Source organism: Rhodosalinus halophilus (assembly GCF_003298775.1).
Classification (GTDB): domain Bacteria; phylum Pseudomonadota; class Alphaproteobacteria; order Rhodobacterales; family Rhodobacteraceae; genus Rhodosalinus; species Rhodosalinus halophilus.
This window is the reverse complement of record NZ_QNTQ01000011.1, coordinates 1-55333: the sequence shown is the minus strand read 5'-3', so window position 1 is coordinate 55333 and position 55333 is coordinate 1. Positions and strand designations below refer to the sequence as shown.

The 55333-nt window shown below is 71.0% G+C and carries 53 protein-coding genes (1 of these 53 cut by a window edge); 23 read left to right on the top strand and 30 right to left on the bottom strand.

The features are described from left to right. The 3 genes in view from DRV85_RS12585 to DRV85_RS12575 are tightly spaced (at most 27 nt apart) and all read right to left on the bottom strand, a layout consistent with a single transcriptional unit that may run on beyond the window. On the bottom strand, window positions 1-2156 hold the 5' portion of the coding sequence (locus tag DRV85_RS12585) for a hydantoinase/oxoprolinase family protein (protein WP_113289828.1). The gene continues 37 nt to the left of window position 1, outside the view; 2156 of the gene's 2193 nt are visible here — the first part of the coding sequence; the start codon lies at window positions 2154-2156; its stop codon lies beyond the left edge, outside the window. Between the two features lie 27 nt (window positions 2157-2183). Continuing rightward, window positions 2184-2864 (bottom strand): hypothetical protein, encoded by a 681-nt coding sequence (locus DRV85_RS12580; RefSeq protein ID WP_113289827.1) that lies wholly within the window; start codon window positions 2862-2864, stop codon window positions 2184-2186. A gap of 7 nt (window positions 2865-2871) precedes the next feature. Further along, window positions 2872-4092 (bottom strand): CaiB/BaiF CoA transferase family protein, encoded by a 1221-nt coding sequence (locus DRV85_RS12575; RefSeq protein ID WP_113289826.1) that lies wholly within the window; start codon window positions 4090-4092, stop codon window positions 2872-2874. Between the two features lie 123 nt (window positions 4093-4215). Between DRV85_RS12575 and DRV85_RS12570 the strand changes: the two genes are divergently transcribed. Both DRV85_RS12570 and DRV85_RS12565 read left to right on the top strand, forming a co-directional pair. Then, the gene (locus tag DRV85_RS12570; RefSeq protein WP_113289825.1) at window positions 4216-5127 is read left to right on the top strand and encodes a hydroxymethylglutaryl-CoA lyase; all 912 of its coding nucleotides are present in this window, start codon (window positions 4216-4218) and stop codon (window positions 5125-5127) included. Beyond that, a complete protein-coding gene (locus DRV85_RS12565; RefSeq protein ID WP_113289824.1) occupies window positions 5127-5810 on the top strand; it encodes a GntR family transcriptional regulator in 684 nt (227 codons plus the stop codon). Before DRV85_RS12570 ends, DRV85_RS12565 begins: the two co-directional genes overlap by 1 nt. A gap of 31 nt (window positions 5811-5841) precedes the next feature. Here DRV85_RS12565 and DRV85_RS12560 read toward each other — a convergent pair whose 3' ends face one another. From DRV85_RS12560 to DRV85_RS12540, 5 genes are all read right to left on the bottom strand, one after another. Then, a complete protein-coding gene (locus DRV85_RS12560) occupies window positions 5842-6081 on the bottom strand; it encodes a hypothetical protein (RefSeq protein ID WP_147238843.1) in 240 nt (79 codons plus the stop codon). 240 nt (window positions 6082-6321) lie between these two features. Beyond that, entirely contained in the window at window positions 6322-7002 is a 681-nt protein-coding gene (locus DRV85_RS12555; RefSeq protein ID WP_113289822.1) for an SDR family oxidoreductase, read from the bottom strand. Between the two features lie 48 nt (window positions 7003-7050). Beyond that, the gene (locus DRV85_RS12550) at window positions 7051-8052 is read right to left on the bottom strand and encodes a YcjF family protein (RefSeq protein ID WP_113289821.1); all 1002 of its coding nucleotides are present in this window, start codon (window positions 8050-8052) and stop codon (window positions 7051-7053) included. Beyond that, a complete protein-coding gene (locus tag DRV85_RS12545) occupies window positions 8049-8519 on the bottom strand; it encodes a GNAT family N-acetyltransferase (protein ID WP_233495505.1) in 471 nt (156 codons plus the stop codon). Before DRV85_RS12545 ends, DRV85_RS12550 begins: the two co-directional genes overlap by 4 nt. Beyond that, entirely contained in the window at window positions 8516-9934 is a 1419-nt protein-coding gene (locus DRV85_RS12540; protein ID WP_113289820.1) for a YcjX family GTP-binding protein, read from the bottom strand. Before DRV85_RS12540 ends, DRV85_RS12545 begins: the two co-directional genes overlap by 4 nt. 105 nt (window positions 9935-10039) lie before the next feature. Between DRV85_RS12540 and truA the strand changes: the two genes are divergently transcribed. The 3 genes from truA (at window position 10040) to argF (ending at window position 13334) form a co-directional block, all read left to right on the top strand. Then, on the top strand, window positions 10040-10807 hold the full coding sequence (gene truA / locus DRV85_RS12535; RefSeq protein WP_113289819.1) for a tRNA pseudouridine(38-40) synthase TruA: 768 nt from the start codon (window positions 10040-10042) through the stop codon (window positions 10805-10807). Between the two features lie 321 nt (window positions 10808-11128). Further along, window positions 11129-12313: an aspartate aminotransferase family protein gene (locus DRV85_RS12530; RefSeq protein ID WP_113289818.1), complete on the top strand. Its 1185-nt coding sequence runs from the start codon at window positions 11129-11131 to the stop codon at window positions 12311-12313. Between the two features lie 94 nt (window positions 12314-12407). Next, complete coding sequence (argF, locus tag DRV85_RS12525; RefSeq protein ID WP_113289817.1) at window positions 12408-13334, top strand: ornithine carbamoyltransferase; 927 nt, start codon at window positions 12408-12410, stop codon at window positions 13332-13334. A gap of 48 nt (window positions 13335-13382) precedes the next feature. On the opposite strand, the gene DRV85_RS12520 is transcribed toward argF, so the two are convergent. Continuing rightward, complete coding sequence (locus DRV85_RS12520; RefSeq protein WP_113289816.1) at window positions 13383-13841, bottom strand: NUDIX hydrolase; 459 nt, start codon at window positions 13839-13841, stop codon at window positions 13383-13385. 155 nt (window positions 13842-13996) lie between these two features. Then, on the bottom strand, window positions 13997-16450 hold the full coding sequence (gene hrpB, locus DRV85_RS12515; RefSeq protein ID WP_113289815.1) for an ATP-dependent helicase HrpB: 2454 nt from the start codon (window positions 16448-16450) through the stop codon (window positions 13997-13999). Between the two features lie 118 nt (window positions 16451-16568). On the opposite strand from hrpB, the gene meaB reads away from it, so the two are divergent. The 4 genes from meaB (at window position 16569) to DRV85_RS12495 (ending at window position 19082) form a co-directional block, all read left to right on the top strand. Next, complete coding sequence (meaB, locus tag DRV85_RS12510; protein WP_113289814.1) at window positions 16569-17540, top strand: methylmalonyl Co-A mutase-associated GTPase MeaB; 972 nt, start codon at window positions 16569-16571, stop codon at window positions 17538-17540. A 183-nt stretch (window positions 17541-17723) separates the two neighbouring features. Beyond that, window positions 17724-18017 carry a 50S ribosomal protein L28 gene (rpmB, locus tag DRV85_RS12505; RefSeq protein WP_113289813.1) on the top strand — a complete coding sequence of 98 codons (294 nt, stop codon included), beginning with the start codon at window positions 17724-17726 and terminating at the stop codon, window positions 18015-18017. Window positions 18018-18198: 181 nt separating this feature from the next. Beyond that, window positions 18199-18546 (top strand): hypothetical protein, encoded by a 348-nt coding sequence (locus DRV85_RS12500; protein ID WP_113289812.1) that lies wholly within the window; start codon window positions 18199-18201, stop codon window positions 18544-18546. Between the two features lie 47 nt (window positions 18547-18593). Continuing rightward, on the top strand, window positions 18594-19082 hold the full coding sequence (locus DRV85_RS12495; protein ID WP_113289811.1) for a copper chaperone PCu(A)C: 489 nt from the start codon (window positions 18594-18596) through the stop codon (window positions 19080-19082). A 44-nt stretch (window positions 19083-19126) separates the two neighbouring features. Here DRV85_RS12495 and DRV85_RS12490 read toward each other — a convergent pair whose 3' ends face one another. From DRV85_RS12490 to DRV85_RS12475, 5 genes are read right to left on the bottom strand one after another with little or no spacing between them, the layout of a single operon-like run. Next, a complete protein-coding gene (locus tag DRV85_RS12490) occupies window positions 19127-20062 on the bottom strand; it encodes a DUF2927 domain-containing protein (RefSeq protein ID WP_113289810.1) in 936 nt (311 codons plus the stop codon). Window positions 20063-20070: 8 nt separating this feature from the next. Beyond that, window positions 20071-21276, bottom strand: coding sequence for a toxic anion resistance protein (locus DRV85_RS12485; protein WP_113289809.1), 1206 nt, complete (start codon window positions 21274-21276; stop codon window positions 20071-20073). Between the two features lie 11 nt (window positions 21277-21287). Next, window positions 21288-22202 carry a 5-bromo-4-chloroindolyl phosphate hydrolysis family protein gene (locus DRV85_RS12480; protein WP_113289808.1) on the bottom strand — a complete coding sequence of 305 codons (915 nt, stop codon included), beginning with the start codon at window positions 22200-22202 and terminating at the stop codon, window positions 21288-21290. Further along, window positions 22202-22411, bottom strand: a complete 210-nt coding sequence (locus DRV85_RS19395; RefSeq protein ID WP_199525923.1) for a hypothetical protein — start codon at window positions 22409-22411, stop codon at window positions 22202-22204. The genes DRV85_RS12480 and DRV85_RS19395 overlap by 1 nt, the downstream gene beginning before the upstream one ends. Window positions 22412-22464: 53 nt before the next feature. Beyond that, window positions 22465-23349: a pseudouridine synthase gene (locus tag DRV85_RS12475; RefSeq protein WP_199525921.1), complete on the bottom strand. Its 885-nt coding sequence runs from the start codon at window positions 23347-23349 to the stop codon at window positions 22465-22467. A 62-nt stretch (window positions 23350-23411) separates the two neighbouring features. On the opposite strand from DRV85_RS12475, the gene DRV85_RS12470 reads away from it, so the two are divergent. Next, entirely contained in the window at window positions 23412-23861 is a 450-nt protein-coding gene (locus tag DRV85_RS12470) for a nucleoside deaminase (protein ID WP_113289807.1), read from the top strand. Between the two features lie 49 nt (window positions 23862-23910). Here the strand turns inward: DRV85_RS12470 and DRV85_RS12465 are convergent, their stop codons facing one another. Further along, window positions 23911-24216 (bottom strand): DUF6476 family protein, encoded by a 306-nt coding sequence (locus DRV85_RS12465; protein WP_113289806.1) that lies wholly within the window; start codon window positions 24214-24216, stop codon window positions 23911-23913. Here DRV85_RS12465 and DRV85_RS12460 point away from each other — a divergent pair. The 4 genes from DRV85_RS12460 (at window position 24215) to DRV85_RS12445 (ending at window position 28045) form a co-directional block, all read left to right on the top strand. Next, the gene (locus DRV85_RS12460; RefSeq protein ID WP_113289805.1) at window positions 24215-25258 is read left to right on the top strand and encodes an RluA family pseudouridine synthase; all 1044 of its coding nucleotides are present in this window, start codon (window positions 24215-24217) and stop codon (window positions 25256-25258) included. The genes DRV85_RS12465 and DRV85_RS12460 overlap by 2 nt on opposite strands. Further along, window positions 25248-26690: a cardiolipin synthase gene (cls, locus tag DRV85_RS12455; protein ID WP_113289804.1), complete on the top strand. Its 1443-nt coding sequence runs from the start codon at window positions 25248-25250 to the stop codon at window positions 26688-26690. Before DRV85_RS12460 ends, cls begins: the two co-directional genes overlap by 11 nt. 201 nt (window positions 26691-26891) lie before the next feature. Continuing rightward, window positions 26892-27788 carry an RNA polymerase sigma factor RpoH gene (gene rpoH / locus DRV85_RS12450; protein ID WP_113289803.1) on the top strand — a complete coding sequence of 299 codons (897 nt, stop codon included), beginning with the start codon at window positions 26892-26894 and terminating at the stop codon, window positions 27786-27788. Next, window positions 27785-28045, top strand: coding sequence for a hypothetical protein (locus DRV85_RS12445; protein WP_233495504.1), 261 nt, complete (start codon window positions 27785-27787; stop codon window positions 28043-28045). Before rpoH ends, DRV85_RS12445 begins: the two co-directional genes overlap by 4 nt. Here DRV85_RS12445 and phaZ read toward each other — a convergent pair. Continuing rightward, window positions 28042-29304, bottom strand: coding sequence for a polyhydroxyalkanoate depolymerase (gene phaZ, locus DRV85_RS12440; protein WP_113289802.1), 1263 nt, complete (start codon window positions 29302-29304; stop codon window positions 28042-28044). The two genes, DRV85_RS12445 and phaZ, sit on opposite strands and share 4 nt — an antisense overlap. Before the next feature lie 133 nt (window positions 29305-29437). Here phaZ and DRV85_RS12435 point away from each other — a divergent pair, with 133 nt between their 5' ends. From DRV85_RS12435 to phaR, 3 genes are all read left to right on the top strand, one after another. Beyond that, the gene (locus tag DRV85_RS12435; RefSeq protein ID WP_113289801.1) at window positions 29438-31231 is read left to right on the top strand and encodes a PHA/PHB synthase family protein; all 1794 of its coding nucleotides are present in this window, start codon (window positions 29438-29440) and stop codon (window positions 31229-31231) included. Between the two features lie 135 nt (window positions 31232-31366). Next, a complete protein-coding gene (locus DRV85_RS12430) occupies window positions 31367-31828 on the top strand; it encodes a phasin family protein (protein WP_113289800.1) in 462 nt (153 codons plus the stop codon). Between the two features lie 128 nt (window positions 31829-31956). Beyond that, window positions 31957-32514: a polyhydroxyalkanoate synthesis repressor PhaR gene (phaR, locus tag DRV85_RS12425; RefSeq protein WP_113289799.1), complete on the top strand. Its 558-nt coding sequence runs from the start codon at window positions 31957-31959 to the stop codon at window positions 32512-32514. Window positions 32515-32517: 3 nt separating this feature from the next. Here phaR and DRV85_RS12420 read toward each other — a convergent pair whose 3' ends face one another. The 5 genes from DRV85_RS12420 to DRV85_RS12400 form a co-directional block, all read right to left on the bottom strand. Next, window positions 32518-33723, bottom strand: coding sequence for a DegT/DnrJ/EryC1/StrS family aminotransferase (locus tag DRV85_RS12420; protein WP_233495503.1), 1206 nt, complete (start codon window positions 33721-33723; stop codon window positions 32518-32520). Window positions 33724-33841: 118 nt separating this feature from the next. After that, entirely contained in the window at window positions 33842-34777 is a 936-nt protein-coding gene (locus tag DRV85_RS12415; RefSeq protein ID WP_113289797.1) for a glycosyltransferase family 2 protein, read from the bottom strand. After that, complete coding sequence (locus tag DRV85_RS12410) at window positions 34774-35574, bottom strand: hypothetical protein (RefSeq protein ID WP_113289796.1); 801 nt, start codon at window positions 35572-35574, stop codon at window positions 34774-34776. Before DRV85_RS12410 ends, DRV85_RS12415 begins: the two co-directional genes overlap by 4 nt. Window positions 35575-35886: 312 nt before the next feature. Beyond that, window positions 35887-37494 (bottom strand): peptide chain release factor 3, encoded by a 1608-nt coding sequence (locus tag DRV85_RS12405; protein WP_113289795.1) that lies wholly within the window; start codon window positions 37492-37494, stop codon window positions 35887-35889. A 98-nt stretch (window positions 37495-37592) separates the two neighbouring features. Beyond that, window positions 37593-38600: a Hint domain-containing protein gene (locus DRV85_RS12400; RefSeq protein ID WP_113289794.1), complete on the bottom strand. Its 1008-nt coding sequence runs from the start codon at window positions 38598-38600 to the stop codon at window positions 37593-37595. 150 nt (window positions 38601-38750) lie between these two features. Here DRV85_RS12400 and DRV85_RS12395 point away from each other — a divergent pair, with 150 nt between their 5' ends. The 3 genes from DRV85_RS12395 (at window position 38751) to DRV85_RS12385 (ending at window position 42051) form a co-directional block, all read left to right on the top strand. Further along, window positions 38751-39530 (top strand): SDR family oxidoreductase, encoded by a 780-nt coding sequence (locus DRV85_RS12395; protein ID WP_113289793.1) that lies wholly within the window; start codon window positions 38751-38753, stop codon window positions 39528-39530. A gap of 109 nt (window positions 39531-39639) precedes the next feature. Further along, window positions 39640-40737 carry an ABC transporter ATP-binding protein gene (locus tag DRV85_RS12390; protein ID WP_199525919.1) on the top strand — a complete coding sequence of 366 codons (1098 nt, stop codon included), beginning with the start codon at window positions 39640-39642 and terminating at the stop codon, window positions 40735-40737. Between the two features lie 117 nt (window positions 40738-40854). Further along, window positions 40855-42051: an MFS transporter gene (locus DRV85_RS12385; RefSeq protein WP_113289792.1), complete on the top strand. Its 1197-nt coding sequence runs from the start codon at window positions 40855-40857 to the stop codon at window positions 42049-42051. 42 nt (window positions 42052-42093) lie between these two features. Here the strand turns inward: DRV85_RS12385 and DRV85_RS12380 are convergent, their stop codons facing one another. From DRV85_RS12380 to DRV85_RS12360, 5 genes are all read right to left on the bottom strand, one after another. After that, complete coding sequence (locus DRV85_RS12380; protein WP_113289791.1) at window positions 42094-42984, bottom strand: fumarylacetoacetate hydrolase family protein; 891 nt, start codon at window positions 42982-42984, stop codon at window positions 42094-42096. 4 nt (window positions 42985-42988) lie between these two features. Next, complete coding sequence (locus DRV85_RS12375) at window positions 42989-43765, bottom strand: cyclase family protein (RefSeq protein WP_113289790.1); 777 nt, start codon at window positions 43763-43765, stop codon at window positions 42989-42991. A 131-nt stretch (window positions 43766-43896) separates the two neighbouring features. Next, window positions 43897-45201, bottom strand: a complete 1305-nt coding sequence (locus tag DRV85_RS12370; RefSeq protein WP_113289789.1) for a TRAP transporter large permease — start codon at window positions 45199-45201, stop codon at window positions 43897-43899. Then, window positions 45198-45719 (bottom strand): TRAP transporter small permease subunit, encoded by a 522-nt coding sequence (locus tag DRV85_RS12365; RefSeq protein WP_113289788.1) that lies wholly within the window; start codon window positions 45717-45719, stop codon window positions 45198-45200. Before DRV85_RS12365 ends, DRV85_RS12370 begins: the two co-directional genes overlap by 4 nt. Continuing rightward, window positions 45716-46774: a C4-dicarboxylate TRAP transporter substrate-binding protein gene (locus tag DRV85_RS12360; protein WP_113289787.1), complete on the bottom strand. Its 1059-nt coding sequence runs from the start codon at window positions 46772-46774 to the stop codon at window positions 45716-45718. The genes DRV85_RS12365 and DRV85_RS12360 overlap by 4 nt, the downstream gene beginning before the upstream one ends. Before the next feature lie 883 nt (window positions 46775-47657). Between DRV85_RS12360 and DRV85_RS12355 the strand changes: the two genes are divergently transcribed. Next, window positions 47658-49946, top strand: coding sequence for a caspase family protein (locus DRV85_RS12355; RefSeq protein ID WP_113289786.1), 2289 nt, complete (start codon window positions 47658-47660; stop codon window positions 49944-49946). Window positions 49947-50211: 265 nt separating this feature from the next. Here DRV85_RS12355 and DRV85_RS12350 read toward each other — a convergent pair whose 3' ends face one another. Together DRV85_RS12350 and DRV85_RS12345 are read right to left on the bottom strand one after the other, a co-directional pair. After that, window positions 50212-50706: a hypothetical protein gene (locus DRV85_RS12350; RefSeq protein WP_113289785.1), complete on the bottom strand. Its 495-nt coding sequence runs from the start codon at window positions 50704-50706 to the stop codon at window positions 50212-50214. 26 nt (window positions 50707-50732) lie between these two features. Further along, the gene (locus DRV85_RS12345; RefSeq protein ID WP_113289784.1) at window positions 50733-51827 is read right to left on the bottom strand and encodes a class I SAM-dependent methyltransferase; all 1095 of its coding nucleotides are present in this window, start codon (window positions 51825-51827) and stop codon (window positions 50733-50735) included. 194 nt (window positions 51828-52021) lie between these two features. On the opposite strand from DRV85_RS12345, the gene DRV85_RS12340 reads away from it, so the two are divergent. Continuing rightward, window positions 52022-52744 (top strand): hypothetical protein, encoded by a 723-nt coding sequence (locus DRV85_RS12340; RefSeq protein ID WP_113289783.1) that lies wholly within the window; start codon window positions 52022-52024, stop codon window positions 52742-52744. A 3-nt stretch (window positions 52745-52747) separates the two neighbouring features. Beyond that, window positions 52748-53452: a hypothetical protein gene (locus DRV85_RS12335; RefSeq protein WP_113289782.1), complete on the top strand. Its 705-nt coding sequence runs from the start codon at window positions 52748-52750 to the stop codon at window positions 53450-53452. 3 nt (window positions 53453-53455) lie between these two features. Here the strand turns inward: DRV85_RS12335 and DRV85_RS19190 are convergent, their stop codons facing one another. Next, a complete protein-coding gene (locus tag DRV85_RS19190; RefSeq protein WP_158540152.1) occupies window positions 53456-54232 on the bottom strand; it encodes a DUF4384 domain-containing protein in 777 nt (258 codons plus the stop codon). Window positions 54233-55333 lie beyond the last annotated feature (1101 nt).

The window sequence follows — 55333 nt, the reverse complement described above, 5'->3', positions numbered from 1 at the left end:
ATGTTGCCGACCTTGTCGATGACGCCGACGTGGCCGGGCAGGATCAGCGAGGTCGAATCCATCTCGGTCACGATGGCGGGGCCGGGGATGCGGTTGCCGGCCTTCAGCTTCGCGCGGTCGTAGATCTTCGTGGCGTGCCACTGGCCGCCCTCGTAGACCTTCGTCTCGTGCACCACGGCGCCCGAGGCGTCCGGCCCGGCGGTGCCGTAGTCGCGGCCGATGAAGGGCTTCTCGGCGCCCTGCACCACGGCGCGCAGGCCCACCAGCTCGTGCTCGGCGTCGAGCGCGAAGGTGAAGAGCTGTTCGTGCTCGCGATCGAAGCGGTGCTCGACGCCGGCCAGCCCCTCGCGCTGGAAGTCTTCCGGTGTGACGTCGAGGGTCAGCTTCATGCCCTGGCCGGCATAACGGATGTCGATCTGATAGATCGTCTCCTGCTCGGACCGCGTCACGCCCTCGTCCTCGAGGTCTTGCGCGGCGCGGTCGGCCAGCTCCTCCAGCATCTTGCCCACCTCGCGGTCGGAGGTGGCGGAGGTGTTCTTCACGAAGGTCTGGCTCGCCTCGTTCCTCAGCCGCGTCGTCGCGTCGCCATAGGCGCAGAGCACGCCCGGCCCGGGGGGCACGATGGCGGGCCAGGCGCCGATCAGGCGTGCCAGCGCGTTGGCATGCAGCGGCCCCGCGCCGCCGAAGCCGATCAGCGCGAAGTCGCGCGGGTCATAGCCCTGCTCGACCGAAACCAGGCGCAGCGCGCCCACCATGTTCTCGTTCACGATGGCGATGATGCCCTCGGCGGCCTCTTCCACCGTCTTGTCGAGGGCGTCGGCGACCTTCTGGACCGCTTTCGCGGCGAGGTCGCGGCTGATGTCCATGTCGCCGCCAAGCTTGGCGTCGGCGGGCAGGTAGCCCAGCACGACGTTGGCGTCCGTCACCGTGGGCTCCTCGCCGCCCTTCTTGTAGGCGGCGGGGCCCGGATCGGCGCCGGCCGACTGCGGACCCACGCGCAGCGCCTTGGTCAGTTCCGGCGTATAGGCGATCGAGCCGCCGCCCGCGCCCACCGTGCGCACGTCGATCGAGGGCGCGCGCACCGTCACGTCGCCCACCCGCGTCTCGCGACGGGTGCGCGCCTCGCCTCCCTCGATCAGCGCCACGTCGGTCGAGGTGCCGCCCATGTCGAAGGTCAGCAGGTGATCGAAGCCTGCGTTCTTGGCGATCCACTTCGCGCCCGAGACGCCGCCCGCAGGCCCGGACATCAGCAGGTTCACGGGATGGTCCATCGCCGCCTGCGCCGAGGACAGGCCCCCGTCCGAGCGCAGGATCTGCAGCATCACGTCGCCCATCTGGTCCTTCAGTTCGGTCTGAAGGTTCGAGACGTAGTTGGCGACGACGGGCCGGACGTAGGAGTTGACCACCGTCGTCTCGGTCCGCTCGTATTCATACATTTCCGGCATGGTGCCGGCAGAGGTGGAGATCGGGATGCCCGGCATGATCTGCGCGGCGATCTCCGCGATCCGGCGTTCGTGGATGTCCGAGACATAGGCGTTGAAGAGCGAGACGGTCAGCGCCTCGATGCCCGTCTCGGCGAGCTTTTCGAGATCCTTGCGCAACTTCTTCTCGTCGAGCGGCACCAGAACGTGGCCCTTGGCGTCGATGCGCTCGTCTGCCTCGATGGTGTCCTCGAGCCGCGCCAGCGGCAGCGACTTGTTCCAGATCACCCAGCCGCCAAGACCGCCGGGCACATAGCTGCGCGCGATCTGCAGCGTGTCGCGGTAGCCCTTGGTCGTCACCAGCCCCACCCGCGCGCCGGAGCCGGTGAGCACCGTGTTGGTGGCCACGGTGGTGCCGTGCATCACCTCGGCGATCTCGGACGGGCGGATGCCGGCCTCGCGGCAGATCTTCTCGATGCCGTTGAGCACGCCGATCGAGCTGTCCTTGGGCGTCGAGGGCACCTTGGCGGTGAAGATGCGGCCCTTGCCCTCGTCGAGCAGCAGCAGGTCGGTGAAGGTGCCGCCCACATCCACGCCGAGCCGCAGATCGCCCGTGCCGCGCCGGCGCGCCGCGCGTGGCGCCGGTGCCTGCGCACCTTCCACGCGGGCCAGACGCGCCTCGATCTCGGCCAGTCGCGACTCGTAGGTTCGGATGAGGTCTTCGGTCGTCGTCATGGTTGTCCTTCCCGTCCCCGTTGGTCCCTAGCCCCGGCCGCCGCGCCCGAAGACGCGGGCGATCAGCGTGGGCTCGCGCCGCGCCGCCGCGGCCTTGTCCAGTGCCTGCTCCGAGAGCGTGAAGAGCCGCTCGAGCTGTTGTGCGTGGCCCTCGATGGCGGTCTCCTTGTCGGCAGCGTCGGCCTTGAGCCGCCCGATCTCGCCCTGCATCGATTCGAGCGCGCCGGTCGCGCGCTCCAGCATCTCCAGCGAGCGGGCCGACATCTCGCCAAGCTTCGCCGCGCGCACTTCGGCCTCCTCGGCGGCCTCCAGCGCGCGGCCCGCGATGCCGGCCAGCCGGTCGCGGTCGCTCGTCGCCGCCTCCAGCGCGGCGGTCGCGCGGGAGAGCGCTGCGTCCTGCGCCTCGACCAGGGCGGCCAGCCGGTCGCGCATCGCGGCCGAGTCCTCGAGCTCGCCCGAAAGCTCCTCGATCTCGTCGAAGAGCGCCTCCATCAGATCGCCGGGCTTCGCCGGCCGGTCCGCCGCGGCGGCGGCAAGGTCGTCGGGCGCGGCGTCCAGATCGACCCGCAACCGCCCCTGGTTGTCGCGCCGCGCGGGGATCACGCCCTTGGCCGCCGCCTCGCGCAGCTTGAGCCGGCTGACGCCGAGCCGCGCCGCCGCCTCGGCCAGAGGCAGGAAGCTCGTGCGGCTGTCGGGCCCGTCCGCCATGCGCGCCTCAGATGATTCCCTGGTCGCGCCAGGCGGCGCGGGTCGCCTCGTCGATGCCGAGAATGCCGCCCAGCACCTCGTCGGTATGCTGCCCGAGCGCGGGGCCCACGTGGCGCACCGCGCCCGGCGTGTCCGAAAGCCGCGGCGCCACGTTCTGCATCTTCATAGGGCCGAAATCGGGGTGCTCGACCTCGACGATCGCCTGCCGCGCCTCGAAATGCGGATCGCGCAGCATGTCCTCGGCCTTGTAGATCAGCCCGCAGGGCACGCCGTTTTCCTCGAGAAGCTTCTCCAGCGGCTCCAGCTCCACGGTTTTCGTCCAGTCGTTGATCAGCGCGTCGAGTTCCGCCTGATGCGCGCCGCGCGCCGAATGGGTGGCATAGCGGTCGTCCTCGGCCAGCTCGGGCCGGCCCATCGCGGCGGCAAGGCGCCTGAACACCGTGTCCTGGTTCGCCGCGATCAGCAGATACTTGCCGTCCGCCGTCTCGTAGACGTTCGAGGGCGCGACGTTGGGCAGGATCGCGCCGGTGCGCTCGCGCACGTAGCCCGCAACGTCGTATTCGCTGACGAGGCTTTCCATCATCGCCAACACCGCCTCGTAGATCGCGCTGTCCACGACCTGTCCGCGGCCCGTGCGCTCGCGCGCGTGCAGCGCCATCATCGTGCCGAGGCAGGCGTAGGTCGCCGCCAGCTCGTCGCCGATCGAGATGCCCATGCGCGACGGCGGGGTCGATGGGTCGCCCACCACGTAGCGCAAGCCCCCCATCGCCTCGCCGATGGCGCCGTAGCCTGCGCGCTTGGCGTAGGGTCCGGTCTGGCCGAAGCCGGTGACGCGGACGAGGATGAGGCGCGGGTTGATCTTCGAGAGTTCCTCGTAGGAGAGGTTCCAGCGCTCCAGCGTGCCGGGGCGGAAATTCTCCAGCAGCACGTCGGACTGCGCGACGAGGTTGCGAATCACCTGCTGGCCCTCTTCGGTCCGCAGGTTGAGCGTGAGGCTCTTCTTGTTCCGCGCGACCACCGGCCACCACAGCGACTTGCCGTGCGGCTTCTCGCGGCCCCAGACGCGCATCGGATCGCCCACGCCGGGCTGCTCGCACTTGATGACCTCTGCGCCGAAATCGGCCAGCAGCTGCCCGCAGAAGGGACCGGCCAGAAGCTGGCCCATCTCGATCACGCGGATATCGGTCAGGGGCCCCTGCCGGGGCGGCGTGGCATCCGTCTCGCTCATCTTCGCTCCCTGTGCCGGGCCATGGTGCGCAATTTTCTTGCGTCTGGTGGCCCTGAGTCTCGCTCTTGTTGCCTTGGAGAATACAACGCTGTATCCAGAAGGGAAGAGGTTCGGAGAGAAAAAATGCCTGAGCTGCCAAAATCAGTTGAAATCGTCGAGGTTGCGGCGCGCGACGGTATACAAAATGAGCAGACGATCCTTTCGGTGGATACAAAGCTCGAACTGATCCGGCGCGCGATCGACGCGGGCGCCCGGCGGCTCGAGGTGACGAGCTTCGTCAATCCCCGGCGCGTGCCGCAGATGGCCGACGCCGACGACCTGGCCGCGCGCCTGCCACGAGGCGCGGCGCGCTACGTGGGTCTCGCGCTGAACGCCAGGGGTTTCGAGCGCGCGGTCGCCGCCGGGCTCGACGAGGCGAACTGCGTCGTGGTCGCCTCGGACACCTTCAACCGCCGCAACCAGGGCGTGGGCACCGAGGATACGCTCGCCACCTGGGCCGAGATCGCGCAGGCCGCGAAGGGGCGAATCGGCACCGGCCTCACGATCGGCGCCGCCTTCGGCTGCCCCTTCGAGGGCGAGGTGCCGCTCGCCCGCCTGTTGGAGGTGGTCGAGCGCGCGATGGCCCATCCACCGGACGAACTCGCGCTGGCCGACACGATCGGCGTCGCCTCGCCTGCGGACGTTCTCGAGCGTGTGGGCGCGGTGCGCCGGGCCTTCCCCGACGTTCCGATCCGCTTGCATCTGCACAACACGCGCAATACCGGGCTCGCCAACGCCTGGGCCGGGATCATGGCCGGGGCGGTCACCCTCGATTCCTCGCTGGGCGGGGTGGGCGGCTGCCCCTTCGCCCCCCGCGCCACGGGCAACATTCCGACGGAGGATCTCGTCTACATGCTGGACCGCGCGGGCATCTCCACGGGTCTCGACCTCGATGGCTGCATCGCCGCCGCCGAATGGCTCGAGGCGCAACTCGGGCACACGCTGCCCGGCATGGTGATGAAGGCCGGCGGCTTCCCCGCGCCCGAGGCCGCCTGATGGCCGAGGACGGCCGCCCCGCCAGCGCCGCCGACAGCGCCTATCTGACCCTTCGCGGCGACATCCTGTCGGGCGACCTGCCGGCCGACGAGCGGTTGACCGAGCTGGGCCTCGCCGAGCGGCTGGGCCTGTCGCGCACCCCCGTGCGCGAGGCTGTGAAGCGCCTGCTGATCGAGGGCTTTCTCACCCGCGCGCCGGGCGAGGGGCTGCGCGTGACCGCGCTGCAGGCCGACGAGGTCGAGCAGATCTTCCGCATCCGGCTGATGCTCGAGAGCTACGGCGCACGCCGCGCCGCCGAATTCGCCACCGAGGCCGAGATCGCCGAACTGTTCCGCCTGGCCGAGGAGATCAGCGCGCGGACTCCGGCCCGGTCGGACGCCGACTACGACGCGATGACGGAAGCCAACGCCGCCTTCCATCGCACGATCATGCAGGCGGCACGGTCGCCCCGGCTGGGCTCGATGCTCTCGCTCGCGGTCAACCTGGGCCTCGTTCTGCGCACCTACCGGATGTATTCGGCGCAGGACATGACCCGGCAGGCCCGCCACCACCACGACATTGCCGAGGCGATCGCCGCGCGCGATCCCGAATGGGCGGAAGCGGCGATGTCGCATCACGTTCTCGCCGCCGCGGCCATCGCGCGGGCGCGGCACGGTCAGGGCGGCAGCCGCCCGGCGGCCTGACGGCGCAGGCCCTCGGTCCTGCCGCGGGCGATCAGCGCTGGCGGGGTCGGCGCCATGTCTTCCAGCGGCGCCGGATGCGGATGGCGGCCGCCGAGACCGGTGGCCGGAGCGCCGGCAGATCGATCGCCAGAAGCAGCAGGCCCAGCGGCAGCATCCAGAGCCCCAGCACCGGCAGGAAAGACAGAACCCCGCCCGCGATCAGCGTGACCCCGGCCGGCACCCGCACGAGACGGGCTCTCGGGCTCTGCGCCGCGCGGATCACGGGCCGCATGCGCGGGGGCGCGGCGCGCGACAACGCCACGAACTGGCGCTCCAGCCGCCGGCTCTGCTTGTCCGGCGGCGTGCCTGGCCTCTGCCGCTGCGGGGCAGGGGCGGACGATGAGCGCGGGGAGGGCATGGGAAGAACGCTGTCTTTCATCGAATGCGCTTGGCGAGGGTGCAGGCGACAGAGATGTGAACGCGCGCGCCTCGGCGCAAGGCGCGCGGCTCTGCGCCAGCGCGTGGCGGCGCGTCACTCGGCATAGATCATCCGCCGCGTCATGCCGCCGTCGAGGATCAGCACCTGCCCCGTCACGAAACCCGCCCGGGCGAGATAGAGCACCGCCTCGGCCACGTCGGCGGGCCGGCCGACGCGGCCGGCGGGATGCTGTGCGTGATCCTCGCGGCTCAGGCGCTCGTCCTCCGCCGCGATCCATCCCGGCGCTATGGCGTTGACGCGCACCCTCGGCCCGAGGCTGATCGCCAGGGCGTGGGTCAGCGCGACGATGCCGCCCTTGGCGGCGGCGTAGGCCTCGGACCGGGGCTCCGACATGAAGGCGCGCGTCGAGGCCATGTTGACGATGGCGCCGCCCTCGCCAAGCAGCGGGGCCGCCGCGCGCGTCATCAGGAAGGCGCCGGTGAGGTGGCTGTCGGTGACGCGGCGCCAGTCGGCGAGCGAAAGCTCGGTGAGCGGGCCCGTGTCGGGCGCGGAAATCCCCGCGTTGTTCACCAGAAGGTGGAGCCGATCCCAGCCGAGTTCCGCGAAGGCGTCGCGCACGGAGTCCTCGTCGGCCACGTCGCAGCGGATGTGCCGGGCCGAGTCCGGCCCTTCCGCCAGATCGAAGGAGGCGACCTGCCAGCCGCTCTCGCCAAGCATGCGACAGATCGCCGTGCCGATCAGCCCGGCCCCGCCGGTGACGATGGCGCGTTTCATGCCAACTGGGTAGCGCGCGCCGGCCCGCCCGTCCAGCGCGGGGCGCCGTCAGCGGGTGGCGCTGCCGAAGAGCCCGGTGAGCGCGCGATGGACCACACCCGAGACCGACGGGCGCGCCGCGGCACGGAAGGGCAGGGGGCGGCAGACCTCCATCGCGGCGATGCCCACGCGGGCGGTCAGCGCGCCGTTCACCACGCCCTCGCCGAAGCGGCGGGAGACCCGGGACAGCAATCCGCCGCCCGCGACGGAGGAGATCAGATCATCGCCAACCGCGACCGCGCCCGTGGCCACAAGATGGGTGAAGACCGCGCGCAGCAGCCGCAGGCTGCCCAGCGTGCCGGAGCGTCCGCCGTAGATCTCGGCGATTCGCCGGATCATGCGGATGTTGGCGGCGAGCGCGCCCACGACGTCGGCCAGCGCGAGCGGCACCAGCGCGGTCACGGCGGCCACCTGCCGCGCGGCGCTCTCCACTTCGGCGCGGGCGCGGGCGTCGAGCGGCGCCAGAAGCTCACGCTCGACAAGGCCCAGAAGCGCCTCGGCGTCGAACTGCTCGGCCTTGCGCTCGGCGAGCCGGCTGCGCCCCCAGTCCGTCTCGGGCCGGCGGGCGTAAAGCGCCGTCAGGCGCTCGGTCAGCCGCCGGGCAGCCTCGAGGTCGCTGTCCGCCAGCGCCGCGTCGGCGGCCCGATGCAGCGCGTCGATCCGTGCGAGGCGCGAGAAGGCGGCCGCCTCCTTGACCGCGATCGCCGCCAGCACCGCCACGAAAGCGGCGAAAAGGGCGGTGACGCCCCAGCCCAGAAAAGGCTGACGCGCGATCAGCCCGGTGGCGAAGTCCCAGGCGGCGATCGAGATGACGGAGGCCAGAAGCGCCGCCAGAAGGCCCCAGAACCAGCGGGCCAGCCGCGAGGGCCGTGCGGCGGCCAGCGCCGCGGCCTGCTGCATGGCGCGGCCCTCCGGCGGCTCGGAGTCCGGGATCGGCGGCGCCTCGGCGGGCGAGCTGCGCGGCGTCTCCTCGTCGATCTCGATCAGTACCGGGCCGCGTCGGTCGGTCATCCTGTCGCATCCTTCTCGCGGTGCCAGTCCATGCGGACGTCCGGCAGCCCCTCGTCGTTGTCGCGCCCGTCGCCGCGATCCACTTCGCGGAAGCCCTCGCGCAGGTAGAAGCGGCGCGCCCCCGCGTTCGCCGCGAAGGTGCGCAGCGTGAGCGCGGCGCACTGCGCCTTGGCCGCCGCGAGCAGCGCGCGGCCGACGCCCCGGCCCGTGGCGCCCTCGCGGACGTAGAGCGCGTGGATGAAATGCCCCTCCCGGGCGAGAAAGCCCAGCGCGCGTCCATCCGCCTCGGCCAGCGTCACCCAGCCCTGGTCGATCATCCGCCCGCAATGCGCCACCGTCTCCGCGCCCGTCCAGAGTCGGGGCATCCAGGGCGTGCGCTGGGCGAAGCCGTGCAGGATCGCGCCGAGCGGACCCGCATCGAGCGGTTCTGCGCGGCGCAGCACGAGCGTCTGGGCTTCGGCGCTCACAGCCTGTCCCCGATCAGGAACTGTGCGGCGCGGTCGAGCCGGATATGCGGCGGCCCCTCGCCGGTGCGCAGGGTGAGCGGCGCCGGCGCGAAGCGCATCACGTCGTAGTCCGCGTCGAGCCAGCGTGCCGCGCCGCTTTCGGCCGCCGACAGCAGCTGCGCGGGATCCTCGGGCAATTCGCCCGGGTAGAAGGCCGCGCGCCGCCCGTCGAGCAGCGTGCCGCGCACCAGGTTCAGCGTGCGGCCCTGATGCTCGCGCGTCTCCTCGGTCGTCGCGCGCAGCGCGGCGAGCGCCATCGCCCGGGTCTCCGCGCCGGCATACTGCGCGCGGTCGCGCGCCTGGCGCAACAGGGCCTCCATGAAGGCGGTGAGCCGCGGGTGCTGGGTGTGATGCAGATGGTCGGCCTTGGTCGCGGCGAAGAGAATGCGCTCCACCCGCCGGCCGCGCAGAAGCTGGGAGAGAAAGCTGTTCTGTCCCGGCCGGAAGGCCGACAGGATGTCGGACATGGTGCGCGAAAGATCCGCCACCGCGGCGGGCCCGTGGTGGATCGCGCCGAGCGCGTCCACCAGCACCACCTGCCGATCGATGCGCGCGAAATGGTCGCGGAAGAAGGGGCGCACGATCCGCGTCTTGTAGGCCTCGAAGCGCCGCGCCATCTCGCGCCAGAGCCCGCGGCGCGGCGGAGCGCCTTCGCGCGGCAGCGGCGCGAAGGTCAGCGCGGGCGAGCCGGCCATCTCGCCCGGCATCAGGAAGCGCCCCGGCGAGGTGTCCGAGAGCCCCGCCTTGCGCATCGCGCCAAGCGCATCGGTGTAGGCCCGCGCCAGCGCCTGCGCCTCCGGCTCCGTCCAGTCGGCCTTGTCCCGCGCGGCGCGGGCGGCCTCCAGATAGGCCGCCGCCTCGGGCTCCGGCCGGCCCTCGAGCCGCATCAGCATCCCCTCGGACCAGGTGGCGTAGTCCTTTTCCATCAGGCCGAGGTCCAGGAGCCATTCGCCCGGATAGTCCACGATGTCGAGGTGCACGACCCGCGGCCCCTGAAGCCCGGCGAGCAGACCCGTGGACCGCACGCGCAGCGACAGACGCAGCTGGCTCACGGCGCGCGTGCCGTCGGGCCAGTGCGGCTCGGCCGCGGTCAGCGCGGCGAGATGGCGCTCGTAGTCGAAGCGCGGCACCGCGTCGTCGGGCTGCGGCTGCAGGTAGGCGGCCTCGATCCGGCCCTCCGCCGCGGCGACCAGCCCCGGCATCCGCCCCCGGTCCATCAGGTTGGCCACCAGCGAGGTGATGAAGACGGTCTTGCCCGCGCGCGACAGCCCCGTGACGCCCAGGCGGATCACCGGTTCGAAGAACGTCCCGCCGATCGTGTCCCCGACCCGTCCGACCCCGCGGGCCAATTCCTCGGCGAGCGTGCCTATGACCAATGCGGGGCTCCTTTCGATGGCGCGGCCAAGATAGGCGTGCGGCCGACGGGATGCCAGAGGGCCGGGGATTGCCGGGGGCGGCGCCCGGCGCTAAGGCGCTGCCCCATGCCCCGCTACGCGCTGAAGATCGAGTATCACGGCGGCCCTTTCGCCGGCTGGCAGCGGCAGGCGGGCCCGCCCACGGTGCAGGGCGCGCTCGAGGCGGCGCTCGCGCGGCTCGAGGGCGGCCCCTTCGCCGTCGCTGCGGCAGGGCGAACGGATGCGGGCGTGCATGCGCTGGGCCAGGTGGCGCAGGCCGAGACGGCGCGCGACTGGGACCCGTTCCGCCTGTCGGAGGCGCTCAACCACCACCTGAAGCCGCAGCCGGTCGCCGTGCTCGCCTGCGCGCGCGTCGGCGAGGACTGGCACGCGCGCTTCTCGGCGGTGGAGCGGCGCTATCTTTTCCGCATCCTGATGCGCCGGGCGCCGGCGACCCATGCCGCGGGCCTCGTCTGGCAGGTGCCGCGCGCGCTGGACGCCGGCGCGATGCGGGAAGCGGCCGCGCATCTCGTCGGGCGGCACGACTTCACCACCTTCCGCGCCGCGCTCTGCCAGGCGAAGAGCCCGGTCAAGACGCTGGACGAGCTCACGATCGAGGAGGTGGCGGGCCTCTGGGGGCCGGAGCTGTGGATCCGCGCCCGCGCGCGGTCCTTCCTGCACAACCAGGTCCGCTCGATCGTCGGCACGCTGGAGCGCGTGGGCGCGGGCGCCTGGGCGCCCGACCAAGTGCGCGCTGCGCTCGCCGCGCGCGACCGTGCCCGCTGCGGCCCCGTGGCGCCGCCCGAGGGGCTCTATCTATCCGCGGTGCGCTACCCCGACGACCCCTTCGCCTGACGCTCTTCGCCCCTTGCGGGGCTCATCGCCGGGTTTCGGCTCCGGTGCCGGGCGTCCCGGTCAGGGCAGGACCTTCGGAGCGGTGCGACGCAGCTGCCCATGCGCGCGACTCCGACGCCCAGGAAGGCCCTTCCCAAGCCGTGAGGCGCGCGCTAGAGAATGGCGCATGACGAGCCCGGTTTCCTCCGCCGCGACCCGACGCCGACGCGCCTGACGCCGGCCGCCCGTCCCTTGCGCGCGCAGGCCCGCGCGCGCTTTCCCCCACGTTGACTTGCCCCCGCCCCTCGGGCACTCAGGGGCTTCCTGCACGAGGACAGACGCATGATCCCTCCCGTTCTGCCGACCTACAATCGCGCGCCCCTCACCTTCGTGAAGGGCGAGGGCGCCTGGCTGACCGAGTCGGACGGACGACGTTTCCTCGACATGGGCGCCGGCATCGCGGTCAATGCGCTGGGCCACGCGCACCCCGCGCTGGTCGAGGCGCTGACCCGTCAGGCGGAGAAGCTCTGGCACGTCTCCAACCTCTACCACATCCCCGAGCAGCAGGCGCTCGCCGAGCGGCTGGTGGCCGAGACCTTCGCCGATACCGTGTTCTTCACCAATTCGGGCACGGAATCCTGCGAACTGGCGGTGAAGATGGCCCGCAAGTACTGGCACGCGCAGGGCACGCCGCGCAGCGAGATCGTGACCTTCGGGGGCGCCTTCCACGGCCGTTCCACGGCCGCCATCGCCGCCGCGGGCTCCGAGAAGATGACCGCCGGCTTCGGCCCGCTCATGCCGGGCTTCGTGCATGTGCCCTGGGGCGACCACGAGGCCCTGCGCGCCGCGGTGACCGAGCGCACGGCCGCCGTGCTGATCGAACCGGTGCAGGGCGAAGGCGGCATTCGCGTCCTGCCCGACCAGTGCCTGCGCGGCCTGCGCGCGCTCTGCGACGAGACGGGCGCGCTCTTGGTCCTCGACGAGGTGCAATGCGGCATGGGCCGCACGGGCCGCCTCTTCGCGCATGAATGGGCGGGCGTCGCGCCCGACATCATGATGGTCGCCAAGGGCATCGGCGGCGGCTTCCCGCTGGGCGCGGTGCTGGCCACCGAGACCGCCGGCGCACCGATGACCGCGGGCACGCACGGCTCGACCTACGGCGGCAATCCGCTCGCCTGCGCGGTGGGACTCGCGGTGATGGAGATCGTGGCGCAGCCGGAGTTCCTGGCCGAGGTCCGGGCCCGGGCGGGACAGCTCCGCCAGGGGCTCGAGAGCCTTGTCGCCACGCATCCGGAGGTCTTCGAGCAGGTGCGCGGCGCGGGCCTCATGCTCGGGCTCAAGTGCCGCCTGCCCGCGGCCGAGGTGATGAAGGCCGGCTTCGCCGAGGAACTGATCACCGTGCCCGCGGCCGACAACGTCGTGCGCCTGCTGCCGCCGCTCACGCTCACGACCGAAGAGGCCGAGGAGGCGCTGCGCCGCCTCGACCGGGCCGCCGACGCCGCCCGCGCCGCCGCGAGGGCCGCCTGACCCGGTCCTTCTTCTTGGTAAAAATATCCCGGGGGAGTCGGCGCAGCCGACGGGGGCAGCGCCCCCATGCCCCGCCAGCAACGGGCGCCACGCCATGACCCATTTCCTCGACATCCACACCACCGACCCCGCCGACCTGCGCGCCATGATCGACGAGGCGCGCCGGATGAAGGGCGCGCGCCAGGGCCGTCCGCGCGGCGCGCCCGATGCGGAGCAGCCGCTCGCCGGCCGCATCGTGGCGCTCATCTTCGAGAAGCCCTCGACGCGGACCCGCGTCAGCTTCGACGTGGGCGTGCGGCAGATGGGCGGGCAGACCATGGTGCTCTCGGGCGCCGACATGCAGCTCGGCCACGGCGAGACCATCGCCGACACCGCCCGCGTCCTCAGCCGCTACGTCGATCTGGTGATGATCCGCACCTTCGACGAGGCGGTGCTGCAGGAGATGGCCGAGCACGCGGACATCCCCGTGATCAACGGGCTCACCGACCGCACGCATCCCTGCCAGATCATGGCCGACGTGATGACCTACGAGGAACACCGCGGCCCGATCGCGGGGCGAAAGGTCGTCTGGTCGGGCGACGGCAACAACGTCTGCGCGAGCTGGCTGCAGGCGGCGGGGCAGTTCGGCTTCGACCTGACCTTCACCGGACCCGCGCAGCTCGACCCCGAGCAGGAATGGATCCGCTTCGCGCGCGACAGGGGCGCCGAGGTGCGGATCGAGCGCGACCCGATGGCTGCCGCCGCGGACGCCGACCTGATCGTCACGGACACCTGGGTCTCGATGCACGACGCGCAGTCGGCGCGCGAGCGGCGCCACAACCTCCTGCGGCCCTACCAGGTGAACGAACGTCTGATGGCCGCGGCGAAGCCCGACGCGCTCTTCATGCACTGCCTGCCGGCGCACCGCGAGGAAGAGGCGACGTCGGGCGTGATGGACGGGCCGCAGTCGGTGATCTTCGACGAGGCGGAGAACCGGCTGCACGCGCAGAAGGCGATCCTGCGCTGGTGCCTCGGCGTCTGAGCGGGCAGACGGGCGGCGGCCGCATCGCGGCGCCCGGCACGGCGCCGTTCAGAAGCTTGCGATCAGCGCGGCGAGATCGGGCTCCTCCACCGCCCGCGCGGCCTCCTCCGGGGACATCCAGGCGCGCCTGCGCTGATCCTCCTCGGGGAAATGGGCGGACAGCCGCGCCACCGGCAGGCTGAAGACCTGGACCTCGATCCAGAGGCCGCACCGCCCCTTGTCGCGCTTGAAGTAGCGATACTGCCCCACGGGCGCCACGGGACCATCGGCGGGGATCACGCCGGCCTCTTCCCAGGCTTCCTGTCGCGCACTTCCGGGGGCGTCGAGTCCTTCGATGGGCCAGCCCTTCGGCAGCACCCAGCGACCCGTGCCGCGGCTGGTGACGAGAAGCACCTCGCGGCCCGCGTCGCGCCCGCGATGGCAGATCGCGGCGACCTGACGGTGCAGGGCGCCGGCGGCGGCCGCGTCGGAGTATCCGCTCCAGTTGTCGCCGGGAGGGCGGGTCATGGCGTGCTTCCTGCTCGCGCCGGGTTGGATCCCGACGTTGGATGGACGTATATACGTTTGAGTTACTGCAAAGTAAAGCGCACGCTGCGCGAGCGCGACGCCGAACCCTCGAAACTGTGCTCCATTGCGCAAAAACGCGCCGGGCACGCGTTCGGTCAGCCACGCTTTCGTTTCGTTCGGAGCGTCGGCGCGGCGTCCAGCGGATCCTCCGGCCAGGGATGTTTCGGATACCGGCCGCGCATCTCCTTGCGCACCTCGGCATAGGACGTGGCCCAGAACCCCGGCAGGTCGGTCGTGGTCTGAAGCGGACGCCCCGCCGGCGACAGCAGCGTGATCCGAAGCGGGCGGCCCGCGACCTGCGGATGCGCCGCCTGTCCGAACATCTCCTGCAGACGCAGGGCGATTTCCGGAGTCTCGCCGGAATAGTCGATGGGCACCTCGCGGCCGAGCGGCGTCTCGAAGCTTGCGGGCACGGCGCGATCGAGCGCCTGCCGCTGCGGCCAGTCGAGACAGGCTTCCAGCGCCGGGAGCATGTCGAACCGCTTCCAGTCCTCTGCGGTGCGCACGCCCCCCAGGAACGGCAGCAGCCAGTCCTCGAGCGTCGCCATCAGCGCGGCGTCGGAAAGGTCGGGCAGGTCGAGCCCGGCCGCGCGCCCGAGCGCGACGCGCGCCTGAAAGCGCCGCGCGGCCGCCGAGGGGGACAGCCCCAGATCACGTATGCCCTCGAGCATCGCGCGCGCCACGGCGTCCTGCGGCGCATCGCGCCAGACGCGGTCATCGAGCGCGATGGCGCCCAGCCGTTCCTGCTGCCGCGCGACGACCCGCCGCGCGCGCCGCGACCATTCGCAGACGTCTCTCCAGCCGATTCGGTCGGCGAAGAGCGCGCGCAGCTCGCCCTCCGACACGGGCGCGGCCTGACGGATGCGCGCCTCGCGCGGGTCGCCGTCGAGATCGGTCGCCACGATCAGCCGCTGGCCTGCAAGCGGATCCTCTTCCGGCAGGACCGCGCCCTTGCCGCCCGAGAGCAGAAAGCGCGGCGCTGTCCCCTTGCGCCGCAGCCCGATGCGGTCCGGATAAGCCAGCGCCGCCATCGCGCCGGGCGAAAGCGCCGCTTGCGTGCCCTCGCGCGGTGCGGCCTTCGCCAGGCGCGCCGCCTCGGCGCCGATGCGGTCGAGGGTGGCGCGCCGCGGCTGCCACGCGCGCTCGGCGGCGAAGCGGGCCGGGTCGCGCAGCGCCTCGAGCCGCAGCGAGAGGTCCACCGGCGCATCGCGGGGCAGGGGGTCGCGCTCGGCGAGCAGGGCCGCGAGCGGCGCCGCGGCCCGCCCTGCGCTCACGAGCATGTGCCCGAGCCGCGGGTGGAGCGGCAGCGCGGCGAGAGTCCGGCCGTGCGCGGTGATGCGGCCGGCCGCGTCGAGCGCGCCGAGAAGCTGCAAGAGCGCAACGGCCTCGGCGTAGGCGGTCGGCGGAGGAGGGGTGAGAAACGGCAGCGCTTCGGGCGCCGCGCCCCAGAGCGCGAGTTCCAGCGCCAGCCCGGCAAGATCGGCGGCCTCGATCTCGGCCGGCGGGTGGGCGGCGAGCGCGCCCTCCTCGCCTCTCGACCAGAGACGGTAGGCGACCCCCGGTGCGACGCGGCCGGCGCGACCGGCGCGCTGCGTGGCCTCGGCGCGCGTCGCCCGTTCGGTCAGCAGCCGCGACATGCCGGAGCCGGGGTCGAACCGCGCCCGCCGCGCGCGGCCGCCATCGACCACCACGCGGATGTCCTCGATGGTGAGCGAGGTTTCGGCCACGGCGGTCGAGAGCACGATCTTGCGCCCCCGCCGTTCCGGCCGGATCGCCGCGCGCTGCCGGTCGAGCGGCAATGCGCCGTAGAGCGGACGGATCACGCAGTCCGGCGGCAGCCGCCCGTCGAGCGCCGCCTGCACGCGCCGGATCTCGCCCTCGCCGGGCAGGAACACGAGCACGCCGCCCTCGGTCTCCGCCACGGCGCGCGCCACCAGATCGGCGACGGCGGGCTCGAACCTTGCGCCCGCGGCAAGCGGTCTGTCGAGCCAGCGGGTCTCGACGGGAAAGCTCCGGCCTTCGGCGCGCACCACCGGCGCCGCCATCAGCTCCGCGAGCGCCGCCGTCTCGAGCGTGGCGGACATGGCCAGCAGGACGAGATCCTCGCGCAGCGCGGAGGCGACCTCGAGGCACAGCGCGAGGCCCAGATCGGCATTGAGCGAGCGTTCGTGGATCTCGTCGAAGATCACCGCGCCGATGCCGGACAGCTCCGGGTCCGACTGGATCATCCGGGTGAGCACGCCCTCCGTGACCACCTCGATCCGCGTGGCGTCGGAGACCGCGCTCTCGCCCCGGATGCGGAAGCCCACCCGCTGCCCGACGCGCTCTCCCAGGGTTTCGGCCATGCGCTCGGCCGCGGCGCGGGCGGCGATCCGCCGCGGTTCGAGCATGACGATGCGGCCTTCGGCCAGGCCCGCCTCGAGCAGCGCGAGCGGCACGCGGGTCGTCTTGCCCGCGCCGGGCGGGGCCTCGAGCACCGCGCGCCGGTCGCGCGCGAGCGCCTCCAGCAGATCGGGCAGCGCGGCGTCTATGGGCAGGGCCTGCGGCATTGCCGCCGTTATCGGGCTCGTGCGGCGCGGCGTCCAGAGGGCGCGCGTCGCCCGCCGCGAGGGGTGGACAGGCCCCCGCCGCTCGGGTCATCTCGGCGCGCCGAAGGGGAGGCTGCGCATGGAGATCGACACGCTCGCCCGCGCCATTGCCGAGGGGGATCGCCGCGCGCTCGCCCGCGCGATCACGCTCGTCGAAAGCGGGCGCGAGGACCACCGCGCGAAGGCGGTGGCCCTGCTCGAGGCGCTCAAGGGCACCGGCCGCGAGGCGCTGCGGATCGGGCTTTCGGGCACGCCGGGCGTGGGCAAGTCGAGCTTCATCGAGGCCTTCGGGCTCATGCTCACCGAAAAGGGGCTGAAGGTGGCGGTGCTCGCCGTGGACCCCTCGAGCGCGCGCACCGGCGGCTCGATCCTCGGCGACAAGACGCGGATGGAGCGGCTGTCGCGGTCGCCCGCGGCCTTCATCCGGCCGTCGCCGGCGCAGCGCCAGCTGGGCGGCGTGGCCCGGCGCACCCGCGAGGCGGTGGCGCTGTGCGAGGCCGCCGGCTTCGACGTGGTGCTGATCGAGACCGTGGGCGTCGGCCAGTCCGAGACGGCCGTGGCCGAGATGTCGGATCTCTTCGTTCTGCTGCTCGCGCCGGCCGGCGGGGACGAGCTTCAGGGCGTGAAGCGCGGCATCATGGAGATGGCCGACCTGATCCTCGTCAACAAGGCCGACGGCGCGCTCGAGGCGGCGGCGGTGCGGACCTGCGCGGACTACGCGGGCGCGCTGCGGCTGCTGCGCAAGCGCCCCGAGGATCCCGAGGGCTTTCCCAAGGCGCTCACCGTCTCGGCGCATACCGGCGCGGGGCTCGCCGAAGCCTGGGCGGAGATGCAGGCGCTGGCCGACTGGCGGCGCGCGCAGGGCCATTTCGAGGCGCGTCGCGCGGCGCAGGCGGCGTCATGGTTCGCCGCGGAGGTGCGCGAGGGGTTGCTCGCGCGGCTTACGCGCGATCCCGAGACGCGCGCGCGGATGACCGAGATGACCGAGCGCGTGCGCGCGGGCGAGATGACGCCCGAGGGTGCGGCGGCGGAAATCCTGGCGGAGCTCTGACCGCGGGTGGGCGTTTCATCCGGGGCATGAACTGCGCAGGGCCGCCCCCACCGCTGGCGGATTCCGGGTTGACACCCCGGGGGCCTTGGTGTTGAAGGCGCGGACGAGTTTCCGGGCGCCCCCGCCGTGGGCCGGGCGGCGCCCCTTTTCGTCGAGCCACGTCTCGCAAGCCACGAGGATGCCATGTCGCGCCGCTGCGAACTGACCGGAAAAGGCCCGATGGTGGGCAACAACGTCAGCCACGCCAACAACAAGACCAAGCGCCGTTTCCTGCCGAACCTGAACGACGTCACGCTGCAGTCCGAAGCACTGGGCCGCGGCGTGAAGCTGCGTATCTCGGCGTCGGCGCTGCGCACGGTCGATCACCGCGGCGGCCTGGACGCGTTTCTCGCCAGGGCGAAGGATGAGGATCTCTCGCCCAAGGCGCTGAAGATCAAGCGCGAGATCGAGGCGGCCCGCAGCACGGCCGAGGCCTGACAGCCGGCCCGCTTCGCCGTTCTTCCACGCGCTCCGACGTTCCCGGCTGACGCTGCACGCAGGACCGCGCCACGCTGGAAGTGGTGGCGATGGCATGACGCTCGGCGTGCGCCGCTCCGCCCTTCGCCAAGTCCAGTCTGTCGCATGGAACGGGCGTGCCCGGCATGCTAGGGCCGCTGTCATGCCGCATAGGTCGCCTTTTCTGGCTCTATTCCTCGCGCTGACGCTCGTCGTCACGGCGCAGGCCGCAGCCGTCGCGCGCGGTCAACCCGCGGCGGCGGGCGCGATCGTGATCTGCGCCGGCGGGGGGCTGGTCACCGTCCGTGTGGACAGCCAGGGCGATCCGGTGGGGCCGCCGCATGTCTGCCCCGACGCGGTCGCGGGGCTCGCCGCACCGGCGCCGCCCGAGATGGTCGCCAAGGCCCACCCGGCGCTCTTCGCGGCCGCGCGGGCCTTCGCCGCCCTTCCTGCGCCGCTTGGCCATCGCCAGCGGCCCTCCTGCGCGCGCGACCCGCCGCGCCGCCTCTGACACGCGACACACCGATTCCGGATATTTCGTGACAGAGGAGACGGCCCATGCCGCTCAAGACCCTTCTTCTCGCCGGCGCGATGACGCTGGCAGCCCTTCCCGCCGCCGCGATGGACGGCATCACGGTCAAGGACGCCTACGCCCGCAGCTCGGGCGCGATGGCCGCCTCGGGCGCGGCCTTCATGGTGATCGAGAATCACAGCGGACAGGACGACCGCCTGATCGGCGCCGCCTCGGACGTGGCCGAGCGCACCGAGCTTCACACCCACCGCGAGGACGACATGGGCGTGATGCGCATGATCCACGTCGAGGAGGGCTTCGCGCTGCCCGCGGGCGAGACGCTGATGCTCGCGCGCGGCGGGCGGCACGTCATGTTCCTGGGCCTCGCGGAGCCGTTCGAGCAGGGCGATGTCGTGACCCTGACGCTCGAATTCGAAGAGGCCGGCCCGATCGAGGTCGAGGTGCCCGTGGACCTCGAGCGTCAGCCGATGAACGGCCAGGGCATGGGGCATGGTCACGGCCAGTCCATGAACTGACCGCCGCGCGGCGCTGTCCGTGCCGGGGACGGCGCCGCGTCACCTCAGCTTCCGACCAGCTCCGCCACGATCTCGCGCAGGATGGGGCGGGCCTCTTCGAGGCGCATGCCGGGGCTGAGACGCGGATCGTAAAGCATCCGCAGCAGCACCTCGTCGTGGCTGGTCAGCAGCGCGAACTCGTCGTCGTCGTTGAAGATCGAGGGCCGCGCGCGGGGGCTGTCGTTGGACAGCCCCAATCCCTGCGCGACCTCTTCGTGAATGCACGAGCGGCGCAGCAGATCGGGGTGTTCCGCCCGGATGAAGGCGATGGCGCGCGTGTAGTGATCCGGCTCGTCCGCGAAGGCGAGCACGAGGCAATGGATCGCGCGCGGCAGCCGGCGGAAGATGTCGAGGGCGTCGGTGTCGATGTTCGGCACCAGCTCGCGGATTCGCCGGATCGTCTCGGGGCGATCGTCCTCGCCCATGACGAGCACGTGAAAGTTGGCCCGGGCGGGATCGGAGACGGAAATCGGGTGCCCGGTGACGCGCGCAAGGCGCGCGGCATAGGCGCGCAGTTCGTTCTCGTCGCGCGTGCGTTGCGCGAGCGGGACGGTCGCGCCGAACTCCATCGTCATGCGCACCGGCCCCGGCCAGCGTTTCAGTCGGCTCGGCGCGAAGGAGGCGCGGGTCAGCCCGGCGCCGCGCGCATATTCGTCGTAGAAGGCGATCCGCTCGAAATTCTCCAGGATTTCGCGGGCGCCGTAGGGCGTGTCCGGCCCGCCGCCATCGGTGCGCAGAAGCCCCCGCGCGAGCAGATCCTGCTGAAGGCGGGTGTAATAGGCGGCGAGCGCGCGGCTTTCGTCGGATCGGCGGACGGGGTCAGGGTCCGGGCGCACGGGAACGCCGGCGTCTTCCGCGGCCGCCGGCGGCGGGGGCGGCGCGGGCTCACAGGCGGCGAGAAGCGCCAGCGCAGACACGGCCAGCAGGGGGCGAAGGCGCATGACGAGGCTCACGCCGTCGAGGTCTCCTCTCCGGACCCGGCGGCCTGTCCGCCGCCCCCGGCGCGGGCCTTGGCCGAGGCGAGCGTGTCGCGCAATTCGGCCTCCATCTTCTGCAGCTCTTCCTCCGCGGCGGCCCGGCGCGACTTGCCCTCGTCCGCGATCTGCAGGCTTTCCTGAATCGTGGCGATGAGGTCGTCGTTGGCCTTCTTCACCGCCTCCACGTCGAACACGCCGCGCTCCATCTCCTGGCGGATCGCGCGGTTGCTCTCGCGCAGATTCTCGGCGTTGGCGGTCAGAAGCTCGTTGGTCAGGTCGGTGGCCTCCTTCACCGCCGCCGCGGCCTCGGCCGAGCGCTGGATCGTCACCGCCTGCGCAAGCTGCGTCTCCCACAGCGGCACCGTGTTGACCAGCGTCGAGTTGATCTTGGTCACCAGGCTCTTGTCGTTCTCTTGCACCAGCCGGATCGAGGGCAGCGACTGCATCGTGACCTGGCGGGTCAGCTTGAGGTCGTGCACCCGCCGTTCCAGATCGTCGCGCGCGGCGCGCAGGTCGCGCAGCTCCTGCGCCTTCATCACCTGCTCGCCCTCGGGGGCGTCCTGCACCGCCTGTTCCCGTTCGGGGATGTCGTTGGAGTCGAGCTCGCGAAGCTTCGCCTCCCCGGCGGCGATGTAGAGCGCGAGCTCGTCGTAGAAGGCGAGCGTCTTCTCGTAAAGGTGATCGAGTGACTTGATGTCCTTGAGCAGGGTGTGCTCGTGCTTGAGCAGATCCTCCGTGATCCGGTCGATCTGCGACTGGATTTCCTCATAGCGGGCGGTGAACTTGGCGAAGGGGGCCGCCCGGCCCAGCAGCCGCTCCCACAGGGTCCGCTCGCGACGCACGTCGAGCTCGGAGACGGAAAAGCCGCGGATGGTGGTCACGATGCCGCGCAGCGAGTCGCCGGCGGGCCCCACGTCCTTGTTGCGGACGTCGGCCAGCATGGCCTGGCTGATCTCCTGCAGTTCGGCCTGCGCGGTCGATCCGAAGGCGACGATGGAGTTGGTGTCGCGCATGTCGATCTCGTCCATGCGGCGGCGGATTTCGGCCGAGGTCTGCGGGTCGGCCTGCTCGAGCGGCGTGACCGAGCCGGCCTCCTGGGGATCGGGCAGGGTCACGGAAGCCACCTCCTCGACCAGCCCTGTCGCTTCCTCGGCCTGCGAACGCACCTTGTCGGACATACCCGTGTTCCTCATTCCTCGCTGTACCCGGTCCGCAGCCCTTCCCGTCTCAGACGGTCCCGCAGCACCTCGATCTCGACGTTCAGGTCGGCGCGGTCGTTCTGCAAGAGTTTCCGTGTCCGCGCGGCGAAATTCTCCTCCAGATCGTCGAGAAGCGCCAGATAGTCGCGGCGGGCCGAGTCGTTCGGGCCGCGCTCGGCGATCTCGGCGTATTTCGTCGTCGCATCGCGTGCGCCCATCAGATAGACGGACAGGAAGCGCCGCGCCGAGGTCAGATCGCGCGGGTCGTTCTCCACTGTGCGGAAGAGATCCTGCGCCGCCGTCTCGAAGCGGGCCACGCGTCCCTCGAGGTGCCGGTCGCCCAGGCGCGCGACGGTGCGGCGCATCTCCTCGAGATGGCGCTCGGCCTCCTCGACCGCACGGGCGACGCGGTCCTGCTGGAACTGGTCCACGCCGGCCACGCCCTTGTCTGACAGGGGGTCGATGCCAAAGGCGGTGACGTGAAGCGCCATGCCGATGACGCCGTAGAGCGCCGCGCCAAGGAGGTCCGTCCCGGTGACCCCGGCCGCGATGGCGGTGCCCGCGCCTGTCAGGAGGCTCGCCAGCAGCTTGCGGGGCAGGGCGGGGCGGCGCGCGACCTTACGGTCGTGATAGGCTGCCTCGGCTCTCAGCCCCTCGCGCGTGAGCCAGGCCGCGAGCGCCCAGAGCGCCGCGCCGACGAGCCCCAGCGCCAGCCGCTCCGGCCCGCCGCCCAGCGACACGAAGGCCAGCACCGCCGCCGGCAGATAGAGGAAGTTCACCCGCGCGCCCGCCGGGTCGATGCGATAGCGGGTGGGCGCGGTCGAGAGGCGCTTTGCCGCGTCCCGCGTCTCGGGATCATCGGGGCGGGGATCGGGGCTGTATCTGCCGCCGTAGCGCTGCGCCATCACTCCGACCCCAGCCAGCCTGCCGCCGTGCCCAGCATGACCGCCATGAGCAGCACGTAGGCCGCCCGCTGCACGGCGTTGAGCCGCCCGCCGGGCCGCCCCATCGCGCGGCCCGTGCGCTCGCCGGTCTCGGACACGAGCGAGACCGCGATCGCGGCGGCCGCGGTGAGAACCGCGGCGAGCAGGAGAACGAGGATCAGGCGTGACACGCGGCGCTCCCTCCGGATGGCGGGGCCAACATAGGCATTCCCGCCGCAGAGGGCTAGGTGCGGCGACCCTTGCCGCGCGATCCGCCGCCCGTCCCGGGCGACTTGCCGTCCGGCGCGCCGGCGCGCGCACCGCGCGAGGCCCGCGTCTTCGCCACGGGTTTCAGGCGACGCCGCTTCTGCGCCGGCTCCGATCCCTCGTCGGAGAGTCCCAGCTGGTCGCGCAGGATGCGCGGCTTGACCTCCTCCACTGCGCCCGGCTTCAGTTCGCCCAGCTGGAAGGGGCCGTAGCTCACCCGGATCAGCCGGTTGACCGAGAGGCCCACCGCCTCCATCGCGCGGCGGATCTCGCGGTTCTTCCCCTCGCGCAGGCCGATGGTGAGCCACGCGTTGGCGCCCTGCTGGCGGTCGATCCGCACGGTCATCGGCTGAAACCGCTCGCCGTCGAGTTCGAGCCCCCGGCGCAACGGCTCCAGCCGCGCGTCGTCGGGCCGGCCCTTCACGCGCACGCGGTAGCGCCGCGTCCAGCCCGTCGAGGGCAGCTCGAGCCGCCGCTTCACCGCGCCGTCGTTGGTGAGCAGCAGGAGTCCCTCGGAATTGAGGTCGAGCCGGCCCACGCTCATCACCCGCGGCATGTCCTCGGGGAGCTCGTCGAAGACCGTGGGCCGGCCCTGTTCGTCCCTGGTGGTGGTCACGAGGCCCGCGGGCTTGTGATAGAGCCACAGGCGCACCGGCTCCGGCGCGCCGAGTTCGCGCCCGTCCACGGCGATGCGGTCGGAGGAGATGACGTTGAGCGCCGCACGTTCGATGCGGCGGCCGTTGACGGTCACGCGGCCCTCGGCGATCAGCCGCTCGGCCTCGCGCCGACTCGCCACGCCCGCGCGGGCCAGCACCTTGGCGATCCGTTCACCTGCCCTGGAAGTGTCGTCGCTGCGCCCCATGCCCCGGCTCTAGGCCTCACGCGCCCCTTGCGCAAGCTGCGCGTCCGCCCCTAATCCGCGACATGCCGTTTCGCACGCACATGCACGCCGCGCTCGAAGAGGCGCGCGCCGCCGCCGCCCGCGGCGAGGTGCCGGTGGGCGCCGTGGTGGTCGATCCAGCGGGCCGGGTGGTCGCGCGGGCCGGAAACCGCACCCGCGAACTCACCGATCCCACTGCGCACGCGGAGATCCTCGCACTGCGCGCCGCCTGCGCCGCGGCGGGCTCCGAACGGCTGCCGGGGCACGCGCTCTACGTCACGCTTGAGCCTTGCGCGATGTGCGCCCAGGCCATCGCGCTCGCGCGGATCGACCGGCTCTACTACGGCGCGGCGGACCCGAAATCCGGCGGCGTGGCGCATGGCGCGCGGGTCTTCGCCCGGGCCCAGGCGCACCACTGCCCAGAGATCTACGAAGGCCTCGCCGAGCGGGAAGCCGCGGCGCTGTTGCGCGCCTTCTTCGCGGATCGGCGCTAGCGGTGGCCACGCGTCCGCTGCCGTGCGGCCCACGGCACCGCGGGCCGGCTCATCCGCCCGTGTCCACCCGAACGCTCTGACGCAGCGCCCCCGTGTCGCGGTCGAAGATCAGGATGCGGTCGTCGTCGGTGACCACGGCATACCATCCCGGCCCCTGCGTGAGCGCCACCGCCGCAGCGCCGTCGGGCAGGGCGATGCTCTCCGGCAGGGCGGGCGTGCGGTCCGTCAGGCGGATGACAAGCAGGCCGATCACGACTAGAAGCCCCACGATCATGGTCGCCGTGAGCACGGTGACCAGCCGGCGCAGCAGCCTGAGCTGCGCGGGTTCCTCTTCTTCCCGGGGCGCCTCTTTCATGGCTGTCGAGACCGTCCGCTTCCGCCTTGGCGACGATCCGCCGCCCCGCCTTGATAAGGCGCTTTCGGCCTGCGCGCCACCCGAGGCGGCGCTTTCGCGGTCGCGCCTGGCGAAGCTCATCGCCGAGGGCGCGGTGCGCGTGGGCGGGCAGGTGGCGACGGACCCGGCGGCGCGGAGCGTGCCCGGCGCCGAGGTCGAGATCGCGCTGAGCCTGCGCCCGCGCGAGGATCTGGCGGCCGAGCCGATCCCGATCGCGGTGCTCCACGAGGACTCGGAACTGATCGTGATCGACAAGCCGGCCGGCATGGCAGTGCACCCGGCCCCGGGCACGCCCTCCGGCACGCTGGTCAACGCGCTGATGTGGCATTGCGGCGACAGCCTCTCCGGGATCGGGGGAGAGGAGCGGCCGGGCATCGTGCACCGGCTCGACAAGGACACAAGCGGCGTTCTCGTCGCGGCCAAGACCGACCACGCGCATCAGGAGCTCGCCCGGCAGTTCGCGGCGCACAGCGTCGAGCGCCTCTATCGCGCGGCGGTGCACGGCGTGCCGAACCCAGCGGAGCCGCGGCTTCTGGGGATCGCGGGCGTGTCCGCCGAGCCGGGCGGCGTCCTGCGCATCTCCGCGCCGCTCGGGCGGCACCCGCAGGACCGCCAGCGTCAGGCGGTGCGGCGCGCGGGCGGACGCCATGCCGTCACCCGCGCGCGCGTGGCCGAGGTCTTCGGCACGCCGCCCGCGGCGGCGCTTCTCGAATGCTGGCTGGAGACGGGGCGCACGCATCAGATCCGCGTGCATCTGGCGCATGTCGGGCACGTGCTGATCGGCGACCCGCTCTACGGCGGGCGGCGCAAGCTCTCGGCGCGCGCCCTGCCGCCCGGCGCGGCGGAGGCGGCGGCGGGGTTTCCCCGACAGGCGCTGCACGCCGCGGTGCTGGGCTTCCGCCATCCCTCGACCGGCGCGGCCATACGATTCGAGGCGCCTCTTCCGCCGGATATGGCTGGACTTCTGGCCGCGCTGCGGGGAGAGAGGGCGGATGGACGGTAGCGCTCTGCTCATCCTGGTGGTTGTGCTGGCCTTCTTCGCGGCGCAGATCGCCACGCTGTTCCGCATCCTGCTGCGCGAGCGCCGGGCGCCGGCGGCGCGGCTGGCCTGGATCATCTGCGTCTTCGCGCTGCCGGGCGTGGGGATCGTGCTCTACTTCCTCTTCGGCGAGGTCGATTTCGGGCGCTACAAGCTCGAACAGCTCAAGGCGATCGAGGCGCGCCTGCCGCGGACCGTGCCTGGGGTGGCGCCCGTGCCGCCCGGCGTTCTGCCGGCGGGGCAGGCCTTCGCGCGGGCCGCGGCCTCCAACGGGTTCGATCCGGTCGCCGGCAACACCGCCGAGATCGCGCAGGACAGCGACGACGCCATCGCGCGTCTTGTCGCCGACATCGACGCGGCCGAGGCGCAGGTGCATCTGCTGTTCTACATCTGGCTCGAGGATGCCAACGGCACCCGCGTGCTCGAGGCGGTGCGCCGCGCGGCGGCGCGGGGCGTGACCTGCCGGGTCATGGTGGACGCGCTGGGCTCGCGCAAGCTGGCGCAGTCGAGGGCGTGGGCGGAGCTTTCGGAGGCCGGCGTGCAAACCGGGCTCGCCTTCGGGTTCCGGGTCGCGCTGCTGCACATGTTCTTCGCGCGCGTGGACATCCGCAATCACCGCAAGATCGCGGTGATCGACGGTCGCATCGCCTATGTCGGCAGCCAGAACTGCGCCGACGCCGCCTTTCTGCCCAAGGCGAAATACGCGCCCTGGGTGGACGTGATGGCGCGGATGGAAGGGCCGGTCGCCTGGCAGATGCAGCGGCTCTTCGCCGAGGACTGGGAACTGCACACCGGCGAGGATCTCAGCGCCATGCTCGACCGCGCGGCCGGCGAGATGCCGGACGGCAAGGTGACGGCCGTGGCGATGGGGACGGGGCCCGACGACGGCTTCGAGGCGGTTCCCGACACGGCGGCGGCGCTCTTCGCCGGGGCGCGCGAGCGGCTGATCGTGACGACGCCCTATTATGTGCCCAACGAGATGGTGCAGCAGGCGATCTGCGCCGCCGCTCTGCGCGGCGTGCATGTGACGATGATTCTGCCGCAGCGCAACGACAGCTTCGTCGTCGGCCTCGCGAGCCGGAGCTATTTCCAGCAGCTCCTGCGCGCGGGGGTCGAGATCTTCGAGTATCCCGACGGGCTGCTGCATTCCAAGATCATCACGATGGACGGGCAGGTCGCGCTGATCGGTTCGGCCAATCTCGACCGCCGCAGCTTCGAGCTCAATTTCGAGAACTCGCTGCTCGCCGCCGACCCCGGCTTCGTCGGTGCGCTCGACGCGCGCCAGCAGGCCTACATCGGACGGTCGCATGCGGTCACCCGGGCCGAAGTGGACGGCTGGTCCACCGGCCGGCGCGCCCTGCAGAACCTGATGGCGACGATGGCGCCGCTGTTGTGAGCGGCGTTTGAAACAAAATCCGGGGAGGTCAGCACGTCTGCGTGAAACCCCTGACACCTTTTCGGGTTTTCCTTTCGGATGCGGGCGGATTGCGGCAGGTCAATGACAGCCGCACCGCTGTCGGGGTTGAAGTGAACCGAGTGGTTCACTAGGTATGTTAAGCCTCGCAACATTGCGGGGCGGCAGGAGAGGTGAGAAACGATGGCGAACTACGGCAATCTGCCGGCGCCGAGCCCGGAACAGGGGCTCAACCGATATCTTCAGGAGATCCGGAAGTTCCCGCTTCTGGAGCCAGAGGAAGAGTACATGCTCGCCAAGCGGTGGGTCGAGGATCAGGATACGGAGGCGGCGCACAAGCTCGTGACCTCGCACCTGCGCCTCGCGGCCAAGATCGCGATGGGCTACCGCGGCTACGGCCTGCCCACGGCCGAGGTGATCTCGGAGGCGAACGTCGGCCTCATGCAGGCGGTCAAGCGGTTCGACCCGGAAAAGGGTTTCCGCCTCGCGACCTATGCAATGTGGTGGATCCGCGCCTCGATCCAGGAATACATCCTGCGGTCCTGGAGCCTCGTGAAGCTGGGCACCACCAGCGCGCAGAAGAAGCTTTTCTTCAACCTGCGGAAGGCCAAGGCGCGCATCGGCGCGCTGGAAGAGGGCGACCTGCGTCCCGAGGCGGTCAAGCAGATCGCGACGGACCTCGGCGTGACCGAGGACGAGGTGATCTCGATGAACCGCCGTCTTTCTGGCGGCGACGCCTCGCTCAACGCCCAGGTGGGGCAGGAGGGCGAAGGCTCGCTCGAGTGGATGGACTGGCTCGAGGACGAAGAGGCCGATCAGGCCACCGAATACGAAGAGCGCGACGAGCTCGAGCAGCGGCGCGAGCTGCTGGCCGAGGCGATGGACGTCCTGAACGACCGCGAAAAGGACATCCTCACGCAGCGCCGGCTTACCGACGATCCGGTGACGCTGGAGGAGCTTTCCGGGCAATACGGCGTCAGCCGCGAGCGCATCCGCCAGATCGAGGTGCGCGCCTTCGAGAAGCTGCAGGAACGGATGCAGACCCTCGCGCGCGAGAAGGGCATGCTGACACCGGCATGACCGATGAGGGGCCGGGCGGCTCCGCGCCGGACCGGCGGCGGTGGCGGGTCTGGCTGCGGGCCTGGCGCATGTGGGTGCGGCGACGGCTGCCGCCGGGCACAAGGCTGCCGGTCGGGCTGCTGCTGATCGCAGGCGGCGTTCTGGGCTTTTTGCCGATCCTGGGCTTCTGGATGATCCCTCTGGGCGTCGCTGTCGCGGCGACGGACGTGCAGCCGCTCTGGCGACGGTTCAGGGCGTGGCGGGCGCGCTCGCGCTAGGCCACGCGCTCCGTCGCACGGCTGGCCGGCCCGCTGTTGGCGTCGATGAAATCGAGCACCAGCGGCCTTATGTTGTTGCGCCAGCTCTTGCCGGCGAAGATGCCGTAGTGCCCGGCGTCGGGCTCGACGTGGCTCGCCTTCTTTTCCGGTGGCAGGCCCGTCAGCAGATCGAGCGCGGCGACGCATTGGCCGGGCGCCGAAATGTCGTCCTTGGCGCCCTCCACCGTCTTGACCGCGACATTGGTGATCTTGCCGATATCCACCGGCTTGCCCGCGACGGTGAACGCGTTTTTGGCGATCTCGCGCCGCTTGAAGATCCGGTCCACGGTGGAGAGGTAGAACTCGGACGTCATGTCCATGACGGCGAGGTATTCGTCGTAGAAGCGGTTGTGCGGATCGTGATCCGAGGCCTCGCCGCGCGCGGCGCGCAGGATCTGGTCGCGGAAGGCGCGGCTGTGACGATCGGCGTTCATCGACATGAAGGAGGCCAGCTGCAGCAGGCCAGGATAGACCATTCGGCCGACGCCCTTGTACTTGAAGCCCACGCGCTGGATCAGCGTCTCCTCGAGCTGGCCCATCGTGACGCGGCGGCCGAAATCGGTCACGTCGGTCGGCGTCGCGTCGGGGTCGATCGGCCCGCCGATCAGCGTGAGCGTGCGGGGCTGGGCGTCGGGATCCTCTTCGGCGAGATGCGCCGTGGCGGCGAGCGCCAGAGGCGCGGGCTGACAGACCGCGATCACATGCGTGTCGGGCCCCATCTCGCGCATGAAATCCGTCAGGTAGAGCGTGTAGTCCTCGACATCGAACTTGCCGCAGCTCACCGGAATGTCGCGCGCGTTGTGCCAGTCCGTCACGTAGACTTCGCAGTTGACCAGCAGGCTCTTGACGGTGGAGCGGAGCAGGGTGGCGTAATGGCCGGACATGGGCGCGACCAGCAGGATCTTGCGCGGCTGTTCGGGCCGGCCGACCACATGAAAATGGATGAGATCGCCGAAGGGCTTCTCCATCACCGTGTCCACGCGCACCAGATGGTCGCGCCCGTCCTCGCAGGTGAAGGTGCGGATACCCCAGTCGGGCTTGGCGATCATGCGCTCGAAGGTGCGTTCCGTGACCTCGCCCCAGGCCCCCATCCACTGCACGAAGGGATTCGGCGTCATGGCCATGGCCGGATACGCCGCAATGGCCTTGGCGGTCGCACCCAGCCACTGGTTTGTGTTACGCATCGATTCCATGAGATCGTAAGTCGCCATGTAACGCATCAGGGTCTCCTTTCGCCCGGCCCTCCGGACAACGCCGCCGATACATGCGGGCAGCGGAACATATAGCCTCTTTGCCCCGGCGCTCCCGGCAGCTTACGCTGCACAGCAGCGACGATATGTGGAATTCATTGGGATGACAACCGAAGACAACGCCGCAGAGGTCCAGGCGGACCGGATGCAGGAGAACCTCAAGAAGGTCGAGGAGCTGACGCAGCGGCTGATCCGCGCGCTCGGCAGTCGCCCGCCCTCGCATCCCGGCCTGCATGCGCCGGGCGGCGACCTCTACGCCAAGGCCGCGGCCGCCTGGTGGGTGGAGTGGATGCAGAACCCCGGCAAGCTGCTCGAGCAGCAGGTGGCCTGGTGGGGCAAGTCGCTCGCGCATTTCATCGAGGCGCAGAACCAGCTCGCGCACGGCCGCCTCGACCCGCCGGAGGACGAGACGCCCGACGACCCGCGCTTTTCCAACCCTTTGTGGAAGACGCACCCCTATTTCAACTTCGTCAAGCAGCAATACATGATCTACGCGCAGGCGGTGGACGACGCCGTCTCCGCGATCGACGACCTCGACGAGACCGAGAAGCGCCGGCTGCGCTACTTCTCGCGCCAGATCGTCGAGATGATGTCGCCCACCAACTTCTTCGGCACCAACCCCGACGCCCTCGAGAAGGCGCTGGAGACCGAGGGCGAGAGCCTGGTGAAGGGGCTCGAGAACCTGGTCGCGGATCTCGAGGCCAACGAGGGCGCGCTCGTGGTGCGTCTGGCCGACGAGAAGGCCTTCCAGGTGGGCGAGAACATCGGCACCTCGCCCGGAAAGGTCGTCTATCGCAACCGCATGATGGAGCTCATCCAGTATGCGCCGGCGACCGAACAGCAGCGCGAGACGCCGCTGCTGATCTTCCCGCCCTGGATCAACAAGTTCTACATCCTCGATCTCAAGCCCAAGAACAGCCTCGTCAAATGGCTGACCGAGCAGGGCTACACGCTCTACATGGTGAGCTGGATCAATCCCGGCCCCTCCTACGCGGACACCGGCATGGAGGACTACATCGAGGACGGCTTCCTCGCCGCGATCCGCGAGGTCAAGGCGATGACCGGGCAGGAGCGGATCAACGTCGTGGGCTACTGCATCGCCGGCACCACGCTGGCGCTCACGCTGTCGCTGCTCAAGAAGCGCGGCGACAAGTCGATCAAGTCGGCCACCTTCCTCACCGCCCTCACGGATTTCTCGGATCAGGGAGAGTTCACCCCCTTCCTGCAGGACGATTTCGTGGACGCGATCGAGGAAGAGGCGCAGAAGAACGGCGTTCTGGCCAGCCACATCATGGCGCGCACCTTCTCCTATCTGCGCTCGCGCGATCTGGTCTACGGGCCGGCGATCCGCAGCTACATGATGGGCGAGACGCCGCCCGCCTTCGACCTGCTCTACTGGAACGGCGACGGCGCCAACCTGCCGGCGAAGATGGCCATTCAGTATCTGCGCCGGCTCTGCCAGAACAATGCCTTCGCCGAGGAGGGCTACGATCTCTTCGGCGAGCGGCTGCGGCTGAAGGACGTGGACGTGCCGCTCTGCTCGGTGACCTGCGAGACCGATCACATCGCCGCCTGGAAGGACTGCTACCGCGGCGTGCAGAAGATGGGCAGCCGGTCCAAGACCTTCATCCTGTCGCAGTCCGGGCACATCGCGGGCATCGTCAATCCCCCGTCGAAGGGCAAGTATGGCCACTACACGAACGGCGATCTTTCGCTCGATCATGCGGCCTGGCGCGAGACGGCGGAGTTCCACGAGGGCTCGTGGTGGCCCCGCTGGGAGGCCTGGCTGGCGAAGCGCTCGGGCAAGTGGGTTCCGGCGCGCGAGCCCGGTGATTCGGAGCATCCGCCGCTCGCCGATGCACCCGGAGCCTATGTGGTGGCGCCGCCAACAGATTGACGTTGCGGCATTTTATGAGATTGCTGCGCCGCAGCAATTTCCCCTTGAAATGCTGCGGTGCAGCAATCATATTTCCGTCAGCACCGAAGCCGGAAGGTCCGGCGCAGGACCGCTGAAAGAGAGAGGATCGCACCCATGGCCACCGCCAAGAACGCCACCCCCGACATGACCCAGATGATGAAGGACATGATGTCCGCCTTCCCCGTGGACACCGCCGCGATGGAAGACAGCTTCAAGACCGCCGCGACGCTGAACGAAAAGCTCAGCCACGTGGCGATCGAGGCCGCCGAGAAGTCCACCGAGCTGCAGTCGAAGTGGATGAAGGACATGCTCACCAAGATGGGCGAGATGACCAAGGCCAAGTCGGAGCCCGCCGACTACGCCAAGGCGATGACCGATTTCGCCTCGGCCCAGGCCGAAGTCACCGCCGAGCACATGGCCGCCTTCGCCGAGATCGCGAAGAAGGTCCAGATGGACACCGTCGAGCTGATGATGGCGGCCGGCAAGGACTTCTCCGAGGACGCCTCCGCGGCGATGAAGAAGGCCACCTCCGACATGACGACGGCGGCCAAGAAGGCCTCCACCGCGGCCAAGTGAGCCGCCTCCGGGGGTGACTCGGAGCAACCGGACGAGGGCGGGGTGCCAGGCGGCACGCCCGCCCTTTCATTTTGTCGGCACGTCAACTACGCTTTCGCCGCAATGCCGCATTCCGGGAGGGGGAGCGCGTGGCCGAGACCCAGAAACCGCTGCTCATCAAGCGCTACGCGAGCCGCCGGCTCTACAACACCGAGACCAGCGATTACGTCACGCTCGAGGACATCGCGGGGTTCATCCGTGCGGGCCGCGACGTGCAGATCGTGGACCTGAAGTCCGGCGACGACCTGACGCGGCAATACCTTCTCCAGATCATCGCGGAGCATGAGTCGAAGGGCGAGAACGTCCTGCCCATCAACGTGCTCACCGATCTGGTGCGCAGCTACACCGACAGCGCGCAGTCGATGATGCCGCAGTTCCTCGCCATGTCCTTCGAGATGTTCCGCGACAGCCAGTCGAAGATGATGGAGAACATGGAAAAGATGAACCCCATGTCGGCCATGCCGGGTTACGAGGCCGTGCGCGCCCAGCAGGAGGCCTTTCTCAAGGCGATGACCGGCGGCATGGGCAACTGGTCGGGGCCGGCCCCCGAAGAGAGCGGCGCCGAGGGGCGCGACGAGAAGGAAGAGCTCGAGGAGATGCGCCGCCAGCTCGCCGAGATGAAGTCGAAGCTCGACAAGCTGAGCTGAGCGTCACGTGCCGTAGGCGCGCTCCGGCGCCATGACCTCCTCCGCCGCGGCGACCAGCGCCTCGGCGATGGCCTCGAGCTCGTCCCGCGACAGGCGCGCCGGCAGGCGCACGTCGCAGGCGACCTCCAGCATCGCGCGGGTGCGCGGCAGCTCCACCTGCTCGGGCAGGAACTCCCAGTTCCAGAAGGCGCGCGCGTTGTCGCGGCTCAGGCCGAAGACCTGCACTTTCACGCCGCGCCGGTCGGCGGCTTCGGCGAAAGCGGCGCGCGCCTCGCGCGTCATGCCGACAAGGTTGAACTGGATCGAATCGGGCGCGCGCTCCTCCTTGGGGAGTGCCGGCGGCACGGCGATCCAGGGGCTTTCGTTCAGCCGCTCCGCCACGAAGTCGTGCCCGGCGCGGCCGTCACGCACCCTGCGCGGAATCTCGGCCAGCTGCGGGCGGATCACCGCGGCGGCCAGGTTCGACATCCGCATGTTGTAGAGCGGCAGCTTGTTCTGCCACGTCTCGAAGGGCGCCTGCAGCGCGCCGTGCTTCTTCCAGTTGTGCTCGTAGGCGCCGGACATGATGACCGCCCGCGCCACCAGGTCGGCGTCGTCGGTAATCAGCATGCCGCCCTCGCCGCCGTTCACCAGCTTGTAGCTCTGGAAGCTGAAGCAGCCGACGCGGCCGATGGTGCCGATCCTGCGCCCGTCCCAGAGCGTGCCGAGCGAATGCGCCGCGTCCTCGACGACCGGCACGCCCTGCGCCTCAGCGAACTCCATGATGCGGTCCATGTCGCTGGTGTGGCCCCGCATGTGCGAGATCATCACCGCGTCCACCCCCGGCAGCTTCACCGCGAAGTCGTCGAGATCAATGCGATAGTCCATCCCCACTTCGCAGAGCACCGGCACGCAGTCGGCATGGACGATGGCCGAGGGCACGGCGGCGAAGGTGAAGCCGGGGATCAGCACGCGCGCCCCGCGCGGCAGGCCCAGCGCCTTGAGCGACAGGAACAGTGCGGCGGAGCAACTCGACACCGCGAGCGCGAAGCGCACGCCCATCAGCGCGGCGAACTCCCGCTCCAGCAGCGCGACGGGGGCATCCTCGGGCGCCGTGTAGCGGAACAGATCGCCCGAGAGCAGAAGGCGCTCGATCTCGGCCCGCGCGGCCTCGGGGATCGGTTCGGCCTGATGCGTGTCGGGCATCGCGGGGGCGGCGTGATCCTTCATGTTTCGATTTCCCAAATCCGACTTTTGCAAACTCTAAATCTGACCGGCCCCGCGCCAAAGCCCTGAATCGATCAATTGCAAAGATGTCGCAGGGTTGTGGCGCATCGGCCGCGCTGCGTCAGTCGGGGAAATGCCGCGCGCGCGTCTCGTCGAGCGCCAGGTCGCAGCGATGCAGCAAGCCTTCGGCCTCGAGCCGGGCGAGCAGCGGCGGGTGCGCCACGGCCACCTCCTCGAAGAAGGCGCGCAGTCCCGCCGCGCCGCGCTCCGCTTCGATCCTGCGGAACAGGGCGTGCAGGTTCAGCCCGGCGCGCGAGGCCTGCGGGCGCAGTTCGGCGCGGTAGGAGCCCTGCGACAGGCGATAGCGATAATGCGCGTGGAAGGCCTCCCACGAAGGCGCGTGCAGGTGGCAGAGCCGCACGCCCGCGAGTTCGCGCAGCCCGGGATTCTCTGTGTCGCCCAGCCAGGCATTGTGAATCTTGAGCTTCAGCCCGTGGCCCGTGCGGATGAAGAGCTTGCCCTGAACATGGCTGAGAAAGCCGCCGGGCAGATGCGCGGCCCAGGCGCCATAGACCCGTTCCGCCGCCGCCTGCCGAGCCGTACGCTCGGCGTGGGTCGCCTTGAAATGCACCGGCGGGCCGCCCGCGGGCGGGGCGAGCGCCTCGATCGGGCGCACTCGTGCGGTGAGGCAGTCCGCCGGCAGCGCGGCCAGCGTCGCCCCGATGTCGCGTTCCGGCCAAAGGAACTCGTCCACGTCGATATGCGCGAGCCAGTCGCAGTCCGCCCGCCGGTTGAGCGCGTGCCGCGCGTTGACGAACTGCCGCGACTGATGCTTCTCGGGCCGGCCCTTCCGCTTCGCCCACCAGGCGTCGTCGGTGCGCACCACGCGGATCTTCGGATGCGCGGCGAGCCGCGCCTGCGCCTCCCGAGCGTCCGCGTCGAGGTAGAGGTAGAGCCGGTGCGCGCCCAGCTCGAGGTGATGCGCGGCGAAGGCCAGGATCTCGCGATCCGGCGCCCTGACCGTGGCGATCACGCCCCAGGTGGCGGCGGCGCTCATCCGGTGGAGTGGGCTGCGTCTTGGGTGCGGGCCGCGCGCGCCGCCCGGCGCGCCTTGCGCACCCGCATCCGGCGCAGCCGGCGAAAGACGGTGCGGGGGTCGTGCATCAGCCGGTCCAGCACGTTGTGCGCAAGCGGCCGGATGACCCGGTCTCCTTCCGCCATGCGCCACAGACGGCCCAGCATGTTCATGTCGAGCCCGCCCGCGTCGAGCGAAAAGGGGTCCATGTCGAGCGGCAGCGAGGCACGGCTCCGCCTCTTCAGACGGAAGCTCTTGGAGGCGCCGAAGCCGGAATAGCGCCGCTCTGTCTCGTAGAGCTTCATCATGCCGCAGAGCACCGACAGCGCCTCGCCCACCGTGCGCTGCGCTTCCGTCGCGCCATGCTCGCCGAAGGTGGTCAGCGCCGAGACCTGCCAGCGTAGGTCGAGCTCTTCGAGCAGGTGGTCGGCCTCTTCGGTCCACAGGCGCACGAAAAGCGCCGCGGTGTGCGGCGGTTGCGCGGCCTTTCTCAGGTGCGCGACGAGCAGGCCGTGCAGACAGGCCAGCTCGGAATGGCCCTGAAGCTCCTCGCGCAGCGCCAGGAACTTGCGCCGATTGGGCGAGGCGATCGGCGCGCGCCGCTCGGGATCCTGATCGGGCGCGGGGACGCGGGCGGCCTTGAGCGGTGCGAGAGCCACGTCGGACGGCGGCAAGGCCTCTCCCTCGGCGAAGGCGAGCGGATCGCGCCGCGCGTCCATTTCCTCCAGGACCGCGGCGATACCGCCGGGATAGGTGCATCGCTCGTCGCGCTCGTCCATCGCTGCGCCTTTCGTGACGCCATCGGGGGTGCCTGGCCGGTTTGCCGACATCGAGGCAATGTCGTGACGATCCGGCCGCATCATCGCGCCGCCCGGCGCCGGTCGCAAGACCGGGCGCCGCCCCCGGGGCAGTCGCGCCAGCTGCCGGCGGGATCATCCACAGGGCCCTGCGGATGACGCGTGCGCAGCTCTGGACCGATCCAAAACGTCCGGCAGGGTTGTGCGAGACCGTGAGTTAATCCGGCCAATTCTTTGATTGGGAACAGGATTCAGCGATATCTGCGGACCGGCGCGGAGGGCGGGCCCGCTCGCTCAGACCTGCATCTCCTTGGTGTCGGAGAGCCGCAGGTCGGGCCAGTCCCGCGCCACCCGGTCGATGTCCCACTGAAGCCGGGTGAGATAGACCATGTCGCCGTCGTTGTCGGTCGCCATGTGCTGCTTGTTGGCGTTCGCGAAGCGCTCCAGCGTGGCCTTGTCGCCCGAGACCCAGCGGGCGGAGGTGAACTGCGTGGGCTCGAAGCGCACGGGCAGCCCGTACTCCAGCTCGATCCGGCTGGCCAGCACGTCGAACTGCAGCGCGCCGACGACGCCGACGATGAAGCCCGACCCAACCACCGGCTTGAAAACCTTGGCCGCCCCTTCCTCGGCGAACTGCATCAGAGCCTTCTCGAGATGCTTGGCCTTCATCGGGTCGCCCGCGCGCGCGGCCTGGAGCAGCTCGGGCGCGAAGGAGGGGATGCCGGTGACGCGCAGGGCCTCGCCCTCGGTCAGCGTGTCGCCGATCCTGAGCTGGCCGTGGTTCGGAATGCCGATGATGTCGCCGGCCCAGGCCTCTTCGGCGAGCTCCCGGTCGGAGGCGAGGAAGAGGACCGGCGCGGAAACCGTCATCGGTTTCTTCGACCGGACGTGCAGGAGCTTCATGCCCCGCCTGAAGTGACCGGAGGCGAGCCGCACGAAGGCCACCCGGTCCCGATGCTTGGGGTCCATGTTCGCCTGAACCTTGAAGACGAAGCCGGAAACCCTTGATTCTTCGGGTGCAATCTGGCGCGGCTCGGCGCGGGCGGGTTGCGGTTCGGGGGCGTAGGCGCCGATGCCGTCCATCAGCTCCTTCACCCCGAAGGAGTTGATCGCCGAGCCGAACCAGATGGGCGTGAGATGCCCCTCCTGCACCGCCTGCAGATCCAGCGCCGGCAACAGTTCGCGCGCCATCTCGACCTCTTCGCGCAGCTTCTCGAGAAGCTGCGCCGGCACGTGCTCGGCGAGCTTCGGGTCGTCGAGCCCCTCGATCTCGATCGACTCGGCCACCCGGTTGCGGTCGGCGCGGTCCATGAGCTCCAGCCGGTCGCGCAAGAGGTCGTAACAGCCCAGGAAATCCTGCCCCATTCCGATGGGCCAGCTGGCCGGGGTCACGTCGATGGCCAGATTTTCCTGGATCTCGTCGATGATCTCGAAGCTGTCGCGGCTCTCCCGGTCCATCTTGTTGCAGAAGGTCAGGATCGGCAGGTCGCGCAGGCGGCAGACCTCGAAGAGCTTGCGCGTCTGGCTCTCGACGCCCTTGGCGCCGTCGATCACCATGATCGCGGCGTCCACCGCCGTGAGCGTGCGGTAGGTGTCCTCGGAGAAGTCCGAGTGGCCCGGCGTGTCCACGAGGTTGAAGCGGAAGTCCTTGTAGTCGAAGGACATGGCGGAGGCCGAGACGGAGATGCCGCGGTCCTTCTCCATCTGCATGTAGTCCGAGCGCGTGCGCCGCGCCTCGCCCTTGGCGCGCACCTGGCCCGCCATCTGGATCGCGCCGCCGTAGAGCAGGAACTTCTCGGTCAGCGTTGTCTTGCCCGCATCGGGGTGCGAGATGATGGCGAAGGTGCGCCTGCGGGCGATCTCGGCCGGCAGGTCGGGGCGGTTGGGGCGCGCGTCGAGCATGGCGCGGCATATAGGGGAGGGGCGGTGCCTGCGCAATCGGCACGGCCGGCGGGACGGCGCTGTTTCGCTGCGCGAAAGGCGCCCCGCCCGCCGTCCCGTCAGCGCGCGGAGGCACGGCGCAGCAGATCGACGGCGTCGGGGCGCCGGATCAGCCGCTCCTGCACCTCGAAGTCGAGGTGCGGGGCCGCGCCGTGGCCCGGCAGGCGGTTCGACAGCGCCTTCGTCAGCGTCTCGGGCAGCACCGGGCGGGTCTGGGTGTCGACGAGCAGGGACTCGGCCGCGATGCCCTCGGCGTAGATGATCTGGTGCCGGTCGAAGAGCAGCTGGAAGTAGTCCACGAAGCCGCCCTCGCGGACATGCACCGTGGTGCCGTTCACCAGATGCCGGGCACGCACCAGGACCTCGGCGCGGCCCGCGCCGAGCCTGTCCTCGCGCTGCCAGACGAAGAGGCGGTGATCGGGGCTGACGACGAGATCGGCGGCGTTGTGCAGCGCGCCGGCCGTGATGACGATGGGGGCGAAGGCGCCCACGGCGCGCACGGTGCTCTGCCCGATCCAGCGCAGCGGCTGCGCGCCGTCGTCGCGGGTGAGCACGCGGTCGCCCGCGCGCAACTCCTCGATGGGGATCTGCGCGCCGGAGGCCAGCGTGATGCGCGTGCCGCGCGAGAAGGACACGCAGCCGACCTCGGCGAAGCGGCGGCGCGCGCCCGCGCGGTCGATCCCGACGAGCGCGTAGGGAACCCGCGGGGCGAGCCGGGCCATGGGATGAAGGTAGATCGCCTCCACATGGCCGCTCTCGTCGAGCTCGACGAGCACCAGCGCCTCGGCCGGCACACCGTCCGGGCCCATCAGAGTGAGGCAGCAGTCGAGATGCAGGGGGGCCCCGGGCCGACCGACGCCGCTTCCCTGTGCCACGGCGAAGGCGGTCCCGTCCGAGGGATCGACCGCCAGACGGGCGGGCCGCGCCTCCTTGGACAGTTCGTAGACGTCGTCGGGGAGCAGTTCGTCGGCGAAGCCCAGCGGATCGCCCAGATTCGTGCCCTCCACCACGGTGAACTGCGGCGCTTCGTAAACGGGAAGCTGCAGCGGCGGGCGATCGGCGGGCATGACGGCGGCACCTCCTGGACGTCGCATCCTATCGCGCCTTGCGTGCAATGGAAATGTGGCGCGGCCGGGGAAGGCGGGGGGCCTTTTGCTGGCCTCGGCGTGCGCGCGATGCTAAGCGCCTGCGACGGATACGAGGAGGGAGCGAGGCCGATGGATCTTGGGATCGCGGGGCGGCGCGCGCTGGTCTGCGCGTCGAGCAAGGGGCTGGGGCGCGGCTGCGCCGACGCGTTGGCGGCGGCGGGCGCCGATCTTGTGATGAACGCGCGCGGCGCCGAGGCGCTCGAGGCCGCTGCGCAGGAGATCCGCGACGCGCATGGCGTGGAGGTCACGGCCGTCGCGGCGGACATAACCACCGAGGCGGGGCGCGCGCAGGTGCTCGAGGCCGCGGGCGAGATCGACATCCTCGTGACGAATGCAGGCGGGCCGCCGCCGGGGCTCTGGTCCGACTGGGACCGCGACGACTTCATCGCGGCGCTCGACGCCAACATGCTCGCGCCCATCGCGCTGATGAAGGCGCTCCTGCCCGGCATGATGCGCCGCGGCTGGGGCAGGGTGGTCAACATCACCTCGCAGTCGGTCAAGGCGCCGATCCCGCAACTGGGCCTGTCGAACGCGGCGCGCGCCGGCCTGACGGGCTACGTCGCCGGGACCGCGCGGCAGGTGGCCGAGGCCGGCGTGACGATCAACAATCTGCTGCCCGGAATCCACGCCACCGACCGGGCCGACGCGCTCGATCAGGGCGTGGCCGAGCGCGAGGGCATCACGCTCGAGGAGGCGCGGGCGCGGCGCGCGGCGACGATTCCCGCCCGCCGCTACGGCACGGCGGAGGAGTTCGGCGCCGCCTGCGCCTTTCTCTGCTCGGTGCACGCGGGCTTCATCGTCGGGCAGAACCTGCTCCTCGACGGGGGCGGGACGAACTTCACGATCTGAGCGGCGTCCGCGTCCGGAGTGGGTGGCCGCGTCTTGAACGCGCCCGCCCGGCTTGCTATCTGCCCGCGAAGCCGAGAAATTCGCTCGGAAACCCCGGAAGGCCCCCGTCTTGCTGCCCGAAGCGCCCCGTCTCGAGATCCGCGGTCTCGTCCGCAGCTACGGCGGGCGCCGGGTGGTGGACGATGTCTCGCTCACCATCCGCCCCGGGCAGGTGACCTGCCTGCTGGGGCCCTCCGGCTGCGGCAAGTCCACCACGCTCCGGATCATCGCCGGCGTCGAGATGCAGGACGCCGGAGAGATCTGGGTCGATGGCAAGCTGATCTGCGACACCGTCTTCCGCATCCCGCCCGAGCGGCGTTCGATCGGGCTGATGTTCCAGGATTTCGCGCTCTTTCCGCACCTCACGGTGGCCGACAACGTGGGCTTCGGGCTGCGCGGTTCGAAACCGGCGCGGCGTGCGCGCGTCATGTCGCTGCTGGAGCGGGTGGGGCTCGCCCATTACGCCGACAACTATCCTCATGCGCTCTCGGGCGGCGAGCAGCAGCGGGTGGCGCTGGCGCGCGCACTCGCGCCGCGGCCGAAGATCATGCTCATGGACGAGCCCTTTTCGGGCCTCGACAACCGGCTGCGCGACGGCATCCGGGACGAGACGCTCACCCTGCTCAAGGAAGAGGATACCGCCGTCCTGCTGGTCACGCACGAGCCGCAGGAAGCCATGCGGATGGCCGACGAGATCGCGCTGATGCGCGACGGCGCGATCGTGCAACGGGGGGCGCCCTACAACATCTACAATGCGCCGGTGGACAAGGCGGCGGTCGCCTTCTTCAGCGACATCAACGTGATCCGCAGCACGGTGAACGGGGCGCTCACGGAGACGCCCTTCGGCCGATTCCTGGCGCCGGGCGTGCCGGACGGGGCCGAGGTGGACATCGTGTTCCGGCCGCAGCACGTGGGCATCGACTTCGACCGGAACGGGCACGGCCCCAACCCCACCGCGCGCGAAGGCGTGGCCGCGCGCGGCGTGGTCGAGCGCGCGCGCTTTCTGGGCAACGAAAGCCTGGTGGAGTTCCGCATGGACTTCGACGGCTCGATCCTGAAGGCCACGGTGCCCAACGTCTTTCTGCCCAAGCGCGGCACGCCGCTTTGGCTCACGATCCGGCGCGACCGTTGCTTCGTCTTCCCGGCGACCGGCCCGGTGCAGGTCTAGGCACGCGCCGCGACGGCCCGTGCGCGGCAAGACACCGCACTCCGTTTGCCGCGGGGGCACGGAAACAAAGCGCACGCCGTGCCGTTCCAGCCGGGCGCGAAAGGGAGTGACCGTGCCGTGACGCCGTTCTGGAAACTGTCCGCCGCCGGCTTCGCCGCGACCGGCATCGCCTACGGCCCCGCGCGGATCGGCTTCGGGCTGTTCCTGTCCGAGTTCCGGTCGGCCTTCGGCCTCTCGACGCAGGCCGCGGGTCTCGTGTCCGGCGCGGGCTTCGCGAGCCTGTTCTTCGGGTTGCTGGTCGCGCAGCGCATGACGGCGCGTCTGGGTCCGCGGCTGCCGGTGGTCGCGGGGCTGTGCGCCGCCGCGCTCGGCATGGCGATTGTCGCCTCGGCGCCCGGGGTGGTGGCGCTGACGCTCGGGGTCTGTCTGGCGATGTCGAGCACGGGCTTCGCCTGGACGCCCTTCAACGAGGCGGTCCAGCGGCGGCTGCCGGACGGGGCGCGGCCCGCCGCGCTCTCGGCCGTCAGCACCGGCACCGCGCTCGGGATCGCGGCTGCGGGGGCCGCCGCCTTGCTGGCGAGCCTTTACGGCGTGTCGTGGCGGCTCTGCTGGGCCCTCTTCGCGGCCGCCGGTGCGCTGACCGCGCTGGCGAACCTGCGCGCCCTGCGCGAGGCGGCGGGGCCGCGGGCGTCGCCCCGGGCCTGGCGTTGGCGCGCCTTCGCCGCGCCGCCGGCGCGTCCGCTTTTCGCGGTCGCGCTGTCCCTCGGGGTGACCTCGGCCATCTACATCTCCTTCGCGGCGGACCGCATCGCGCGCTCCGGGGGACTCGAGGGCCTGCCCCCCAGCGCCGCGCCCGGCGTCGTCTACGGTATCTTCGGCCTTTTCGGCCTCCTCGGGGTCTTCACCGGCCGGGCCCGCACCTCGGCGGGACTGGCGCGGCTGCTGCACCTGCTGCTGCTCGGCTCCGCGGTGTCGCTCGCCCTCGTCACGGCGACACCGGCGAGCTGGGCGGGCGTGGCCCTGTCGGCCGGATTGCAGGGCGTCCACGTGATGATGACGAGCGCCGTGCTCGCGTTCTGGTCGGAGCGGCTCTTTCCCGGCCAGCCGGCGCGGGGATTCACGGCGGCGCTTCTCGCCTATGCGCTGGGAAGCGTGGCGGGGCCGATCCTCGCCGGCGCGGCGGCGCAGCAGCTGGGCGAGGTGCCGATGTTCCTTGGCGCCGCGGCGGTCTCGCTGGGAACCGCCGCGGCCCTCAGGCCCGCCTGGATTAGGGAGCGCGCCGCGCAGCGCGCGGCTGGGCCCGGCGCAGGCTGACAGCCGCCCGGCGGGCACCGCGCCACGCGCAGGGTCCGGCCTTCAGGGGCGCAGGATGCGGTTTCGCAGCACACCGATGCCCTCGACCTCGAGCGCGATCTCGTCGCCGGGCGCGAGCCGCCGGCCCACCTCGAGCCCGCAGCCCGTGCCCACGGTGCCCGAGCCGATGACCTCGCCCGGATACACCGTCTCGGAGGCGGAGATGTGTTCGAGGATGCGGCCGAAGTCATGGTGCATGTCGCGGGAGTTGCCACCGCCCCAGCGCTCGCCGTTCACCCGCGCCTCCATGTCGAGCGCCACGGGATGCGCGATCTCGTCCGCGGTCACGATCCAGGGCCCGAGGATATTGCCGGTGTCGAAGTCCTTGCCCTTGGCGGGCCCGAGCTGGCCGGCCATCTCGACCATCTGCGCGTCGCGCGCCGAGACGTCGTTGAGGATCGTGTAGCCCCAGATGTAGGGCTCCGCCTCGGCGGCCCTGATGTCCTTGCCCGTTCGGCCCACGACCATCGCCAGCTCCAGTTCGATGTCGAGAAACTCCGCGTAGGCGGGCCAGAGGATGTCCTGCCCGTCGCCGATGAAGGACATGCGGTTGCCCTTGTAGTAGATCGGCTGGTCGTACCAGACCTGCGGGATCTCGAAGCGGCGGCCGGTCATCTTTTCGGCGGCGGCGAAGGAGTTCTTCAGGTGCGCCTCGAAAACCAGGCAGTCGCGATACTGCACGGGGCGTATCGGGCAGCGCATCCCTGCCTCCGCCAGCGGGATCGTCGCCTCGGCTGCCTGCAGGCGCGCGCGCACCGTGTCGAGCGCGGCCGCGCCGCCCTCCACCACCGCCAGCATGTCCGGGAAATCGGCCGAGAGGTCCACGACCCGCGTCTCGTCCAGCACCACGACGGGCCGCTCCCGGCCCTGATACGCCACGGTTCCGAGCTTCATCGCCTCAGTCCTCCAGGATCGCGACCGCGCGGGTGAAGCCGCCCGAGGCGCCCTTGATCTTCACCGGGAAGCAGCTCACCGTGAAGCCCGTGGCCGGCAGGCTCTCGAGGTTCGTGAGCTTTTCCATGTGGCAATAGCCGATGTCCATGCTGGCGCGGTGCCCTTCCCAGATGATGGACGGATCATGCGTCTCGGCCCAGCGTTTCGCGGTGTGGGAAAAGGGCGCGTCCCAGGACCAGGCGTCGGTGCCCGTGACCCGCACGCCGCGCTCCAGCAGATACATCGTCGCCTCCCGGCCCATGCCGCAGCCCGAGTCGACATAGTCGGGCTGGCCATAGCGCGCGCCGGCGCGGGTGTTGACCAGCACGATGTCGAGCGGCTTGAGCTCATGTCCGATGCGCGCGAGCTCTTGCTCGACCTCGGCCGCAGAGACGACGTAGCCGTCCTCGAAATGGCGGAAGTCGAGCTTCACGCCGGGATTGAGGCACCACTCCAGCGGCACCTCGTCGATGGTGATCGCCCGCTCGCCGCGGTTCATCGTGGAATGGTGGTGGTAGGGCGCGTCGAGATGGGTGCCGTTGTGGGTGGCGACCTTCAGGAACTCGATCGCCCAACCCTCGCCGCCGGGCAGGTCGTCCTTCGTGAGGCCGGGAAAGAAGCTCGCCACCTGCTCGGCGGTCTGGTCGTGGGTCATGTAGGTGATCTCGGGCAGCATGATCGGCGGGTCCGAGGCGATGTCGGCCTCGAGCGCCACGGAGATGTCGATCAGTTTGCGGGACATGAGCTCTCCTCCAGCTTGGATTCAGCGGTGCGCCTGCGGCGCGCCTCCTTCGTCTCGTCGGGGGCCTTCGCCCCCTCCTCGGGCGTGCCTCCGGCGGGGGTATTCATGGCAAGAGGAAGGACCGGGGTGCGTCATAGCGGAAAGGTTGCGATCACGGGGAAGGCCATCACGAGCGCGAGTACGAGGGCCATCATCGCCGCGAAGGGGGCGGCGCCGGCGAAGATGTCGCCCAGCGTGATGGCGGGGTCGTCGAGGGTGGACTTGATGACGTAGACCGAGATGCCGAAGGGGGGTGTGAGCAGGCCGATCTCGACCGCGATCACGGTGACGATGCCGAACCAGATCAGGTCGACGCCCATCGGCTGCACCACCGGCAGCATCAGCGGCACGAGGATCAACATGATGGAGGACGAATCGAGGATCATGCCGAGCGCCACGACGATCAGCACGTAGAGGAGCATCAGGCCCCAGAAGCCGAGGTTCGCCTGCGCGGCCCAGTCGCCGAGGCCGGCGGGCACGCCGGAGAAGGCCAGCATCCGCGAATACATCTGCGCCGCGATGATGAGAAAGCAGACGGCCGCGGTGACGAGGCCGGTCTCGACGAGCACGCGCCACAGCGCGCGCCAGCCCAGCCTGCCGCGCGCGAGGCCGAGGGCGAGCGCGCCTATGGCGCCCATGGCGCCGGCCTCGACCGGCGTGAAGACACCGGCGTAGATGCCGCCCAGAACCAGCGCGATGAGGCTCGCGATGGGCAGGCCCTTCGACAGAAGCTGAGCGGGCGGCAGGTCGCCCTCGGGCGCGGGGTCCGGCGTGCCCACGAAGCGGGGCGTGAAGATGGCCATGAGCACGATGCCCGCCCCGAAAAAGAGCGCGAGCAGCAGGCCCGGCCCGATGCCGGCGAGGAAGAGGTCGCCGATGCTCTGCTCCGTGAGGATGCCGTAGAGGATCAAGAGCAGCGAGGGCGGGATCAGCATGCCCAGCACCGAGGACCCCGCCACCACGCCCACCGAGAAGCGCGGGGAATAGCCGTGGCGGCGCATCTGCGGCACGGCGATCTTCGTGAAGACCGCGGCCGAGGCGATGGAGATGCCGGTGATCGCGGCGAAGATCGCGTTGGCGCCCACGGTGCCCACGCCGAGGCCCCCGCGCAGGCGGCGGAACATGGCGTTGGCCACGTCGAAGGCGTCGCGCCCCAGCCCGGCCTCGGCCACGAGGAAGCCCATCAGCACGAAGAGCGGCACCACCCCGAAGAAGTAGCTGGAGATCGCGTCGTTGGCGGCGAGCGCCAGCAGCTTTGCGGCGAGATCCGGCGAGCCCTTGATCGCCCAGACGCCCGCGAAGCTGCACAGGATCAGCGCGATGGGCACGAAGAGGCCCAGCAGGACCAGCGCGCCCATCGCGGCGAGGGCGAGAATGCCGATCTCGATGGGCGTCATGCAGCGTAGCGCCGCGCGATGCGGGCGAGGAACTGCAGGATCAGCATCGTGCCGCCGAGCACGATGATGCCCTTGACCGGCCAGGTGGGCGCGGTGAAGTCGCCCACGGCGCCGACGAATTCGCCGCGTTCCAGCGCGCGGGTGAAGAGCGGCCAGGTGGCCCAGACGATGGCGCCGACCACGGCCGCGCCAGCGAGGTCGAAGAGCGTCTCGAGCGCGCGGGCGGCGCGCGGGGCGCGCCGGTGCAGCACGGAGAGAACGCCCTCCGACCGGGTCATCCGGCCCGCGCGCAGCGCCTGCGGGATCTGCAGGAAGACGATGGCGACGATCGAGAGCGAGACCAGTTCCGGCACGCCCGAAATCGGCGCGCCGAAGAGGTTGCGGCCCGCCACGTCGAGGCCGACGAGCGCCATGAGCGCGAGGATCAGCGCGGAGCCCGCGACGTTGAGGCCCTGCGTGGCGGCGTCGAGCGCGCGCAGCGGGAGGGGCTCCCGCCGCGCGTCCGTCGTGTCGTTCATTCGCGGTCCCAGTCGCGCAGCGGCTCGGCCCCGGCCTCGCGCATCGCCTCCATGTAGGCCGAGAGGATCTCGGTCCCCGGGCGGCCCTGTGCGTCGAGCCCCTCGGCCCATTCCTTCGCGGCGTTGTCCATGCCCGCGGCCCATTCGCGGCGCATCTCGGGGCTGGCGTCGGTGATCGTGGCGCCGGCCTCTTCCATCTTCTGGAAGGCGGTCTCGACGGCGGCCTCGAGTTCGTCATGATACCAGGTCATGGCGGCATCCGCGCCCTCGTGCAGCGCGTCCTTCACTTCCTGCGGCAGGCCCTCGTACCAGCCCTCGTTGGCGCAGAGCGCGCCGGCGAACTGCGCGCCGAGGCCGAAGCGGGTGATGTAGGGCGCGACCTCGAAGAGCTTGCCTGGCAGCGCGGCCGAGGCGAAGACGATCACCCCGTCGTAGACCCCGGTCTTGAGCTCGTTGTAGTAGGTCGTCAGGTTCCCCGAGACGCCCACCGCGCCGGTGCCCGACAGCCAGTTGATCGCGGCGCCGGGCGCGGCGATCTTGCGGCCCTCGAGGTCGTCGAGGCTCTCGACCGGGAAATTCGTCATCAGCATGTAGTCGTCGATGCCGATGGGCGCGCCAAGATAGACCACGCCGTTGTCCTCGTAGGCGCGCGTCATCGCCGGCTCTTGCTGGTGCAGCTGGTGCATGAGCGTCGCCACCTGCCGCACGTCGTCGGAGACGAAGGGGGTGTAGTAGGTCACGTTCTGCACCGCGAGCTTCGCCGGGTCGAAGAGCGCCTGGCATGTGCCGATCTCGGCCAGGCCAACCTCGATCGCCTCCAGTTCCTCGCCCACGCCCGCGATGGCGCCGCCGAACTGGTTGGAGAAGGTGATGGAGTGCTCCGTGCCCTCGAGCGCCTCCTGCACCTTCGGCTCGAAGACCTCGTCGATCATCCGGACCCAGCGGAAGACCGGCGGATGGCCGGCGGCGACGGTGGCGCTGAAGCTTTCGGCGGGGGCGGCGGCAGGCGCGGCGAGCGCACAGGCCAGCACGGCTGCGGCGGCGATGCGATGCATGGGTATCCTCCCTTGGCGCGGCCCTCCTTCCAGGGCCTTCGGGGCGCAGAATGGACCGCGTGGCGCGGAGCGGCAAGAGGGTGGGGCGGTCCGTCCGGGGGCGGTGGAGGCATCCGGGCCGCCTGCCCTGGCATGGTTGGAACGCGGTGCGAGTCCAATCCAGGCGAGCCGGCGATGCGCCGACTCTGCGAAGGGACGCGCGGCCGGGCGGCATGTCCTCTGTCGGGGCGATGCGGGGGGCGTCGCGCGGTCTGGATCTCGGCGATGCCCGACCGCGCGACGCGCGCCATGGCAACAGACCCGGATGTGGCAGATATCCCAGGGGCGCCCTGCTGTCCTGGGCCGCCCGGCACCCAAGTGCGCGGGCGACCGCCGGATGCCCTGCGCGGCGGTGCCCTGCCGGGGATGCGGGGCGCGTGATGCAACCTTCACTGACCGCGACATGTGCCCGCGTCTTCGTTCGACAGGTGTCGCGCGCTGTGTTAACGTTGCGTCATGTTTCGGCCGGCCGCCAAGCGCGGCAAGAGTTACACCGAATTCAGCGGGGTTTTCCGATGTCGATCCATTCTGGCGTGCGAATCCTGACTCCTTTCGTGTTCGCTGCAGCCGTGGCCGGGTGCCAGACCGGAAGTACTGGCGGGACGCCCTACTATTCAGAGAGCAGCCAGCCCCAGACCCAGTCCGCCACGCCTGTCAGCAACGCGCAGAGCAGCCCTTCCGTCGGCGGTGAAGGTGGCGGAGCCGGTGGCACGGGCGGCGGCGGCGCCTCCGGAGGGGGTGGCTCCTCCGGCGGTGGCGGTTCCTCCGGCGGTGGCGGTTCCTCCGGCGGGGGTGGTTCCGCCGGAGGCGGTGGTGGCGGCGGCAGCTGGAGCTGACAGCCGCCATGCGCCTCGGTGCCCATCTCGCAGGCGCCGCGGTCTCGCTCGCGGCGCTATTCGGGTCTCCGGCCACCGCGGAGCGCATCGCGGTCGTGGTCGGCAACCAGGACTACGAGACCGTCAACGATCTCTCGAACGCGCGCGCCGACGCCCGCCGCATGGCGGAAACGCTCCGGGAGATGGGCTTCGTCGTGTTCGACGACTACGACGTCGACCGCGAAGGCTTCGAGACGCTCATGCGTCAGTCGATCCTCAATGTGGACGAGGGCGCCGAGATCGTCTTCTTCTATGCCGGGCACGGCATCCAGATCGGGCGGCGCAACTACCTGCTGCCCACCGACGTGGCCTTCGACTCCATCTACGATCTGCCGGTCGAATCGATCACCCTGGACCGGGTGATCGACCTGCTCTCGGCGCGCGGCGACGTGCATGTCGCCATGATCGACGCCTGCCGCGAGAACCCGTTTCCGGACACGAAGCTCGCCGGCGAGCTCGACGCCTCGCTCTTCGAGACGCGATCCGGCTTCGACGTGTTCCAGACACCGTTGAACTCGCTTCTCGCCTTTTCCACGGCGCCGGGGATGGTCGCATACGACGGCGAAGAGGGCGGGCACAGCCCCTATACGGCCGCGATCCTCGAGGCGATGCGGGAACACCCCGATGCAGAGGCGACGGAGCTTTTCTCGCGCGTGCGTGCGCGGGTCTACGAGGCGACGGGCGGACGCCAGGTTCCCTGGGAAAGCTCGACGCTGGTGCGGCCCTTCACCTTTCTTTCGGCGGAGGCACGCCAACCCGAGAGCGCGACGCCCGAAACCACCGGGACCGGCGGGGCGCGCAGTTCGTCGTCACCGGGTCCGGACGAGCCCCCGCTCCCCGAGACGGTGACCCTGACGCTGCCCTATGACCGTTCCGTCGCGCTGGGGCCCGCGCTGGCCGAAGCTCTGGGCCGGGGGGAGCTGCCGCCTGTGTCGGTGGTCGAGCGCGCGGCCAACGGCCTCGTCACCATGAACGGCGCGATGACCTATGCGCCAACGATCACCGAGCGGCGAGCGGACACGCTCGCGCAGACGGTCACCGACAGCGTCACGCTGGAGGTGGGCGGCGGCGCGCGTGTCGAAGTCAACCTGGAGATGGAAGTGAACGCCTGCGACCTGGCTGCGGGCGACGCGCTGGACCCGGGCGGCGTGGGATTCTACCGCCTGCCGAACGAGATTCCCGTGGCCGAGGCGCGGGCCGCCTGTTCCGCCGCGCTGGAGGCGGCGCCGGACGTGGCCCGCTTCCGCTATCAGCTGGGCCGCGCGCAGCAGGCCGCCGCCGATTACGAGGCCGCGTTCCGCAGCTTTCGCCATGCCGCCGACGCAGGGCACGTCCGGGCGATGTACGCGACCGCGCGGCTGTTGACCTCGCAGCAGGTGGACCGCGACCTCTTCGACGTGCCCGAGGATCGGGCGCGCGCGAACGCCTTGCTGGAGCGGGGGATCGCCGCCGGGGATCCCTTCGCCATGCACTTGCTGGGCCGGTTCCTGCTGCGCAACGGCGAGACGGACGCCGAACTCGAACGCGGATTCGAGCTGCTCGACCGCGCGGCGGAACTCGGCCACACCTATTCGATGAACGAATTGGGCGTCTACTTCCTGAACACCGACGGCGCGCATTTCCTGCCCGAGCGGGGGCTGCGCTACCTGCGCGCCTCGGCGGCGCGCGAGGATATCTACGGCTACCATAACCTGGGCTTCGTCGAACTCTATGCGCTCGACGGCGGAGAGCCGGATTACGGGGCCGCCTACGCGTGGTTCGTGCGCGCGGCCGAGGGGGGCCATCCGCGCGCCCCCGCGGATCTCGGCCGCATGATCGTGCGCGGCCAGGTGGACGAGAGCCCCCGGGAGGCCGTGCGGTGGTACGACATGGGGCTCGCCCGCGGCGACGGCTGGGGCGGGGTCAACGCCGCCAACATGATCCTGAACGGGGAGGTCACGGGGTTCTCCACGGCCGAAGCGCTGGTCCGCGCGGCCAAGGCGCTGCACCTGCCCGACGAGGAGGCGGCGGCGCGCGCCCGGGCGCAGATCGCGGGGCAGACCGAGCGCGATCTTGCGCGTGCGATCCAGCGTCTTCTCAACGAATTGGGCGAGGAGGTGACGGTCGACGGCGTGATCGGGCCGCGCACGCGCGCCGCGATCGAGGCCCGCATCGTCGCCGCCGGCCTGCCGCAGCCGGGCAGCGCCCCGTCGGAGATGCTCACCGCGCTCGCGAAGGCTTACTGGGCCGAGAATCCGGTGCGTTCGGACCTGTTCTAGAGCGTATTGCGGCGGATCGGATTCACCTGCCCGTCGCGACCGCGACGGGCACGCGCCCGCCCGCCCCCAAGGCGGGCGCGTTCCGCGCCCACCCGGGCGGTCGCGCGCCCGTCGTCGAAGTGTTTCCGTGTAAACGCAACACGACCCAGGCGCTCATCCGCGCCGCGCGCACCAGCGTCGCATCGAGGAGGGGTCGTGCGGCCGCCTGGTGGGGGGCTCGAGAACCGTTCCGCGAGGCCTCGCGGCGCGGGACCGGGGACTTGCGTCATTCGCGGCGCGCGGCGCGGCGCCGCTGCTTGCGGCCGACTTCGCTGTAGCGGGTATGCTTGATCCGCTTGTAGTCCGCGGGTCGGAAATCCTTGTCCGGGTGCCAGCAGACGACTGTCTCGCCGGCGACGCGCGTTTCGAACAGGGTGCCCTTCCAGACGGTATAGGTCTTGAGCGTGGTCTCGAAGTCGGGCTGGTCCACGTATTCTAGAAAGATCGCCAGCGGACTGGCCTTGTTGGCCTCCACCACTGCCAGCAGACGCTCCGCCTGCTTCATGTAGACCTTGCGCGCGTGACTGAGATAGAGGCCGCGCATGCCGCCCAGGAGGTGCTTGAGCACCTCGACCGGCGTGCCCAGGGGCACCTCGGGAAGGCTGCTGTAGCTTCCCAGGAGTCCGTCGAGCCAGCCCAGCGACTGCGAGCGCTCGACCTTCTCCAGCACGTCCTCGTTCATCTCGGTCAGGCTGATCGACTCCAGATCGTGCAGACCCATGGTGCCCCCTCGATGATGCCGGCCGTTCAGGCGCGCAGGTCGAAGCCGTTGTCACGCGAGGCTTCGAGCACGGCGCGCCACGCAGGCGGCGCATAGCCATTGGCGCGGGCGCGGATCGCGCAGCCCATGCGCTCGGCCTCGGCCTTCAGCTCCGCCGCCTCGTCCGCCGAGAGGCCGGCCACATGAAGCGGTCCCTCGATCCGCGCGCAGCTTTCGGGCGGGCCGACTGCCAGCGGCAGCAGGAGCACGGTGCCCGGCGGGACGGAGTCGGCGATCCGGGCCTCCATGCGGCGGGCCTTCTCCTCGTCGCTGAACGGGCGGTAGGCGTAGATGACGTCGTAGCCGGAGTAGCCGTCGAACTGCAGCGCGTCGGCTTCGAACACGCATGTGTCGAGGGCGGGCGCCCGGGCGAGCAGGCGCCGGGCCGCTTCGGCGTGCGCGGGGTCGAACTCGAGGCCATCCGCCCCGTCGAAGACGCGCGCCGCCGTCAGCACCTTCAGCCCGCCGCCGCAGCCGACGTCGAGAAAGCGGGTGGGCGACCTGCGGCCCAGGGCCAGCATCACGCGATGCGCTGCGTGGATGTGCTCCAGGAACGCGGAGTGCGGCATCGGAATGTCGTCGTGGCAGCCATGATCGCGCGCCACGTCCGACTGCGGCGCGCCGTTGAACATGCCGTGCATGACCGCAAGCAGATCGTCCGTCATGCGCAGTTGCGCGGCCCGGCGCGGATCCTCGGGCGGCTCGGGATAGAGCGGCACGCGCGCCGGCGGCGCCTGGGACATGACCAGAGCCTGGATCCCGGGCCAGGCGTTGAGCGTGCGTCGCAGTTCGGCGGCGGCCATCGTCACCTGGTGCCAACGGCGCTCGGCCGCTATCACGCCGGCGCGGTCTTCGGCCTCTCGTCTCTCCGAGGCGAGACTGCGCTGGACGTCCATGAGAAGGGCATTGCCCCTGTGCAGGCCGCGGTTCATCGAGCGACAAAGATCCGTGATTCGCGCGGGCGCGTCCCATACGCGCGCCGCGACCATGGCAGAAAGCTCGGCGGCGACCCGACGGCATTCGGCTTCGAGCGCGGCGATCCGGTCCGCGAAGCTTTCGGGGCCGGGCGTCTGCTGCAGCATGTGTTCCCCATGCCCGGTCGAGTGTGCGTCGCCGAAAGTCTAGCACAGAGCCTTCCCCTTCGGAACGCAGGTTTCAATTGTTGCCCGTCAGGGGCATACTGGCGCAGGCTCAGCGGAGCGGCCGGATGCGCCATAGGTTGGAGTCGAACATGTTGCAAAACAGGACAGGCCGATGCGCGCTCGCGCCGCTGGCAATGGTCGCCGCTCTGGCGGCGCCCGGTGCCGCCCTGGCGCAGGTGGCGGACTCCGACGCGCAGCGGCAGAAGCTCGTGACGCTCGTCGGAATCCCCTCCGGCACCTCAGCGCCGCACGGTGCGGTCTATTTCTCGCTGTCCGGCGCGAACCGGCAGAGCGCGACGAACGACGATCCCGACGGCTCGCTGTCGTTCGGGGTGGGCTTCGGCAGCGCAGAGGAGGCGATCGGGGTCCAGCTTTCGGCGACGCTGACCTCGCTTACCGATGACTTCGGCGACTCCGGTTACTTCGGCATAAAGGCCTCGCGCCGGCTCCATGCCGGCGAGAACGCACTGACCTACGTCTCGCTTTCGGCCGACCGGCTCGGCGGCTGGGGCGCTGCAGAAGACGACGACGTGCGCGCCGATCTCGCCTTCACCAGCTTCACGCGGATCGCCGATGGTGCCTATCCGGTGATGCTGACGCTGGGCGCGGGCACGCATCGGCGCGACGACGAGACCGAACCGGGCCTCTTCGCGGGCGCGGGCATCGGGCTCACGGAAAACTTCGGCGCGAGTCTCGCCTGGACGGGCGAGACGGCGACCCTTGGCGCCTCGTTCCGGATCGACGGTCTGGAGAATGTCTATTTCACGCTCGCGGGCGAGGACATCTTCGATCAGAAGGACCGCCAGCGGGTCAGCTTCACGGCCAGCTTCGTCAAGTTCGACCTGTTCGGGAGATAAGCCATGCCTGCACGCGCGAACGCAGTTTCCGCCGCCGTCGCGGCGCTCGCGGCCGCGGCGCTCGCCGCGTCGCTCGCGCGGGCGGGCGACGATCCGATCGATGGCGCAGGCCCCAGCTTCGTGCCGCCCCTGCCTGCGCCGCCGGCGGGTGTCTCCGGGCTGGACTTGCCGCCGCTCTCGGACGGAGCAACCGGAGAAGAGGCGCAGCAGGCCGCCGCCAATGGGGCAGCGGCCCTCGCGGCGACCGAGGTCGGCGACACGGCGACCGCGGCCATCGCAAACCAGCTGGAAGCGGCGCGGAACTTCTGCGGTCGCATCGTGGACCGGGATTACATCGTCGATTGCCTCGCCTCCGAGATCGGTGCTCTGGCGGACCGAATGGCCGAAAGCGGGGACTATGCGCCCGTGCGCGAACAGCTGGAGCAAGCTTCGCGCAGCCTGAGCGATCTGGCGCAGTCCAACCGCGATCCGGACAAGCCCAGAGCGCGCGCGCGCCGCGGCGGTCCCGCGCCGCAGACGTCCAGCCGTCCGCTGACGCCGACGCGCGCAGAGGCGCTCGACGAGGTGCTCGAGGGCGCCGCGACGATCCTGGAGGAGGTGGAGACGACCCTGCTGCGCTCCACCCAGCAGGGCGACGAGCGGCGCGTGCATTTCGAGCGCATCGCGGAGGCGGTCGGCTCCAACAAGGTGCTGCTGCGCTCGCTCTAGGCGTCAGCCGGGCCCCGTCGTGACGAAGAAATAGACCCATTCGCCGCGGTAGTCCGGGTCGTCGGCGCGTGCGGCGGAGATGCTTGCGCGCAGAGCCTCCAGATACGGCAGCGCCGGCTCGACCATCGGGCGCGGCGCGTCGAAGAGCGGGCGGGAACTCGCGAAGGCCACGGCGAACTCCTGACCGAAGGGCGGCGCGATGCGGATGTCGAGCGAGGGGCGGCCCGGGCGCGGCGCACCGACCGAGACCTGCGCTTCGGGCGCGAGGCGTTCCAGCGGCACGGTCTCGTTCGGCTGCAGGTGGATGACCCGCCCGGCGGCGTCGAAGTAGTCCACATAGACGTAGGAGGGATAGTCCGGCGCCTCGAGGTCGAGCACCAGCCGCTCGCCCTCGGCATAGCGATACTCGCGGACATGCGCCTCCTGACCGATGATGCGCGGGTCGGTGAACTGTTCGGCCGATTGCGGCAGACCCACGCGCGCCACGGCGTCGAGCATGTCGCACTGCGGCCGCGGCAGAACGAGAAGCCGGTCGTCGATGGGAATCGATCCGCCCAGCCGGGCGCGGAGCGCATCGCGCACCGGTGCGGCCGCGGCGGGCTCGGGGACGTGGCCGCGCAGCGCGAGCGTGCCGCTTTCGGGCTGGAAGATCGCCTGAAGCCGCGCGCAGCCCACCGCGTCGAGCGCGGCCTCGATCCCGTCCCGCAGGGCATCGCCCTCGGCGCGCGCCGCGTCGGGCCGCATGAAGGCCGAGATCGCGGCGAGAGAGGCGCTGTCCACGCTCTCCTGACCGCTGCCGCTCCAGGCGAGAACGGCGCTCGCACTGTCGCTCGGCGGCGCGCTGGGGCCGAGCGGCGTGGCCAGGCGCGCGCTGTCGGTGCCTCCGGCCGGGGCCGCCTCCGGCGATGAAGAGGCGGCCGCCGTCGCCTGCGGTGCCGCGGCGGCGGCCGCGGCGGCGGTGGCTGCCGGAGCCGTCGAAGCTGCCGCGGCTGCCTGCGGCGCGCTCGGCGTGGCGGTCGGGCTTTCCGGTCGGGACGTGTCGAGGCCGGCGGCGGGGGGCCGCGTCCCGGCCGCAGGCGCCGCGCGCGCCTGTGCGGCTGGGGCCGATGCTGCGGGCAGGGCGGCGGAAAGGATGCGCGCGCCCTGCGCCTGTCGCGCGGGCACACCTGGCGACGCAGGCGGTCGCGGCGTCGCTGCGGCAGGTCTGGCCGGGGTCGGGTTTGCGCTTGCAGCCTCGGCCTGAAGCGCCTGGGCCGCCATGGCGCCGGACTTCGGGGACACGGGACGCGCAGATCCCGCCATCGCGGGAGCGGGCGCGGCGTTTACCGGCTCCATCGCGCTCGCGGCCAGAGAAGCGGCATCATCCGTCTCGCGGGCGGCAAGGCGGGGGATGTCGGGCAGCGCGGCCTGTGCCGCCGCCTGGGCTGCGGCGCGGTCCGCCTCCACCGTTTCCGGGGAGTGCACGGCGGGTGGGGCGGCGGTTGCGCGCGGATCGCCCTGCCGCGAGGCGGTCGCACGCGGCGTGGCGGGGCGCGCGGCCTCCGTTCCCGGCTGCGCGGCGCGCGCGCTGGCGGCCGCGGTCTGGGCAACGGCGGCGACGGAGGCATCAGCGCGCGGCGGGGTCGGGCTGACGGCGTCCGCCTCGACTTCCGCCGCGCTGGCGGCATCCGCCTTCGGGGCGAGACCGGCCGCCCGCTCCGCAAGCTCCGGCGCGGCCGCCGCAACCGCAGCTTGGCGCACCTCCTCCGCAGGCAAAGGCGCGCCGCCGGGCGGCGCCTCGGACAGCGGCTGCGCCGCAAGCGCGGCGCGGCTTTCATCCAGGGCGCGTGCAGCGGGCGTCCGGCTCCGCGCCGCGTCGCCCGATGGCGGCACGGCCGCGGC

Coding starts and splice junctions, on each gene's coding strand:
- DRV85_RS12435 (WP_113289801.1), top strand. CDS start 29,438: ATGACAACCGAAGACAACGCCGCAGAGGTCCAGGCGGACCGGATGCAG.
- DRV85_RS12495 (WP_113289811.1), top strand. CDS start 18,594: ATGCCGCTCAAGACCCTTCTTCTCGCCGGCGCGATGACGCTGGCAGCC.
- DRV85_RS12340 (WP_113289783.1), top strand. CDS start 52,022: ATGGTCGCCGCTCTGGCGGCGCCCGGTGCCGCCCTGGCGCAGGTGGCG.
- DRV85_RS12475 (WP_199525921.1), bottom strand. CDS start 23,349: ATGGGGCGCAGCGACGACACTTCCAGGGCAGGTGAACGGATCGCCAAG.
- DRV85_RS12430 (WP_113289800.1), top strand. CDS start 31,367: ATGGCCACCGCCAAGAACGCCACCCCCGACATGACCCAGATGATGAAG.
- cls (WP_113289804.1), top strand. CDS start 25,248: ATGGACGGTAGCGCTCTGCTCATCCTGGTGGTTGTGCTGGCCTTCTTC.
- DRV85_RS12410 (WP_113289796.1), bottom strand. CDS start 35,574: ATGGACGAGCGCGACGAGCGATGCACCTATCCCGGCGGTATCGCCGCG.
- DRV85_RS12395 (WP_113289793.1), top strand. CDS start 38,751: ATGGATCTTGGGATCGCGGGGCGGCGCGCGCTGGTCTGCGCGTCGAGC.
- DRV85_RS12575 (WP_113289826.1), bottom strand. CDS start 4,092: ATGAGCGAGACGGATGCCACGCCGCCCCGGCAGGGGCCCCTGACCGAT.
- DRV85_RS12490 (WP_113289810.1), bottom strand. CDS start 20,062: ATGCGCCTTCGCCCCCTGCTGGCCGTGTCTGCGCTGGCGCTTCTCGCC.
- DRV85_RS12465 (WP_113289806.1), bottom strand. CDS start 24,216: ATGAAAGAGGCGCCCCGGGAAGAAGAGGAACCCGCGCAGCTCAGGCTG.
- DRV85_RS12365 (WP_113289788.1), bottom strand. CDS start 45,719: ATGAACGACACGACGGACGCGCGGCGGGAGCCCCTCCCGCTGCGCGCG.
- DRV85_RS12355 (WP_113289786.1), top strand. CDS start 47,658: ATGCGCCTCGGTGCCCATCTCGCAGGCGCCGCGGTCTCGCTCGCGGCG.
- DRV85_RS12485 (WP_113289809.1), bottom strand. CDS start 21,276: ATGTCCGACAAGGTGCGTTCGCAGGCCGAGGAAGCGACAGGGCTGGTC.
- DRV85_RS12570 (WP_113289825.1), top strand. CDS start 4,216: ATGCCTGAGCTGCCAAAATCAGTTGAAATCGTCGAGGTTGCGGCGCGC.
- DRV85_RS12335 (WP_113289782.1), top strand. CDS start 52,748: ATGCCTGCACGCGCGAACGCAGTTTCCGCCGCCGTCGCGGCGCTCGCG.
- phaZ (WP_113289802.1), bottom strand. CDS start 29,304: ATGCGTTACATGGCGACTTACGATCTCATGGAATCGATGCGTAACACA.
- DRV85_RS12400 (WP_113289794.1), bottom strand. CDS start 38,600: ATGCCCGCCGATCGCCCGCCGCTGCAGCTTCCCGTTTACGAAGCGCCG.
- rpoH (WP_113289803.1), top strand. CDS start 26,892: ATGGCGAACTACGGCAATCTGCCGGCGCCGAGCCCGGAACAGGGGCTC.
- DRV85_RS12415 (WP_113289797.1), bottom strand. CDS start 34,777: ATGAGCGCCGCCGCCACCTGGGGCGTGATCGCCACGGTCAGGGCGCCG.
- DRV85_RS12350 (WP_113289785.1), bottom strand. CDS start 50,706: ATGGGTCTGCACGATCTGGAGTCGATCAGCCTGACCGAGATGAACGAG.
- truA (WP_113289819.1), top strand. CDS start 10,040: ATGCCCCGCTACGCGCTGAAGATCGAGTATCACGGCGGCCCTTTCGCC.
- DRV85_RS12345 (WP_113289784.1), bottom strand. CDS start 51,827: ATGCTGCAGCAGACGCCCGGCCCCGAAAGCTTCGCGGACCGGATCGCC.
- DRV85_RS12480 (WP_113289808.1), bottom strand. CDS start 22,202: ATGGCGCAGCGCTACGGCGGCAGATACAGCCCCGATCCCCGCCCCGAT.
- DRV85_RS12360 (WP_113289787.1), bottom strand. CDS start 46,774: ATGCATCGCATCGCCGCCGCAGCCGTGCTGGCCTGTGCGCTCGCCGCG.
- DRV85_RS12420 (WP_233495503.1), bottom strand. CDS start 33,723: ATGAAGGATCACGCCGCCCCCGCGATGCCCGACACGCATCAGGCCGAA.
- DRV85_RS12370 (WP_113289789.1), bottom strand. CDS start 45,201: ATGACGCCCATCGAGATCGGCATTCTCGCCCTCGCCGCGATGGGCGCG.
- DRV85_RS12460 (WP_113289805.1), top strand. CDS start 24,215: ATGGCTGTCGAGACCGTCCGCTTCCGCCTTGGCGACGATCCGCCGCCC.
- DRV85_RS12530 (WP_113289818.1), top strand. CDS start 11,129: ATGATCCCTCCCGTTCTGCCGACCTACAATCGCGCGCCCCTCACCTTC.
- DRV85_RS12445 (WP_233495504.1), top strand. CDS start 27,785: ATGACCGATGAGGGGCCGGGCGGCTCCGCGCCGGACCGGCGGCGGTGG.
- DRV85_RS12560 (WP_147238843.1), bottom strand. CDS start 6,081: ATGCGGCCCGTGATCCGCGCGGCGCAGAGCCCGAGAGCCCGTCTCGTG.
- DRV85_RS12380 (WP_113289791.1), bottom strand. CDS start 42,984: ATGAAGCTCGGAACCGTGGCGTATCAGGGCCGGGAGCGGCCCGTCGTG.
- DRV85_RS12580 (WP_113289827.1), bottom strand. CDS start 2,864: ATGGCGGACGGGCCCGACAGCCGCACGAGCTTCCTGCCTCTGGCCGAG.
- DRV85_RS12500 (WP_113289812.1), top strand. CDS start 18,199: ATGCCGCATAGGTCGCCTTTTCTGGCTCTATTCCTCGCGCTGACGCTC.
- DRV85_RS12520 (WP_113289816.1), bottom strand. CDS start 13,841: ATGACCCGCCCTCCCGGCGACAACTGGAGCGGATACTCCGACGCGGCC.
- meaB (WP_113289814.1), top strand. CDS start 16,569: ATGGAGATCGACACGCTCGCCCGCGCCATTGCCGAGGGGGATCGCCGC.
- rpmB (WP_113289813.1), top strand. CDS start 17,724: ATGTCGCGCCGCTGCGAACTGACCGGAAAAGGCCCGATGGTGGGCAAC.
- DRV85_RS12550 (WP_113289821.1), bottom strand. CDS start 8,052: ATGACCGACCGACGCGGCCCGGTACTGATCGAGATCGACGAGGAGACG.
- DRV85_RS12470 (WP_113289807.1), top strand. CDS start 23,412: ATGCCGTTTCGCACGCACATGCACGCCGCGCTCGAAGAGGCGCGCGCC.
- hrpB (WP_113289815.1), bottom strand. CDS start 16,450: ATGCCGCAGGCCCTGCCCATAGACGCCGCGCTGCCCGATCTGCTGGAG.
- argF (WP_113289817.1), top strand. CDS start 12,408: ATGACCCATTTCCTCGACATCCACACCACCGACCCCGCCGACCTGCGC.
- DRV85_RS12555 (WP_113289822.1), bottom strand. CDS start 7,002: ATGAAACGCGCCATCGTCACCGGCGGGGCCGGGCTGATCGGCACGGCG.
- DRV85_RS12565 (WP_113289824.1), top strand. CDS start 5,127: ATGGCCGAGGACGGCCGCCCCGCCAGCGCCGCCGACAGCGCCTATCTG.
- DRV85_RS12375 (WP_113289790.1), bottom strand. CDS start 43,765: ATGTCCCGCAAACTGATCGACATCTCCGTGGCGCTCGAGGCCGACATC.
- DRV85_RS12405 (WP_113289795.1), bottom strand. CDS start 37,494: ATGCTCGACGCGCGCCCCAACCGCCCCGACCTGCCGGCCGAGATCGCC.